The following is a 45060-nucleotide window of genomic DNA, read 5'->3' as shown; positions in this document are numbered from 1 at the left end:
CTTGGCAGGTCTGCACTTCGTCGTCTTCGCTATGTTGATGCTCGTTCATGCTGCGCCGATTATCCAAAGTTCCTAACACGCTCTAGCTGGCCGATGCCTGCTTCGTCGACCCGCGCGAAGCCCGCAGTTGTCGCACCAGCGCCAGCATCCGTTCATTCGCGGGCAACGCGCTGAACGTTTCCACTTTCGCACGCGCATGCCGGATGAGCGAACATCGCAGATCGTTGTCCGTCAGCAGACGTTCGATTGCCTGAGCCATGCCCTCGACGTCACCCACCGTGACCAGGAGCCCGGCGTTGCCCCCATCGAGCTGATCACGCGGCCCCGTGGGACAATCCGTCGAGATGATCGGCGTGCCGAGCGCCATCGCCTCGCTCAGCACCATCGGAAGCCCCTCATAGCGACTGCTCAGCACCAGCATTTCAGCCTGCCGGATATGCGGAAACGGATTCCCGCAAAAACCGAGAAAATGTACCGACGCGCGAATCCCGAGTTCATCGACGAGTTGCTCCAGCGTCCCCCGATCACGCCCCTCGCCTATCAGCACGAGATCGACGGGCTCGCGCATCCGCATACGCGCTTGTGCGTACGCGCGCAGCAATGTCCGGTGGTCTTTCTGTCCTTCGTCCAGCCGCGCCACGGACACGATGAACCGCTCCGCAGCCTTATCAACTGCCACGCGTGCATTGCGACGAATCGCTTCCAGATCGATCACATTCGGCAGTTCCACGATCGCGAGGCCGGTCGAGGCGAGCAGATCGGTCGCTTCGCGGAACATATCCGGCGTCAACACGGCGATCGCCGAGTACCGCAAATAGTGACGGATGCGCCGCGCGCGATATCGCGCGCTCTTGCTGCCGAGCCGCGTCGCGAGGCTGAAGTGACTGACGCCGAACCAGGGAAGATCGCCACTGCCCGCCAGATGTCTCAGCGAAAAATCGAAGTCGCACACGATATCGTGTTCGCGCGCGATCTCGCGAAATCGCTTTCCGGCCAGTGGCCGGATCGCGGCGTAGGTGAGCAGCTTGTGCAGCAGCTTTTTGCCGCGGCCGAGTTTGCGCCCGCGCGCGTCGTTATGCCACGCATGCATCCACTTCTGCGACGCCAGTACGTGTACCGGCACGTCTTCCGGAATGGACCGCGCACGCCATGAGGCTAGTTCGTCGGTCGGATATCCGACCGACAAGCTGGGCGAGAAATAGCGCCGGTCGAGCATATTGAGCCACGACAGCAGTGCGGTCTCCGTGCCGCCATTGCCGAAGTCGTTGATGTGAAACAGGATACGCAATGGTCGCTCAGGGGGCGCCAAATCGTGGCCGGCGGTATCGTATTTCATGCGTCAGATCTGTGTGAACCGTTTTGATACATCGTTGTGGGGGGTGGCCGTTTTTCCCTTATCGTCGGTCGCCCAGTCCACATGGAAACGGACGAAGCGGATCGCGCAGGTGGAAGAAGATGCGACTTCCGTTCGCCGCTGCCAAGTAGCAAGCCTGCGAACGACCAGAAAGCAAGCATCGTCGTCTGCCACATGAAGTCATCGGTGAGATTTTTGGCAATCATCCCGGCCACCAGTGCGATACCAGCTGCACACACCCACGTCGCGGTACGCCGGAATCGCCAGAAGCGCAGCACAAGACACAGCAGTAGCAGGCTCTGCAACATCACACCGATCACGCCCGTCTGCAGCCACGTATTCAGAAAGAGATTGTGCGCATGAGTAGGTGCCTGCGGCTCGAGGTTCAGCAGGCTCGCCGGCATCTGCGCGCGGTACGCCATGCCTGGCAGTGGCTTGCCAAACCCGATGCCGGTCCATGTGTGCGATTTACCCACTGCACTGTAGAAGGCCCACAGCTTCGGACGTGTATCGGAAGAGACCGTGTCATCGATTCCAGATAGCGACGCCGGCACATAGAACGTGTGCCCAGCCACGACGACGACGTGTTGCGCTGGCGGCGGTGCCGCATTGCCGAAACGCAGCCGCGCACTTAGCTCCAGCGTGCCGACGCCCGCGACGATGACCGCCAGAACCAGAACCGATGCCAGCAGCATGCGCTTACGGTACAGGGGGAACAACGCGACTAGCAACGTCACGACCACGGCAGGCCAGAAGAACCGGTTAAGCGTCGCCAGACCGACGAACAGGCATGCGACGAGGCCAACCAGGCCAGCCAGGCGCCGGCGCGCCCCCAATATCAGGCCGGAAATAACGGGAATGGCGAATATTGCGAGCGTACTCGTGTGGCCGACGCGATTGTAATAGTGCAGCGGGAAAGTCTCAGGTGTCGGCGGTTGCAGATGGCCCCAGTTGAGCGCGCTCATGATCGCGAGCAACAGGCATGCGACCCAGGTTACCAGTGCAAGACGCGCCGGCTGCTCTGCCCGCGATCCGACCAGCCAGAAAGCCCAGAATGCAACGAGCGGATACAACACTTCGTCAAACCACGCATGCAGACTGACCTTCGGCCAGACGGACCACGCGACCGCGCCGGCCGTCCACGCCGCCCACGCGAGCACTGGAACCATCAGCGGCCAGCGCAGCACGGACGGGCGATCAGCCGAAAAGGCAGCGCCGAGCGTGCCGATCGCCAGCACGACCAGGGCCACGTTGACGATGCCCGTCATGTGACCAAACATCACTACAAACAGGATGGTCGGGCAGGCGATCCAAAGCGCCTGTCCGACGCGCATGGACGCATTTTTCACGGAGATTTCACCAGAATACTTCGCAGTGCATTACACACCGATTCGACTGAAAGGCGATTCATACAACTCGTATAATTGCCGTCCCATGCGACGCAGGTTGTCTCGTCGCGGTCGCAGCGGCGGACCCACGCGAGCTTTCGACGAAAGATGAATGGCTGATCGCGGCACGGCATATCGGCTATGGTGACGGGAACGAAAGGCGCGTCGCGCCAGTATTTCCCGGCACCGTGGATGGACGCATTACCCGGTCCAAACAGCGCAACCGCCGGCACTCCGACGATGCGCGCCAGATGCGCGACCCCAGTATCGGGACAGACGATCGCCGCCGCCCCGGCATACAGATGCCACAACTCGCCGAGCTCAAGCTGCCCGGCCAGGTTCGGATGCGACGGATCGGGATCGATATCGCTAATCAGATCGATCTCGCGCGGGCCACCGCTCCACACTGGAATATAGCCGAGCGACACAACGAACTGCGCGAGCTCACGCCACCGGTCTTGCGGCCAACGCTTCATGCTGGTGCTTGCGCCGGGATGCAGCACGACGTAGGGAGAATCGGGAAAGGCCTCTGCATCCGGCAGTGCGACATACGGTGGCGCAGGCCAGTCCGCAGGCTGGAAAGGGCGCGGCGGCGGCCCCTCGATCAGATCGGCCGTGAGGTCCGCCCACGCGGCAGGCGTGACGGGATAAGGCAAAGCTTCATTCACGGGCCAATTCTTCCAGGCTGGCACGTCGCCCTCATGCGCGACGATCCAGCGGCATCCCGCGCCGAGCGCAATCCAGGAAAACCGGTTATCTCCGGCGACGATGCCCAGATCGTAAGGGCCCGAACCCAACACCGCCTTGACGGTCGACGAATCACGCGGATCGAACGGCATGACGTCCACGTCGAACGGCCGACCGGCATAGATCGGAACAATGGGCTTCGGACAGAGCAAGACGATCTGCGCGAGCGGATGCAACGCGCGCAGTTTCGCGATAAGCGGCGTGAGCAGTAGCGTGTCGCCAAGCAGCAAATGATGCGCGATCAGAATGCGTTGCAACCTGGCCGGTCTGCGACGCAGCGGTTTAAGCGCTAGCCTCGGCAAGGCCCGCGCGAATACGCGAATACGTCCGGGAAGTCGACTCATCGTGTCATGAAAGGGCTGGTGCCGCGCTCGCTCTCAATGCCTTCATGTTGCCGGACAAGGCCTCATGCGCAGGCAGGATCTCGGATGGATTGATTCTTGTAGATCGCATCCAGTAGCGCAGCGCCTGTAAATGTCATAGCGGACGTAAACCGGGAATCAAGGCGCTGTTGCCCGCGCCGCTCCAATAATCAAGGTGGATCCTGTCAACACGGTCCTTCTGGACAATCTCAAATTGTAGCATGTGACCCTTGGTACCTTGACGTACTGGGGTCAGCGACGAGCAGGCCCCGCTCCACCTTTTCTGGCGTCGATGTCTTTTGCCAGCGTCAGTAGCGCTTCGACGTGGCTGGCCACGCTTGCGTCGTAGAGCACGGGGCTGGCGGATCCGCCGGTTCCGCCCACCAGTGAACTCGCCCGTGGTTCTTCGGCTCGGCGTTGCAAAGCAGCACGCTCGACCACCGCGCGCAAGCTCGACTCGTTGCCCGGCTCGAAGATGAACTTTGCGTGCATCGCAATCGCGTCGGCACAACCGATGCTCGACGGAAAGATCACTGGTGTTCCGCACATCACAGACTCGACACCTACCAGACCGAAAGGCTCGTACTTCGACGCGAGAATCGTAAAATCGGCGGCGCGGTACGCGTCTTCCAGTTCCTTGACGTAGCCGATGTAGCGCACGCGCCCGGACGTCCGTTCAGGCGGACGCCCCGCGACGGCTACGACGATCGGCAGCGACGTACTGCGCAACGCGGCTTCGATCAACGGCAGGCCCTTGCGCTCATGGCTACTCGACGGAAAAAGCAGCACGATTTCATCGTCCGCGAACCCGAATCTGTGTCGTAGTTCGGCACGCCGTCGAGCATCGACAGGTGCGAAGCGCGCGCCGTCGACCGGTGGATAGAGCACGCGGATCTTTGCGTCATCGATGCCGTACAGTTCACGCAACTCGTCACCCATCAGTTTCGAATGCGCGACGATCACGCTCGCCTGCTCGTACTGGCGACGCTCCAGTGCGATCTGCCGGCGATCCGAACTGCTCTCTTTACGACCCGTCGCGCGAAGGAAACCCAGATGCGTGCCGCCGCAAATTGCAATGTCGGATACATCGACACGATTGCAACCGATAAGCACATCGATCGCTTCGGCACGGCGGGCGCGCCGAAGCCGCCAGGCGAACCAGTTGTCTCGCAACTTGCCCGGAAGGAACGAGACGTTGATTCGATATGGTTTGACGAGCCCGCTTTCCGGCACCGACATGTCAAATCTGCGCGCGAAAAACACCGGCTCGATACCCACATCGGAGAGGCCGCGCACGACATCCATTGCGTAGCGCTCGAGGCCGCCGCTGTGTTTCAGGGCGTTGCTGGAGATACCAATCTTCATGCTCGACGCTCGTACGTCGACACGCTCACGACCCCTGTCATGCTGCGTCCTGCTGGAACTGGATGCGATGCAAATGTGCATACAGACCGCCGTGCGCGAGCAATTCACGATGACTGCCCCGCTCGACGATGCGTCCCGATTCCATCACCAGAATCCGGTCGGCACGTTCAATGGTCGAGAGCCGGTGCGCAATTACGAGCGTCGTGCGTCCCTTCATCAACGTTTCGAGCGCCGCCTGCACGTGGCGTTCCGATTCCGAGTCGAGCGCGGATGTCGCTTCGTCGAGAATCAGGATCGGCGCATCCTTGTAAATCGCACGTGCGATCGCAAGACGCTGGCGCTGCCCGCCGGACAGCGTCATGCCGTTGTCGCCAACGAGCGTATCGATACCTTCCGGCATCGCCGCGACGGTGTCCCACAGGTTGGCCGCGTGCAGCGCACCTTTCACACGCTCGCGGTCGGCCGGGGTGCCATAGGCGACATTGTTTGCGACTGTGTCATTAAAAAGCACCACGTCCTGACTCACCATCGCGATCTGGCTGCGCAGCGAGTGGATGTTGTATTCAGGCAGCGCAACGCCGTCGACGAGAATCTCGCCGCCCGCCGGATCGAAGAAGCGCGGCAGCAGGTTGACGAGCGTCGTCTTGCCGCTGCCCGACGGGCCGGCCAGCGCGACCATCTCGCCCGGCGCGATGCGGAACGACACACCGTCCAGTACTGGCCGGCTTTCCCCATAACGGAACGATACGTCGCGGAATTCGACCTCACCGTTCGAACGTTCCAGTTGCCGGCCGCCGCCTTCGGGCTCCGAAGGTTCGTCGATCAGGCCGAAAATCAGTTCGGCTGCGGTCATGCCGCGCTGTAATGGCTGGTTGACGTCCATCAGGTGCTTGAGCGGCGAGATGATCAGCAGCATCGACGTGACGAACGCGACGAAACCACCGACCGTCGTCTGGTCGTTCGACGACTGCACCACCGCAATTGTGATCACGACCGCAAGCGCAATCGACGCAAGAAACTGCGTCAGCGGTTGTGCGAGGCCTCCAGAGATAGTCATACGCATCGAATAGCCGCGCAGGCGCCGGCTCATTTCCGTGAACCGGTCCGTCTCGTACTTCTGACCATTGTGAACCTTGACGACCTTATAGCCGCCTACGGTTTCCTCGACGATGTACGACAGTTCATTCGTGAGCGCCTGGCTTTCCCGGTTCAGACGCCGCAGCCGCCGGTTGATCTTGCCGACGAGCCAGCCGATGCCAGGCAGCAGAACAGCGACGATCAACGTCAAACGCCAGTTCAGATAGAACAGATAACCGAGCAGGAACACGACCGTCAGTGAATCGCGCACGAGGGTGACCATCACGCCAGTCAACACGTTCAGAATCTGGTTGACCTCAAAGACGATCGCGTTAATGATCGTGCTCGCGGTTTCCCGCTGAAAGAACGCGACACTCGTGTGGATCATGCGGTCGAACATCTTCAGACGCAGTTCAAGCAGGATCTTGTTCGACACATACGAAAGCAGATAGCCAGACAGGTATTGCGCTACGCCGCGCACCAGCGCAAGGCCAATCACGGCGGCCGGCACGAACCATTTCGCGGCGGCGCTGCCGTGCGCGCCGAAACCATGATCGAGCAACGGTTTGAGCAGCGCGGGAATACCGGCCTCGGTGGCCGCCACAACACCCATCGTGGAGATTCCAGCCACGACGACCCACATCAACGGCTTGATGTATGGCCACAGCCGATTAAAGACGACGCCAGGAGAGGTCTCACCTGAACCGATTGGTTTGCTTAACGTGGGCTTCGCGCTCAAGGAATCCTCTGAGAAAGCGGATGAACATCCACCCGAAGGCGGAAGACAAAACGACATTTTAAACCGGGCAGCGTACCTGCCCTTTCTTTTGCCCTGCATCGGTGTCAGGCATGTGTCGCATCTTTGCGCCTCAGACCTGCGAACAGGTAGGCAAGCCATCCTGTGTATACTTGCCCGGCACGTTCCGGCCCTTTCGCTTTGCGCTCATCAGCCGCCATTCACACGCAACTTCAACGCATCCAGGCATGAAACAAACCACGCTCGGCGTCGCGATCATCACGAGAAACGCAGCAGCCCGGCTCGCCGAATGTCTACAGGCCGTCGCATTCGCCGACGAAATCGTTGTCGTCGACAGCGGCAGCACTGACGAAACTGTCGACATCGCCCGCGCGCACGGCGCCCGCGTTGTACAGCACACGGACTGGCCGGGCTTTGGCAGGCAGAAAAATCGCGCGCTGGACGCGCTCGCCACCACCTGGGTGCTCTCGCTCGACGCCGACGAAATCGTATCACCCGAACTGGCCGCGTCCATCCTCACGGCGATCCAGGCGCCTGCCGTCGACGTGTACGCTGTAGACCGGCTGTCGAGCTTCTGCGGCCACTGGGTCCGCCACAGTGGCTGGTATCCCGACTGGATTCCGCGTCTTTTCAGGCACGGTTGCGCCCGTTTCTCCGACGATCTGGTACACGAGCGCCTCGTGTTCGACGGACCGTTGCAGCAACTGGCCGGCAAGCTCATGCACTACTCGTACGAGGACTTCGAAGCCGTGCTACGCAAGCTCGACGCCTACTCGACGGCTGGCGCCCGGCAGCGTCATGCCACCGGACAGAGCGGCAGCTTCGGCATGGCAGTCGCGCGCGGCGCCTGGGCTTTCGTGCGTACCTACGTGCTACGGACAGGCTTTCTCGACGGCCAGGCAGGCTTCATGATCGCCATGTTCAATGCGGAGACGGTGTACTACCGGTTTCTCAAACTGGCACGCCTGCGGGAGCCGCAGCAATAGGCAGCCGGCCCGCTTCTGCGCGCATCAATACACAATCTCAATCGAACTACCCGCGAACTCGCCGCGCAACGCAGCGATGAGTTCGTCCGTCGGCTTGACGCGCCAGGCGTCGCCCAGACGCACTTCGCCTTCCGCGTGCTCGCTGCGATAGACGACCTGCACGGCGAGGCCGTTGGGTATATGGACAGGCGTACGCTGCCGGTCGCCGCCATAGCCACCGCCTCCATTACCACCACGCCCACCACCGCCACCGCGTGTGGCGACCGGCGCGGCCTTCGCTGCCTCGTCGGGGCCGGCGCAATAGACTTCCAGCACGCGACGCAGCGCGATCGCGTCCGCATTCCCGTTCATTTCGACTTTCACCGCCTGCGCATAACGGCTACGCGCGCGTTCGAGGTCCATCACGGTGTCGACCGTGAAGCGGATGCCGCCCGTAAACGCGTCGTTGCGCGCCTGCCCTTGCACCACCAGCAGTTCGTCTTCCTTGAAGAGCTGCTTGTGCGCCTCGAACGTTTCGTTGAATACCGTCACTTCGCACTGGCCCGTGCCGTCATCCAGCAGCGCGATCAGCATCTTGCCGCGCTGGGTCATCTGCGTGCGCATCGACGCGATCACGCCGGCCACCAGCTTGTCGCGCCCTTCCTTCAGCTCGCCGATCTTCTGGCGCACGAAGCGGCGCACTTCGCCCTTGTACGCATCGAACAGGTGGCCCGAGAGATAAAACCCGAGCGCAGCCTTTTCTTCCTGGAGCTTTTTCTTTTCCGCCCACGCCGGCTCATCGACAAGTTCATGACCTTGCGAAGGCTCGTCGCCCATGTCGAAGAGGCCCGCCTGCATCGCGTTGGCGCTCGCCTGGTCGGCCGCTTCCATGGCGAGCGACACCGAGGCGATCAGCTGCGCGCGGTTGTCATGCAGCAGATCGAACGCACCCGCGCGTATCAGCGCCTCGACCGTGCGGCGGTTCACCATGCGACGGTCGATACGGTTGCAGAAATCGAAGATATCGATGAACGGCCCGTCATCACGCGCACGAAGGATTTCTTCGATCGCGTTCTGACCGCTGCCCTTGATCGCGCCCAGGCCATAGCGGATTGTCTTCGAACGCTTGCCGTCGGCTTCGGCGACCGGTTCGAACCGATACGCCGACTGGTTGATATCCGGCGGCAAGACCTTCATGCCGTTCGAGATGCAGTCTTCGAACAGGATCTTGACCTTGTCGGTGTCGTCCATGGCGAGCGACATATTCGCCGCCATGAATTCCGCCGGATGATGCGCCTTCAGCCACGCCGTGTAGTACGCGAGCAGCGCGTAGGCCGCCGCGTGCGACTTGTTGAAGCCGTAGCCCGCGAATTTCTCCATCAAGTCGAAGATTTCATCGGCCTTTTCACCCGTCAGGCCGTTCTTCGCCGCACCTTCGCGGAACAACGCGCGGTGCTCGGCCATTTCCTCGGCCTTCTTCTTGCCCATCGCACGACGCAACAGGTCGGCGCCGCCCAGCGAATAGCCGCCGATGATCTGCGCCATCTGCATCACCTGCTCCTGGTAGACCATGATGCCGTAGGTCTCTTTCAGAACAGGTTCGACGCGCGGGTCCGGATACTCGACGACTTCGCGCCCGTGCTTGCGCGCGCAGAAGCTCGGGATCAGGTCCATCGGGCCCGGACGGTACAGCGCCACAAGCGCGATGATGTCTTCGAAGCGGTCAGGCTGCGCGTCCTTCAGCATGCCCTGCATGCCGCGGCTTTCCAGCTGGAACACCGCAACCGTATTCGCCTTCTTCAGGATCGAGAACGACGCGGGGTCGTCGAGCGGCACCTGCGCGAGCGACCAGTCCTGCTTCGAAGGGTCGAGACGGCGGATGTAGCGTTCGGCCCAGTCGAGGATCGTCAGCGTGGTGAGACCCAGAAAGTCGAACTTCACGAGGCCGACGGCTTCGACGTCGTCCTTGTCGTACTGACTCACGACGCCGCTCTCGTCCCCCTGCGTGTACAACGGACAGAAATCGGTCAGCTTGCCAGGTGCGATCAGCACGCCGCCTGCGTGCATGCCGACGTTACGCGTGAGGCCTTCCACACGTTGCGCGAGTTCGAGCAGCTGGCGCACTTCGTCTTCGTTATCGAAGCGCTCCTGCAAAAGCGGCTCTTCCTTCATCGCGTCGGCGATCGTGACGTGCTTGCCAGGCTTGAACGGAATCAGCTTGGCGATGCCGTCCGTGAACATGTAGCCCAGATCCAGCACGCGGCCGATGTCGCGCACCGCGGCCTTCGCGGCCATCGTGCCGAAGGTCGCGATCTGCGAAACCGCATCCGCGCCATACTTCTGCTTCACGTACTGGATGACACGGTCGCGCCCTTCCTGACAGAAGTCGATATCGAAGTCAGGCATCGATACCCGTTCCGGATTCAGGAAACGTTCGAACAGCAGGTTGTAGCGCAGCGGATCGAGGTCGGTGACGCCCAGTGCGTACGCGACCAGCGACCCCGCGCCCGAGCCCCGCCCCGGGCCGACCGGCACGCCATTGTTTTTCGCCCAGTTGATGAAGTCGGCAACGATCAGGAAGTAGCCCGGAAAGCCCATCTTGATGATCGTGCCGCACTCGAATTCGAGGCGCTGGAAATACGTGTCGCGCTGGGCTTCGCGTTCGGCGAGTTCCGGATACAGCTGTTCGAGCCGCTTTTCGAGGCCTTCTTTGGACAGCTGGACGAGATAGTCGTCGAGCGACATGCCATCAGGCGTCGGGAACAAGGGTAGCTTCGGCTTGCCGAGTTCGAGCGTCAGATTGCAGCGTTTCGCGATTTCGATGGTATTCGCAAGCGCCGACGGAATGTCCGCGAACAGCGCGGCCATCTCATCCTGCGTACGGAAATACTGGTCAGTCGTAAAGCGCTTCTGGCGGCGCGGATTGGCAAGTATGTCGCCTTCGGAAATACAGACACGCGCCTCATGCGCGGTAAAGTCGTCCGGCGTCATGAACTGCAACGGATGCGTGGCGACGACCGGCAGTTTCAGCGCCGCCGCGATGGCGACGGCCTGCTGCACGTACGCTTCGCCACCCGGCTGGCCGCAGCGCTGCAACTCGATATAGAAGCCGCCCGGAAACAGTTTCGCCCAACGTTGCGCATTGCGCTTCGCGGCTTCCTCGTTGCCCGCGGCGAGGGCAAGACCGATGTCGCCCTGCTGCGCGCCCGAGATCGCGAGCAGCCCTTCGCCCAGACCCGATTCGAGCCAGCTGACTTCGACTTCGGCACGACCGCGATACTGGTTCGTCAGCCACGCCCTGGAAAGCAGTTCGCAGAGGTTCAGATAACCCCGCCGGTTCCTGACGAGGAGCAGCAGCCGCGAAGGCTTGTCTCGGTCGTCGGGATTCGTGATCCAGACGTCGCAACCGGCAATGGGTTTGACCCCTTTGCCACGCGCTTCCTTGTAGAAACGAACGAGACCGAACGCGTTGCCGAGATCGGTAAGTGCGAGCGCGCCCTGACCGTCGCTGGCAGCGGCCTTGACGATGTCGTCAAGGCGCACGATGCCGTCGGCAATCGAGAATTCGGAGTGGACGCGAAGATGAACGAAGCGGGGATCTGACATGGGCGACATTGTAACTCCACCCTCCCGAACATTTGAGCCGAAAACCGGCGCGTCAGCCATCCGGCCAGGGGTGACGACGGCACGCGCGCCGCCACGCGGGTCTTGACGCCTCGCGGCGAAGTCTCCGGTATCCGGTTTGGCGGGCGCGAGCCCGGCAAGTTGCGTTCGATCACTGGCCATCCGGCCAGCTTGCCGGCGCGATCGCGGGATGAGGGATAATACGGATTCAAGACTTCCTGCCGTGGCCGCATGGCGTGCATCGGCCGCATCGTACGAATTACGCTGCGAATGCGCGTTCAGCGCCAGCGGCCACCCATTACTGCTGGACCATCATGAGTATCGTTAATCTCGCTGCCTATCAATTCGCGACGCTGGACGACATCGTCGCGTGGCGCCCTCTCGTCACCGACCGCTGCAATGCGCTCGGCCTGCGCGGCACGATCCTGCTCGCGCCTGAAGGCATCAACCTGTTCGTGGCCGGCACGCCGGAAGCCGCGCGCGACTTCATCGCCTATCTTCGTCGCGATCCGCTGTTCGAAGGCCGGTTCGCGGGCCTGCAGTTCAAGGAAAGCGTTTCTGAAAAGCAGCCGTTTCGCCGCATGCTGGTCAAGCTCAAGCGCGAGATCATCACGATGAAGAAACCGGCCATCCGCCCGGAACTCGGCCGGGCGCCGTTCGTCGATGCACCCACGCTTAAAACGTGGCTCGACCGCGGTCATGACGACGCGGGCCGCCCGGTCGTGATGCTGGACACGCGCAACGCGTTCGAAGTCGACGTCGGCACGTTCGATAACGCGCTCGATTACCGCATCACGAGGTTCAGCGAATTCCCGGAAGTCATCGAACAGAACCGCGCGGATCTCGAAGGCAAGACCGTCGTGTCGTTCTGCACAGGCGGAATTCGCTGCGAGAAGGCCGCGATCCACATGAAGGAAGTCGGAATCGATAACGTCTATCAGCTCGAAGGCGGCATCCTGAAGTATTTCGAGGAAGTCGGCGGCGCGCACTACCATGGCGAGTGCTTCGTATTCGACTACCGCACGGCCCTCAATCCACAACTTGAACCGACTGCAACGGCGCAGTGCTTCGGTTGCCGCGCGGTCGTCAGCGCGGAAGCGCAGAAGTCACCGCTGTACACGCCCGGGAAAACCTGTCCTGAATGCCATCCCGAAAGGAATCGCGCACAGGCTGCGTAGTCACGCAAATGACGGCGCCCGCCGAGGCCCCTGCAACTGGCACCGGGGCGCCCCCTGCCTGCCGGGGGCGCTTCGCCCCGTCACCCACCGGCCCGCTGCATTTCGGCTCGCTCGTGAGCGCGCTCGCCAGCTGGCTCGACGCCCGTGCGCATGGTGGCACGTGGCTCGTCAGAATCGAGGATGTCGACGCGCCGCGTACCGTCCCTGGCGCCGCGCAGGATATCCTCGCTACCCTCGCCCGCTTCGGCATGCACGCGGATGAACCACCGGTGTGGCAAAGCGAGCGGTCCGAACGCTACCAGCAGGTGTTCGCGCAGCTCGAAGATGGCGGCTTCGTCTATCCGTGTGGCTGCACGCGCAGGGAAATCGCGGATTCGCTGCTTCACGCGCATGCGCGGCACACAACGCTCGCGTATCCCGGCACATGCCGCGACGGCCTGCACGGCAAGCCGGCCCGCGCGTGGCGCCTGAAGGTGCCGGATGGCGATGCGGCCATCATCACCTTCAACGATGCCTGGCAAGGTCTGCAAACCCAGAACCTGGCGACGGAAGTCGGTGATTTCGTGCTGAAACGGGCGGACGGCCAGTGGGCCTATCAACTGGCCGTGGTCACGGACGATGCGGACGCGGGCATCACCCACGTCGTGCGCGGCGCGGACCTGCTGGATTCGACCGCGCGTCAGATCTACCTGCAACGTTGCATGGGCGCCGCGACGCCCTCGTACCTGCATGTTCCGGTCGTCACGAACGAACTGGGCGAAAAGCTGAGCAAGCAGACCGGCGCGATCGCGCTCGACACGGACAATCCGCTGGCCGCGCTACACGCAGCAGCGGCGCATCTCGGTCTCGATATGGGAAACAACGTGCGAAGCGAATCGCTGGGCACGTTCTACAGGAATGCCACCAGGGCATGGTCCGAGCGCCTTGCGCAGCTCGAAACGCGCGAACAAACCTGAACGGGCGACAACATCCCGAACATCGCGGCGCGTGACCCATGCATGGGTGCGGTGCGCGTTCAGGTTCAGCCAGACAGGAAAACCACGAACGCCGGCTCGAAGATCAATGATCGAGCCGAACGATTCAGGTCGATGTCGTCTTGCGCGGCATGCCGAAACCGCCGAGCAACGCAGCAAGCGGTTGCCGCGAAGCGGGCTTTTGCGGCGAAGACGCGGGCTCTTCCGGATTCTTCGTGGAGGGCGACGGCTCGTAGGGTTTGAGGAAGAAATCGTCGACGGGCGCTGCTGCGTGGCGATGATGATGCGGACGGTCGAACGTACCCGAACCGCCTGTCGTGCGGCGACGCGCCGGACGTTCGTCGCGCTCGCGACGGGCGCCGCGCTCTTCATGATGATGACGCACGGGCACGTCGACGTGCAGAGGCTGTACTTCGAGCGGACGCTTGATCAGCTTCTCGATATCGGCCAGTTGCTTGCGCTCGTTCGGGCTGCACAGCGACAGCGCGTCGCCCGAGGCGCCCGCGCGGCCAGTACGGCCGATACGGTGAACGTAATCTTCCGGATTCCACGGCAGATCGAAGTTGATCACGGCCGGCAGTTCCACGATGTCGAGACCGCGCGCGGCCACGTCGGTGGCCACCAGCGCTTCGATTTCACCGCGCTTGAACGCCTCGAGCGCCTGCATCCGCTCGTTCTGCGTGCGGTCGCCGTGAATCGCGGTCGCCACCACGCCATCGCGTTCGAGCGAGCGCGCAAGACGGCTCGCCCCGATCTTGCTGTTACAGAACACGAGCACCTGCTTCAGGCCGCGATCGCGGATCAGCTTCACCACCGCGCCGGTCTTGTCGCCTTCCGCCACTTCGTAAACGACCTGCGTCACATTCGTCGCCGTCGAATTGCTGCGCGCGACTTCGATCGTCTGCGGATTGCGCAGATACGTCGCGGCCAGCTTCTTGATTTCGCCGGAGAACGTGGCCGAGAACAGCAGCGTCTGGCGCTCCTTCGGCAGCAGGTTCAGGATGCGTTGCAGGTCGGGCAGGAAGCCCATGTCGAGCATGCGGTCGGCTTCGTCGAGCACGAGCATCTGGACCTGGCCGAGGTTGGCCGTCTTTTGCTGGACGTGGTCGAGCAGGCGCCCCGGCGTCGCGATCAGGATTTCCACGCCGCGCCGCAATTCGGCCGACTGCGGGTTCATGTCGACGCCACCGAACACCACCGCGCTGCGCAGCGACGTGTGCTTCGCGTACGCATGCACGTTCGCGGCAACCTGGTCGGCGAGTTCGCGCGTCGGCGTGAGAATCAGCGCGCGCACCGGATGGCGTGCGGGCGAGGCGCTCGTGCTGGCCTGCGGCAACAGACGCTGGATGATCGGCAGCGAGAAGCTCGCGGTCTTGCCGGTTCCCGTCTGCGCGGCGCCCATCACGTCGCGGCCCGCGAGTACAACTGGAATGGCTTGCGCCTGGATCGGCGTCGGCGTCGTGTAGCCCGAGTCCGTGATGGCCTTCAGGATATCGGCGTGAAGGCCGAACTGGTCGAAGGTCGGTGTATCGGTACTGGGCGTGACGTCTGTGTCGGACATGGTGGCTTTCGCTAAAAATGCGCCTGCGGCTAAGCGTGGCAGCGGGCAAAGCCGCAGAGGACATCAGGATGAAGGCGGAGCCACGGCATGCCGCACGGGACCCGAAGAAACAGGAGAAAGAATGCGGCCGGCTCCGGCCGACGGAAACATCCGCCGGAAAGGGCGGTATTGTAGCACTTCAGCAAAAACACTCATGGCGCACCTGCCGCCTTTCTGCTCTGCCCCGCCCGACAGGCATGGCACCGATCTCGCCCGGCGCCGGGGACAGATCCCGGCGCGTCGAGCGTACCGCGTTCAGGCGACAGTTGCGTGACGCCCGCGCATCGTCGCGAAGGCGTGGGCAGAACCGGCCAGAAGAACCACCCGCTCACCACGTCTCGCGCATCACCATCAGGCGGCTTTCGGTCATGTCCTCGATCGCGTAGCGGATGCCCTCGCGCCCGAGGCCCGAATCCTTGACGCCCCCGTACGGCATGTTGTCGACGCGAAACGACGGTACGTCGTTGATCACGACGCCGCCCACGTCGAGCGTGTCCCACGCGCGATGCGCATGCGCGAGCGAATCGGTGAAAACGCCCGCCTGCAGGCCGAAGTCGCTGTCGTTGACGGTCGCGAGCGCGTCGTCGAACTGCTCGAAGCGCTCCAGAATCGCGACCGGCCCGAACGCTTCCTTGCGGTACAGATCCTGATCGCGATGCACGATTTCGAGCAGCGTGGCTTCGAACATCGCGCCGTCCACCTTGCCGCCCGCGACGATCTTCGCGCCCGCCAGCACCGCCGCTTCCATCCAGCCGGCCAGCCGGTTCGACTCCGATTCCGAGATCATCGGGCCGACGAACGTCTTTTCGTCCTTTGGGTCGCCCATTTTCAGCGACTTCGTTTTCGCGATCAGTTTTTCGCGCAGGGCGTCGTAGATATCCGTATGAATCAGGATGCGCTGCACGCCGATGCAGCTCTGCCCCGACTGGTAGAACGCGCCGAACGCGAGACGGTCGACGACGTAATCGAGCTTGTCGCGCTGGTCGCCGTCGACGATCGCCGCCGCGTTGCCACCCAGTTCCAGGATCACCTTTTTCTTGCCGGCCTTCTTCTTCAGGTCCCAGCCGACCGCCGGCGAGCCGGTGAACGACAGCAGCTTGAAGCGCTCGTCAGTGGTGAAGAGATCGGCGCCGTCGCGATGCGCGGGCAGGATCGAGAACGCGCCCTTCGGCAGATCGGTTTCCGCGAGAACCTCGCCGATGATGAGCGCGCCGACCGGCGTGCGGCTCGCCGGCTTCAGCACGAACGGCACGCCCGCGGCGAGCCCGGGTGCGACCTTGTGCGCCGCCAGGTTGAGCGGGAAATTGAACGGCGAGATGAACGAGCACGGCCCGATCGGCACGCGCTTCGTGTAGCCGTGATAACCCTTCGCGCGCGGCGAAATCTCGAGATTGATGATCTCGCCGTCGATGCGCACCGACTCTTCCGCCGCCACCTTGAACGTGTCGATCAGGCGCGTCACCTCGCCGCGCGCATCGTTGATCGGCTTGCCCGCTTCGATGCACAACGCCATCGCCAGTTCGTCGTAGCGCTCGCGAAAGCGGGCCACGCAATGCTCGAGCACGGCCTGACGCTTGAACGGCGGAAAGTCGCGCATCGCCGGCATGACGTCGACGGCAGCGCCGATCGCTTTATCGATGGCTTTCGCGTCGGCGAGCGCGACGCGCGTCGCCACTTCGCCGCTGAACTTGTCGGTGACTTCGAGATCCGTGTTCGCCGCGACCGGTTCGTTCGCGAGGTAGTACGGGTAGGACTTCTTCAACATGTCGCGTTCTCCCTTCAACGATGCAGTGTGCAATGCGCCCGCAGCAGTCTCAAATCTGCGCGCTCAGCCGTTTGATCTCGCGATTGAGCACGCGTTCGTTATCCGAGTAGTCGATCGGCAGATCGATCACGTGCACGCCCGGCGTCGCGAAGCATTCGCGCAGGAGCGGCGCGAATTCGGACGCGGCCTCGATCCGGTGCCCCTGCGCGCCGTAACTCTTCGCGTAGTCGACGAAATCGGGGTTGCGCAGCGTCATGCCGTAATCGGGGAAGTTCATGTTCTCCTGCTTCCAGCGGATCATGCCGAACGCGTCGTCGCGCAGGATCAGGATCACGAGATCGAGCTTGAGCCGCACCGCTGTTTCGAGCTCCTGCGAGTTCATCATGAAGCCGCCGTCGCCGCACACGGCCATTACCTTGCGGTCCGGATGCACGATTTTCGTCGCGATGGCGGACGGCAGCCCCGCGCCCATCGAGGCGAGCGCGTTGTCGAGCAGCAGCGAATTCGGTTCGTGCGCACGGTAGTAGCGCGCGAACCATATCTTGTACATGCCGTTATCCAGACACACGATGCCGTCGACAGGCGTGGTCTCGTACACGTCGTTGACGATGCGCACCGGATACATCGGAAAGCGATCGTCGAGCTGCCCTTTCACGAGATGCGCCTCGAAATGTTGCTTGATCTCCTTGAAACGCGTGAAGTCCCAGTGCTCCTGACGCGACTTCAGGCTTTCCTTCAGTTGCCACACGGCGTTCGCGATATCGCCCACCACTTCGATCTGCGGGAAATACACGGTATCGACCTCGGCACCGAGAAAATTCACGTGAATCACGGTCTTCTCGCCGGCTTCGCCGCTGCGCATGAAGAAGGGCGGCTTCTCGATCACATCGTGGCCGACGTTGATGATGCAGTCGGCGTGATCGATCGCACGGTGGACGAAGTCGCCGTCGGAGAGCGTCGCGTTGCCGAGCCACATTGGATGCGATTCGTCGATCACGCCCTTGCCCATCTGCGTCGTGAAGAACGGAATGCCGATCTGGTCGACGAATTCACGCAGCATCTTCGTCGTGGTCTTGCGGTTGCCGCCGGCGCCGATCATCAGCAACGGATGCTGCGCCTTCGTGATCGCCTCGACCGCACGCGCGACCGCCTTTTCCTCGGCGACGGGCCGGCGGCTGAAACTCTTTGGAATCGGCTTGCCGTCGCCCTCTTCGTGCGCGACGTCCTCGGGCAACTCCAGATGCGTGGCGCCTGGCCGCTCTTCCTCGGCCTGACGGAACGCCTCGCGCACCGACGCCGGAATATTCGCGATCGACACGATCTGCCGCGTGTACTTGGTGAGCGGCTCCATCATCCGCACGACGTCGACGATCTGGAAATGGCCCTGCTTGCTCGACTTGATCGGCTTCTGTCCGGTGACCATCAGCATCGGCATGCCGCCCAGCTGCGCGTAGGCCGCTGCCGTCACGAAGTTGGTCGCGCCCGGGCCGAGCGTCGCGAGACAGACGCCGGTGCGGCCGGTGAGGCGCCCATAGGTCGCCGCCATGAAGCCAGCAGCCTGCTCGTGGCGCGTGAGGATCAGACGGATTTTCGAGCGACGCAGCGATTCGAGGAGATCGAGGTTTTCCTCGCCGGGGATGCCGAACACGTACTCGACACCTTCAGCTTCCAGCGACTTGACGAACAGATCCGAAGCTTTCATTTGAGAGTCTCGCTTGACGAACGGGCGCGGGCACACGGCCTGCGCGATGTGATCCGGAACGGACGGTTCAGGCCGAAAACGATGTCACGCGCCGTGAAGACCGGCAGCAGGTTCGGGCGCGAGTCAGACAGCTTACTCCCGGCGGACGAAAGATGCGCGCGGGCGGGTAGCGCCATCCAGGATGAAACGATGACGCTGGAAGGATCCGCGCGAAATGGATGCAGCAAGGCAGCGCGAAGCGCGGCCAGGCGGACGAAACGACGCCAGGACTAGCGGACGATCGTCACGCAGTCGGACAGGATGGGCGGCGCATTCTCGCCGTTCGTTGCGTCGTAGAGTTCGGCGCGCGGCCCCCTGGTCCACCATGTATAGCTGCCCGCCTGGTACTTCACGCCCGAGGCGGACAGGGTGTTGACGAACAACATCTGTTGCCCCTTGACAGGCACCAGCGCGAAGCTCTGGCCGTTGACAGCGTTCCAGTACGTGACCTGCAGGATCCTGCCGGTCGCGCAGGTGTATTGACTCGTATGACGGCTCTTCGCCTGGGTGTCCGGGAGACGAAACGGTTCAGCCGACGCGGCATTGCACATGACGATCGCGCCGGATATCGCCGACGCAACCACGAATCCTGTTTTCATCGAATGCCTCAGGTCAGATGCCAGATTGCGATCCACGGTGCCGCATGCGCGCGTCATGGATCGATCACGTCGGCGCATGCGTCGGTGGGCGCGGCGGCGACGTGACCGACCACCGGCACGATCTTCAGGCCCGCCGATGCGATCCGGCACGGCGCAGCGGCGAGGCCGCAGCCGGTGAGCCCCGCGCACAGCGCCATCAGCACGCACGAGCGCATCAGCATGCCTCGCCCTCGCCGCGGATGAAAGTCGATGTCCGCACCCGCCACGTCATCCGTTCGACGCGCCGCGTGACCATCGGCCTTCGCGGCATGCAACAGAGTCGAGCGCTTCATTACCGGTCTCTCCCGATTCACCTGCTGGCGCGGGCGTCCGCGCCGTATGTGCAACTATTTCGCCGACACCGGCCGCACGGCCGCCGCGGCCTGCTTTGCGCGCACACGCGCTTCGTCGGTCGTGGCGCCGGTCGCGAGCGCCACGCCCATGCGGCGCTTCGTGAAACTCTCCGGCTTGCCGAACAGACGCAGATCCGCGTTCGGCACGGTCAGCGCTTCTGCGACGCCTTCGAACGCGATGCCCGTTTCCTCGAGGCCGCCGTAAATCACCGCCGACGCGCCCGGCTCCCGCAGCGACGTATCCACCGGCAAACCGAGAATCGCACGCGCGTGCAGTTCGAACTCGGAAAAGCGTTGCGAGCACAGCGTGACGAGACCCGTGTCGTGCGGACGCGGACTCACTTCCGAAAACCATACGTCGTCGCCAGCGACAAAAAGTTCCACGCCGAAGAGGCCGCGCCCGCCCAGCGCCGTCGTCACTTCGTGCGCGATTTCGCGCGAGCGCCGCAGCGCGACCGGGCTCATCGGCTGCGGCTGCCACGATTCGACGTAGTCGCCCGCCACCTGCACGTGGCCGATCGGATCGCAGAAGTACGTGCTGGTTTCGCTCGTCGCCGGATCGGTCGCGCGCACGGTCAGCAACGTGATCTCGTAATCGAAGTTGATGAAGCCCTCGACGATCACGCGCCCGCCCTTCACCCGGCCGCCCGCCTGCGCATACTGCCAGGCCGGTTCGACGTCGGCGTCGCTTCTGAGCACCGACTGTCCCTTGCCCGACGACGACATCACCGGCTTCACGACGCACGGGTAACCGACCTTGGCGATGCCCGCCTTCAGTTCGTCGAGCGAATCGGCGAAGGCATAGGGCGAGGTGGCAAGGCCGAGTTCTTCAGCGGCGAGACGACGGATGCCTTCGCGGTTCATGGTCAGTTGCGTTGCACGCGCGGTCGGAATCACGACGGCGAGGCCGTCGGTTTCGATCGTGGCGAGCGCATCGGTGGCGATGGCCTCGATTTCCGGCACGATCAGATGCGGTTTTTCCTGCTCGACGAGCGCGCGCAACGCGGCGCCGTCCGTCATGTCGATCACGTGCGCGCGGTGCGCGACCTGATGTCCGGGCGCATCGGCGTAACGGTCGACGGCGATCACTTCGACGCCCAGGCGCTGCAGCGCGATGATCACTTCCTTGCCCAGTTCGCCTGCGCCGAGCAGCATGACGCGCGTTGCGGATGTCGACAGCGGTGTGCCGATCCGTTGACCGATCTGCATGAGGTCTCCAGAGAGAAATCGGTGGATGAAAAGAGAACGAGCGATGTTAACATGCGCTCGCGCGCGGCCTGCCGAGTGCGTTACCCTTACGCCTTCGTCAGTTTTGAAGAGGAACGACGTCATGGCCCTCCGGTCCTTCACGCGACATCCCGCGCTTTCCGTCGCCCCGCTGCATGCCCGCGTTCGTGCTTCCTTTCGTGGCCTTCGCGGTCTCCGTGTTTTCGGCGCCATCGCCCGCGCCGCGTCCGGTTCGCCGTGGCGCGCGCCACTGGCCGCCCTCTGCCTCACCGGCCTTGTCACCGCCTGCTCGCTTCCCGTGCATACCGACGCCTCCGCCGAAGCGCCCGATCCGTTCAATCCGGCCGCCACCCAGCTGCTCGACGACACCACGTGGGAGCTGACCAGCTGGAAGCAGGCGGACGGCACGTTGCGCAACGGGCCGCACGGCGACAACGGCGAACCCGTCACGCTCACGCTATCGACCGCCAGTGGCCAGCGGCGCGCGAGCGGCTTTTCCGGCTGCAACCGCTATATGGGCACCTACGCGCTGAAGGACGGCAAGCTGTCGTTCGGACCGCTCGCCGGCACGCGGATGGCGTGCGCGACGCCGGGCGGTCAGATCGAAGGCGCCTATCTCGACGCACTGGCGCATATCGACCGCACGGGCGTGCAGATGCGCGCACCACAGGAATTGCAGCTGATTGCCGAAAACGGCGACACGCTCACGTTCGCGCGACGCGGACAATGAGCGGCCACGCGACGGACGCTTTCCGGGCGCCCCGCGCGGCGGGCATGAAGCCGCGCCGGCCGCACCGCGTGCCGCTCTTTTCGCGCCCGCGCGCCGGCGCCTGCCTTCGAAGCGTCCCGCTTCACCGGTTAAACTCGACGGATTGCGTTTTCAAGCGTCCTTCATTCGTTGATGTCTAGCATGCACACGGTAGTTTTCAGCTGGTTCGGCGCATCGGCCGTCTGGTTTATTCCCCTTTTGTGGCGTCTCGTGAAATCCGTCCTGCCGGGCGGCGTCGGGCTGCGCGGTCCGGGCACGATCCGTCTGTGGCTCGGCTTCGTCTGCGTGATGGTGACGAGCTGCACGCTGGAGGCGTCCCTCGTTCATATCCAGGGCATCGACGGTTTCGGGCACGCGCTCGCGTCCGGATTCGCGCATCTGCTCGGACCGGTCGCGACGCCGCTCGTGATGGCGGCCCTGCTGCTCGTCTGCGTGCCGTGGCTCACCGGCTTTCGCTGGCCGCAGGCCGCGATGTGGGCCGACGGCGCGTTCGGCCTCGGCCTCTCGCATGCGTTTTCGAAGCACGACACTGAAGCGCGTCCACGTTCGCGCCGCGCGGGCGCCGGCACTGGCGACACGCCATCCGCGCACACGACGCCCACACGCACGATGTCGCCGAAATCCGAAGGCCGTTACGCGCGGCCCGTCGGCTGGCGACCGCCGGCGGTCGGGCGTGGCGCCGCGGCGGGCGCGGGCATGGCGGCATCGACGGGCGATGCGCGGGCTGCAGGTTCGCAAGCCGGGGCCGGCCGGTTTTCAGGAGCGCGCGCGGATGCGCCGCAGCCGACCGGCGGCGCAACTCGCCCAGCCTCGATGACGCCGCCGCGGCAAAGTGCGCGCGCCACGTCGTGGACACCGTCGGAGCCGGTCGCTCCCGCTGACTGGCTTCGCAGTCCGGCGGCGACGTCGACTTCGAATGCTTCCACGGCTCGATCCGGTTCGACGGCGGCTCGCGTGGGCGGCGATGCGTTGCGCGCGGGTTTGCATGCTGCAGGCGCGGGTTCGGCGGCGGGTTTGCACGGTGTTGCCGCTGCGGGCGTGGCGGTTCCGGATGCGTCGACGTCATTCAGCGCTGCGCGCAGCACGTCAAGTATCTCCTCCGGTTCCGTTCAAGGCGCCGCATCGAAAGTTCGCTCCGATACGATGGTTCGCGCGGATGCACCGTCCGGCAGTGCATCGACGCCAGCACCGTCCCGCCTGGGACAACCTGCGCCGGAGCCAGCCTGGGCACGTTCGCCGATCAGTGCTCCACGCGTGAGGCCACCGGCGAGCGTGCAGGAAACGCTGCGCGGCATCGAGGAAAACGCGGCCCGCTGGACGACGCTTGCGGGCGCGGGCCTCGCGCGCATCAACGCGACCGAAGCCGGTAGCGCCGGTGCGAATGCGGCGCCAGGATCGAACGCTCCCGATCGTGCGGGCGACGAACCGACGTACACGGCGCCAGTACACGAACCGTCGGCCGACCCTGCAAGCGCGATTTCCACCGCTGCGGAAATCCCGCTCGCACCCGCGACGTCGCCCGACGCGCCCGCGGAACATCACAGTGCGCAACAAAACGGCGCCGGGTCCGTTCCGCCCGTCACCGCGACCGTCGCACCAGTCGCACCAGTCGCAGTTGCGTCGGTCATCGCCCCGTGGGACTCCACGGAGGAAGACATCGACGACGTCGCAGCAATGCGAACCGGCTCGTCGACGGCATCGCACCATCACACGTCGACGCCGGCACATGGCGACGCCACGTCACATCCCGTCGCACCGTCGCTACACATCGTGAGCGCGAGCGAAGACGCAATTCCAGCGCGATCCGCTCCGTCGAACATCGTTCGCTTTCCTGGCGCACCGCTCGCCGCGACGACGCCGGACCTCGCCACCGCACCCGTCGAACCCCTGAACGAGCCCGAAGGCGAAGAAGCAATCCTCGACGTCCCCGAAACCCCGTCCGCGTCGCCTGTCATCACGCCGGCGCCGCCACGCGGCCACGCACCGACCGGTTTCGAATTCCACGCGCCGGCGGCATCGAAGATCGAGTTGCCTTCGCTCGATCTGCTCGAACGCACCTCGTCCGACGTCGAACCGATCGCGGACGAACAGCTCGCGGAAACCGGCCAGCTGATCGAGCAGCGTCTGCAGGAATTCAAGGTGCCGGTGACGGTGGTCGGCGCGTCGGCCGGTCCCGTGATCACGCGCTTCGAAGTCGAACCCGCGCTCGGCGTGCGCGGCAGCCAGATCGTCGGGCTGATGAAGGATCTGTCGCGCGGCCTGGGTCTGACGTCGATCCGCGTCGTCGAAACGATTCCCGGCAAGACCTGCATGGGGCTTGAGCTGCCGAACGCGAAGCGCCAGATGATCCGTCTGTCGGAAATTCTCGAAGCGGACGTCTACCAGAACTCGCGCTCGAACCTGACGCTCGCGATGGGCAAGGACATCACCGGCCATCCGGTCGTCGCCGATCTGGCGAAGGCGCCGCACATGCTGGTCGCGGGCACGACCGGCTCCGGCAAGTCGGTGGCGATCAACGCGATGATCGTCTCGCTGCTCTACAAGGCGACGCCCGAGGAAGTGCGCCTCATCATGATCGATCCGAAGATGCTGGAGCTCTCCGTCTACGAAGGCATCCCGCATCTGCTCGCGCCCGTCGTCACCGACATGAAGCTCGCCGCGAACGCGCTCAACTGGTGCGTCGGCGAGATGGAGAAACGCTACCGGCTGATGTCGGCCGTCGGCGTGCGCAATCTGGCGGGCTTCAACCAGAAGATCCGCGACGCCGAAGCGCACGGCAAGAAGCTCGGCAATCCGTTTTCGCTGACACCAGAAGCACCGGAGCCGCTCGCGCCGCTGCCGATGATCGTGGTCGTCATCGACGAGCTCGCCGACCTGATGATGGTCGCCGGCAAGAAGATCGAAGAGTTGATCGCGCGCCTCGCGCAGAAGGCCCGCGCCGCCGGCATTCACCTGATTCTCGCGACGCAGCGCCCTTCGGTGGACGTCATCACGGGTCTCATCAAGGCGAACATTCCGACGCGCGTCGCATTTCAGGTGTCGTCGAAGATCGACTCGCGCACGATTCTCGACCAGATGGGCGCGGAGTCGCTGCTCGGCCAGGGCGACATGCTGTTCCTGCCGCCCGGCACGGGTTACCCGCAGCGCGTGCACGGCGCCTACGTCGAAGATGAAGAAGTGCACCGCATCGTCGAGCATCTGAAGCAGTTCGGCGAGCCGCAATACGAGGAAGGCATTCTCGACGGCCCGGCAACCGAAGGCGCGACGCAGGATCTGTTCGGCGAAACGCCGGACGCCGAAGCCGATCCGCTTTACGACGAGGCCGTGGCGTTCGTCGTGCGCACACGGCGCGCGTCGATCTCGTCGGTGCAGCGGCAATTGCGCATCGGCTATAACCGCGCGGCGCGGCTCGTCGAGCAGATGGAAGCCGCGGGGCTGGTTTCGGCGATGGGCATCAACGGCAGTCGCGAAGTGCTTGCGCCAGGCCCCGCCGAGTAACCACGAAGCGACTGCGTTACAGCGCGACATCACCGCAAGAACGGGGCGCATGAAGACGCCCCCCGCTCTTTCCGCTCTAGTTCGGCGCGACGAGCTTGAAATCCACGGGCGCCGGGATATCGAAGCGCTTCGGGTTCGCGTCGAGCAATCCCGTCTGCGCGTCGCGGCGGAACACATAGACCGTATCGCTGCTCTGGTTGCCGACGATCAGCCATTTGCCGGTCGGATCGATCGCGAATTCACGTGGCGAAGCACCAAGGCTCGACTGATGCCCGACGAGCTTCAGATGCCCGTTGCCCGGATCGACCGCGAAGATCACGATCTCGTTCGCGTCACCGCGATTGCTCACGTAGACAAAGCGGCCATCCGGCGACAGATGGATCGCCGCGGCGCCCACCGCGCCCTTGAAACCGGGCTTCGTGAGCGGGACGGACTGCAGCAGCGTGAGCTTGCCATCGTGGTAGCGCAATGTGTCGACGGTCGCGGCCATCTCGCTTGTCAGGTACGCATACCTGCCGTCCGGGCCGAACACCAGATGACGCGGGCCGGAGCCGGGCTTCAGCGTCATGTAGCGCGTTTCCGTGGGGCCGAGCAGACCGCGACTGCCATCGGGCGTATAGCGGTACGAATAAACCTTGTCCGCGCCGAGATCCTGCGCGAAGAGATAATGGCCATCCGGCGAAAAGACCGTGGAATGCACGTGTGCATTGTCCTGCCGCCCCTTCACCGGACCGCCGCCCGCATGATGAACAGTGAGCACCGCCGCGCCAACCTGGCCGTCCGGCCGAAGCGGAAACACCGAGAAGCTGCCGCCGGGATCGGCTGCGATCGAATAGTTGGCGGCCGTCAGATACTTGCCGTCCGGCGAGATGCCCAGATAGCACGGGTCGTTGCCTTCCGATGAAACCTGGTTCAGAAACGTCAGTTGCCCGCTTTGCGGATCGAAGCCGAACGCGCTGATGTCGCCGCGCTGGTTCGCCGGTCCGTTGTCGCCAGGCAGCTCGTTGACCGCATACACGTGACGCCGGTCGCCGCTCACCACGAGGTACGACGGGTTCACCGTCTTCGCCGACGAAACGGGTGTCATGTCGCCGGTCTTCGTATCGAAGCGGTACACATAGATGCCTTCACTTTTACCGGCCGTATAGGTGCCGACCAGCAGGTCGTACACGCCATCGGCAGGAACGGCCGCGGCGCCCTGGGCAAACGCCTGGGTTGCAACGATAGAGACCATGAGTACGAAACCTTTTATTATCGAGCGGGCAGACAGTGGCACGGCGAATGCTGCAGCACGGTGACGGAAATGCATGACGGGCGCCTTTGACATCACTCCGGTTTGACTGGTGTCACTGGTCTGCCACGCGTCCTGTGTGATTGTTCTGTGCTTCGGCAAGTATAGGAGCGTTGCGCCGGAGCGCACAGACAGAAAGGCTGACAGCGTGGCCCCGGTCGCCGTGCGAGGCCGGCTCCTGTCAGGTTTCACCGGCACCGGACGCGCAACGAGGCGTCACTGCTTCATGCATCATGCGTATGTCCGGCAGGTCTACTTTCAATAAAAACAGTTCCAACCCGTGGAGTCTTCATGAACGTCACACTCAGTCTCGGTCCGCTCGTTTCCCTGATCGCCGGCATCCTGATTCTTGTCATGCCGCGCCTGCTCAACTACATCGTCGCGCTGTATCTGATCATCATCGGGATCATCGGTATCTTCGGCATGGGCAGCACGCATTTCTGATCCTCACACGTCGCGCCAGGCGTGCGCGGGCCGCACGCGTTCATCTCACGCGCGGCCGAAGCATTCTGCAGGATCATCGTGGACACGGGCGGCGTCGATCGCCGCCCGTCGCATGTTGTCGGGTTGAGGCTGTCCGGCGGACGCTCAGCCGTTCGAGAGCTGGTCGAGCCGCAGCTTGCCCTGCAGCGACAGGCCACCGACGGCATAATGACCGTCGCTTTCCTGATAGCGCGTGAAGCATGCGCGTTCGACGAGAAATGCCGCTGCCGTTTCCATTCCGTTGCGGGAAAGGCCGAGCCGGTCGGGATCGAGCGGGAGCATCGCGTCGTCGGCGAGGCTGCTGGCGGCGGAAAGTATGGTGATGCAATCCGATTTCGACAGGTTCAGCATGGCTTCAATCCTCGAAAAACAGCTTTGGGTGGAAAGGGTATAAAGCGATACGAAACGGCAGAACAGTGCAACAGACGAATATGACAGCAGGCGCGTCGGCCCGTGCCCGGATCCCGATTCCCAATTACTGGGTAGACGTGAGGATTGTAAGCACACATATTTCAGAACGCCAGTCACGGTTGCCAATATTTCGTGCTGAATCCGGCGCTTTCACATGGGTCCACGTACAACGCCGCGCCCGAACCCTGAACCTCTTCATGCGCCCTCGACGCGCTCCTGAGATCCCTCTCCATGCCCTCACTCATTGAAGATTACGCACTCGTCGGCGATGGCCACACGGCCGCACTGATCGCCCGCAACGGTTCCGTCGACTGGCTCTGCTGGCCGCGCTTCGATTCCGGCGCATGCTTCGCGGCCCTGCTCGGCACCGGGGACAACGGCCGCTGGCTGATCACGCCCGTCGTCGACGAAGGCGCGCCCGCGCCGGTTTCATCGCGGCGTTATCGCGGCGAAACGCTGATTCTCGAAACCGACTTCGAAACCCCCGAGGGCGCGGTCACCGTCGTCGATTTCATGCCGCCCGGTAACGGCACGTCGGAGCTTGTGCGGATCGTCGTCGGCAAACGCGGCACCGTGCGCATGCAGATGGAACTGGTGCTGCGCTTCGACTACGGCTACTCGGTGCCATGGGTCAGCCGCCTCGCCCGCGACAGCGGCATCAAGGCCATCGTCGGCCCCGACACCGTCGTGCTGCGCACACCAGTCGACCTGCGCGGCGAGAATCTGCGCACCGTCGCCGAATTCACGGTAACGGCCGGCGAACGCGTGCCGTTCACGCTGACCTACACGCCGTCGCATCTGCGCATGCCTCCGGCGCGTGACCCGCACACGGCGCTCGCCCGCACCGAGAATCACTGGCTCGAATGGTCGGCGCGCGGCACCGTCACCGGCCGCTGGGCCGAGCCGATCCGCCGCTCGCTGATCACGCTGAAAGCGCTCGCCTACGAACCGACGGGCGGCATCGTCGCCGCGCCGACCACCTCCCTGCCCGAACAGCTCGGCGGCACGCGCAACTGGGATTACCGCTACTGCTGGTTGCGCGACGCGACGATCACGCTGCTCGCGATGATGCGCGGCGGCTACTACGACGAAGCGCGCCTGTGGCGCCAGTGGCTCGGCCGCGTGATGGCGGGCTCGCCGCAGCAGCTGCAGATCATGTACGGCATCGCCGGCGAACGGCGGCTGCCGGAGTTCGAACTCGACTGGCTGCCGGGCTATCAGGGCGCCAAACCCGTGCGGGTCGGTAACAACGCGGTCGACCAGCTGCAACTCGACGTCTACGGCGAAGTGATGAATGCGCTGCATCTGGCGCGCGTCGGTGGCCTGCAGGCAGACGAGACCGCATGGAACATCCAGTGCGCGATGCTCGAGCACCTCGAAACGATCTGGAACCAGCCCGACGAAGGCATCTGGGAAACCCGCGGCGGCCGCCAGCATTTCACGTTCTCGAAGGTCATGGCGTGGGTCGCGTTCGACCGCGCGATCAAATCGGCCGAATCGTTCGATCTGCCGGCGCCGCTCGATCACTGGCATGCCGTGCGCGCGCAGATTCACACAGATGTCTGCGAAAAGGGCTATAACGCATCGTTGAACGCGTTCACCCAGGTCTATGGCGGCGACGAACTCGACGCAAGCGTCCTGCTGCTGCCGCTACTCGGCTTCCTGCCGCCGTCGGACCCGCGCATAGCGGGCACGGTCGCGGGCGTCGAAAAGTTTCTGCTGCATGACGGTTTCGTGATGCGCTACCGCACGACCGGGTTCGACGACGGGCTGCCACCCGGCGAAGGCACGTTTCTCGCGTGCAGCTTCTGGCTGGTGGACAACCTGGCATTGCAGGGCCGCGTGGAGGAAGCGACGACGATGTACGAGCGCCTGCTGTCGCTCGCGAACGATGTCGGGCTGCTTTCCGAGGAATACGACCCGGCCGCGAAGCGACTTGTTGGTAATTTTCCCCAGGGCTTCTCCCATGTGGCGCTGGTTCATACAGGCCTGAATCTGATGAAACACGAACAGGAAATGGCGAAAGCAACCGGCCAGCCCGCGCACGAAGGCGCCGCCCCGAACGGGCAGGCCGACAGCGCGCAGGCCGCAGTCGAACAAGCACTGCCCGGCACGACGCCAAATCCTTGATTTATTTACCTTCCCTACGTACAACGCGGCACAGTTGCTGCATTGCACAATCGGTGTTTGTCCGATATCATGAAATTTCAGTATCGGCCGATAAACAAATGGTCCATTGATGAACCAGAAACCCATAACGGCCCCGCCACAACGCATCGCGCGTTATTGCGCCGCCCCACGCGAACAACACTAACGCTGGAGCACCCATGCTCTATCAAATGCACGAATTCCAGCGGGCACTCCTGAGCCCGCTCACCGCCTGGGCCCAGGCCGCGTCGAAATCCTTCGCGAATCCAGCCAGCCCGCTTGCCTATGTGCCGGGCGCAACCCGTCTGTCCGCCGGCTACGAACTCCTGTACCGGCTCGGCAAGGATTACGAGAAACCCGAGTTCAACCTGCACCAGATCGTTAAAGACGGCCACAAGATTCCGATCGTCGAGCAAACCGTCATCGAAAAGCCGTTTTGCCGTCTGCTGCGCTTCAAGCGTTACGCCGATGACAGCGGCGCCGTCACGCAGCTGAAGGATGAGCCGGTCGTGCTGGTGTGCGCGCCGCTGTCGGGCCATCACTCCACGCTGTTGCGCGACACCGTGCGCACGCTGCTGCAGGACCACAAGGTGTACATCACCGACTGGATCGATGCACGCATGGTGCCGCTCGAAGACGGCGCGTTCCATCTCGACGACTACGTCGAATACATTCAGGAGTTCATCCGCCACATCGGCGCGAAGGACCTGCACGTGATCTCGGTATGCCAGCCGACCGTGCCGGTGCTCGCGGCGATCTCGCTGATGGCGAGCCGCGGCGAGGACACGCCGCGCACGATGACGATGATGGGTGGCCCGATCGATGCCCGCAAGAGCCCGACCGCGGTGAATTCGCTCGCCACGCAGCACTCGTACGAATGGTTCGACAACAACGTGATCTACACGGTGCCGCCGAACTATCCGGGCATCGGCCGCAAGGTCTATCCGGGCTTCCTGCAGCACACCGGCTTCGTCGCGATGAATCCGGAACGGCACGCCGCGTCGCACTGGGACTACTACCAGAGCCTGATGCGTGGCGACGAGGAAGATGCCGAGCAGCATCGCCGCTTCTACGACGAGTACAACGCCGTGCTCGACATGGCTGCCGAGTATTACCTGGAGACGATCCAGATCGTCTTCCAGGAATTCCGTCTGGCAGATGGGACATGGGAAGTGGCCGGTGAGCTGGTGCGTCCGCAGGATATCCGGCGCACGGCCCTCTTCACGATCGAAGGCGAACTCGACGACATCTCGGGCAGCGGCCAGACACGCGCCGCGCAGGATCTGTGCAGCGGCATTCCGGAGAAGGACAAGCGACACTTCACAGCCGAGAAGTGCGGCCACTACGGGATTTTCTCGGGCCGTCGCTGGCGCACGATCATCTATCCGCAACTGCGCGACTTTATCCTCGAGCACAACAAGCCGCTCAAGGCAGAAAAGAAGGAAAAGGTCGAAGCACAGCAGGCTTGATGCTGCGAATATGCAGCGCGCCGCGTCGATGAACGGCGTGGCGCGCGAAGCATTCAGTCAAATCAAAGCCTGTGACACGCCGGCAGGCCGCCTGGCGTTGTTTCAGCCACGCTGCTTAGCGCCGCATCAGGTAAGCCAGCAGCAACTCGGTGTTCATCTGCATGATTTCGCTACGCTCGCTGGCCGAGCTGAAATCGCGGCCGAGCGTCGCTTCAAGCGTGAAGCGGTTCGACACGATGTAATACCCCATCCCCGACAACGTCACGTAGAAGCGCAGCGGATCCACGTTCGTGCGGAACAACCCGGCGCGCTGGCCGCGCTCCAGGATGTTGCCCAGTGTCGTGACGATCGGCGAGATCATTTCGCGGATGCGCGTCGACTTCTGCATGTAGCGTGCCTCATGCAGGTTCTCGTTGTTCACGAGACGAAGCAGTTCGGGGTGATCGCGGTAGTAGTCCCAGACGAAATGCGCGAGCCGCGTGATGGCCTCGACGGGCGCGAAACCGGCGAGGTCGAGCGTGCGTTCGGCTTCGGTGAGCGCGCTGAACGCGTGCTCCAGGACCGCAGTGAACAGTTGCTCCTTGCTACCGAAGTAGTAATAGAGCATGCGTTCATTGGTTTCCGCGCGGCGGGCGATCTGGTCGACGCGCGCGCCGAACAGCCCACCATTTGCAAATTCCTCTGCCGCCGCGAGCAGGATGCGGCGACGGGTGCCTTCAGGATCTCTTTTGATTTTCGGCTGATTCATGGTGGCATCGTGCTTCGTGAGCCGCGTTATCCGGATCGTGCCGCCGGCCTCTCTCCTCGGCCAGGTACCTGCGGCACTGAGCGGGCGCGCCATGGTTGGGGGACACCCTGTTGCGGTCTTTCGAGAAAGCGCTTTGATTATGGCACATGGTTTGCGAAGCACAATCAGGGAAATCGGCGATAATTCCTTATTTGGCGCAAGCCCCGTCGCGCAAGCGCTCCAGCCTTGCCGCACACCCTCGCCGCGCGCCCCGGCCGGGCCGTTTCAGGTCCCGCACCGGCCGCCGGCAAGCCCTGATGTCGTGACCGTGACCGATTCCATAACACTAGCCGATCGCATCGAGAATCTGCTGCCCCAGACGCAATGCACAAAGTGCGGCTACACCGGTTGCCGCCCCTACGCCGAGGCCATCGCCAGCGGCGAGGCCAGCCACAACCAGTGCCCGCCTGGCGGCGCCGAAGGCATCGCGCGCCTTGCCCGCCTGCTCGGCCGGCCGCTGATTCCGCTGAACCCGGAGAACGGCGTCGAGCGGCCACGTCCGGTGGCCGTCATCGACGAAACGCTCTGCATCGGCTGCACGCTGTGCATGCAGGCGTGTCCAGTCGATGCGATCGTCGGGGCGCCTAAACAGATGCACACGATGATCGCCGCGCTCTGCACCGGATGCGATCTTTGCGTTCCGCCCTGCCCCGTCGACTGTATCGCGATGGTGCCGGTCACCGGCGAGCGCACCGGGTGGGATGCGTGGTCGCAACCGCTCGCCGACGCTGCCCGCGAACGCTACGAGGCGCGCAATGCGCGGCTCGCGCACGAACGCGAAGCCGCCGAAGCGCGCGCCGCGGCGCGCCGGGCATCAGGCGCCGCCCCCGCTGCGGCGGCTGCGTCCGGGGCGGCTGTGATTGCGGCCGCGCCTTCCACGCCTTCTCCAGGCCTCGCCGACGATCCTGAAGCAAAGAAACGCGCGATCATCCAGGCCGCGCTCGAGCGTGCCCGCAAAAAGAAGGAAGAGCTCGTGGCGCAGGGCAAAGGTCCGCAGAACACGCAGCAGGTCAGCGCCGAGGTCCAGGCGCAGATCGACGCGGCCGAAACGCGCCGTCGCCGGCTCGGCATCGCGCAGGATGGCAGCGACATCGGCCCGGCGTCGGCGGAAGACGCTCCCGGCAACCCATCACAGGAATCCTGACATCCAGCATGAACGCGAACAAACGCCGCGCGATCTTCGAGACACTCCAGGAACTCAACCCGCATCCAGCCACCGAACTCGAATACACGACGCCGTTCGAGCTGCTGATCGCCGTCATGTTGTCCGCGCAGGCCACCGACGTGTCGGTCAACAAGGCGATGCGCAAGATGTTCCCGGTCGCGAACACGCCGCAAACGATCTTCGCGCTCGGCGAGGAAGGTGTCGCCGGCTACATCAGGACGATCGGTCTTTACCGCACGAAGGCGAAGAACGTCATCGCGACCTGCCGCATCCTGCTCGACAGGTTCGGCGGCGAAGTACCCGACGACCGCGAGGCGCTGGAGAGTCTGCCGGGGGTCGGCCGCAAGACCGCGAACGTGATCCTGAATACCGCGTTCGGCCATCCGGTGATCGCCGTCGACACGCACATCTTTCGGGTTGCCAATCGAACCGGACTCGCACCGGGCAAGGACGTGCGCGCCGTCGAAATCGCGCTGGAGAAGTTCACGCCCGCCGCGTTCCAGCACGACGCGCACCACTGGCTGATCCTGCACGGCCGATATGTATGCAAGGCGCGCCGGCCGGAATGCTGGCATTGCGCCATCGAGCCGTTGTGCGAATACCGGCCGAAGACGCCACCGCCGGAGCTTTGAGCGGCAACGCCAGGCGTCGGGCGGCGCTACCGGTGCCGGCGCGGTGCGGCACGCACCTGTCGCCAGAACCCGCGCCGTCAGGTCAGCGAGCGTTTGCCCAACGACGTAAAATAGCGGCTTGCCGTTGCGACAAGCACGCCGTCCCCATCCGATACAGCTCACGATGTTCAATCCCAGCCGCGACGAAGTTCGCCTCTTTTTCACCGACACCTGGCGCAAGCAGCGCGCGGGCGAAATCCTGACGCCGCTCGAGGCGATTGCCGCCGACTGGATCGTCGAGCACCCCGAGTATCACGCCGACCTCACGAACGCCGAAGCCGCGCCGTCGCAGGATTACTCACCGGAGCGCGGCCAGACGAACCCGTTCCTGCATCTGTCGATGCATCTGGCGATCACCGAACAGCTGTCGATCGACCAGCCGCCGGGCATCCGTGCGGCGCACGAGCGGCTCGCATCGCGACTCGGCTCGACGCACGACGCACAGCACGCAATCATGGATTGCCTCGGCGAAACGATCTGGGAAGCGCAGCGCACCGGCACGCCGCCGGACACCGACGCGTACCTCGCCCGCATCGAACGCCGCGCATCACGCGACTGACCGGCTTCACGCCGTCACGCCGCCCGCGCGCAGGAAACCTGAAGTCCGCGCGAAGTCTGCTGGAAGCAACACCGAAGCCCCAAAGCAAAACACCCCGCCAAAGGCAGGGTGTTCCGTTTCGACTTGCTGAAAAACGCCGTGCTTACTTCTTCTGCACGAGATCGCCGTCGAGCGACTGGATGTAGGCGGCGAGGTCTTTCATGTCGCTTTGCGACAGACTTTGCACCTGCGCCTTCATGATCGCGTTGTTGCGACCGAGGTGCGGGTTGTCGGTGCCCATCTGATACTGGCGCAGCGCCCAGTAGATGTAGTCGGCGTGCTGACCCGCGAGCTTCGGATACTCCGGGCTCACCGGCTTGTTCAGATTCACACCGTGGCAGGCCGCGCAGTTATGCGCGTCGGCGAGCACCTTGCCGTTGGAGGCGTCCGCGGCATGTGCCGCGTTTGCTGCGACGAGGCCGGTGAATGCAACTGTCGCGCACACAGTCTTCAATGCCGTGTGGAGTGCCTGATGGGGCTTCTTCATGAATTCTCCTATCCCGCGAATGTGGTGAACCGTGGGTGACCTGTACCGGTCACTTGTCGGGATTGTTCTTCGAAGAGGATGTCTGCGCCGCGTAGTACGCCGCGACGTCGGCGATGTCCTGATCCGACAGCGACGATGTAATGGCATGCATCGTTCCGAAATGGCGGTCGCCCTTCCGGTAGGCGCGCAGCGCGCTTTCGAGGTAGGCCTGGTTCTGGCCGCCCAGCATCGGCACCCGGTAGACCTCCGGGTACGCCGTGCGATATTCGGGGATGCCGTGGCAGCCGATACACATCGCGACCTTGCCCTGGCCCGCCTTCGCGTTGCCAACGACGTCCGCGGCCTGCGCGCTGGCCGCAAAGCCTGCGAGCGCTGACAGCGCTGCGATCACGAGGTGTTTGCCGACGATTCTGTTCATAGGTTCTAACCTGGCATGAGGGGAAAACGGGCGCCCGGAAAAGGCAACGGCCTGCGCCGTTATTCTTGTAGAGGTGCCACGCAGGCCAAAAAAATCGGGCTAATTGTACCGCGACGCTACGCCGGGCGTCCATATGGCAGGCGCGAAGCCTCCATTACCGCACCGGCCCGGCATGCCGCCCGCCTCCATCGCAGGCACATCGAGAGCCCATCGAAGGCACGTCATGGACAGCGTCCAGGCACTTCACCGACACTTCACCGGCGCGGGCAAACGCATGCCGCGCCGGGTTCACACCCTACCCGAGCGCGCTTCGGCGCGACAGGGCTTCTGACTTATACTGGTCTTTTTCCAGGAGAGCAGTTCGCCATGCGCTTCGAAGGCTCATCGCAGTACGTCGCCACCGACGATCTCAAGCTCGCGGTCAATGCCGCGATGACGCTCAAACGCCCGCTCCTGATCAAGGGCGAGCCGGGCACGGGCAAGACCATGCTCGCCGAGGAAGTCGCGGCCGCCCTCGGCATGCCGCTCCTCCAGTGGCACATCAAGTCGACCACGAAGGCGCAGCAGGGCCTCTACGAATACGACGCGGTTTCGCGCCTGCGCGACTCGCAGCTCGGCGACGAGCGCGTGAAGGACATCCGCAACTACATCGTCAAGGGCGTGCTGTGGCAGGCGTTCGAATCGGACGAACAGGTCGTGCTGCTGATCGACGAGATCGACAAGGCCGACATCGAATTCCCGAACGACCTGCTGCGCGAACTCGACCGCATGGAGTTCTACGTATACGAGACGCGCGAACTCGTGAAGGCGAAACAGCGTCCGCTTGTCATCATCACGTCGAACAACGAGAAGGAACTGCCCGACGCGTTTTTGCGCCGCTGCTTCTTCCACTACATCCGCTTCCCCGATGCGCAGACGATGCAGCAGATCGTCGAGGTCCACTATCCGGGCATCAAGAAGGCGCTGCTGGCCGCCGCATTGCAGAGTTTTTTCGAGCTGCGCAACGTATCGGGCCTGAAGAAAAAGCCGTCGACGTCCGAACTGCTCGACTGGCTGAAGCTGCTGCTCGCCGAAGACATCCCGCCCGAAGCGCTGCGCTCGCCCGACCAGAAGCAGATCATCCCGCCGCTGCACGGCGCGCTGCTGAAGAACGAGCAGGACGTGGGCCTCTTCGAGCGCCTCATTTTCATGAACCGCAATAACCGCTAGGCCGGCGCCCGGTGCGAGGACGCGAAGGCACGGACTGCGACAGTATGTCGCGGCCCACCTGCCCAGCCGGTGCCGGGATGCAGAGATCAATCGAACACGTCTGGAGAGCCGTCACATGAGCCGCTGGATAGAGCCCGTTACGCTGAAGGGACAGCACGTCACGCTTGAGCCGTTGACGCTCGATCACGAACAGGCCATCGCAGCCGCAGCCGCCGACGGCGAACTGTGGAAGCTCTGGTACACCTCGGTGCCCGCGCCCGGTACCGGGCGCGCGTGGATCGAAGCCGCGCTTGCCATGCGCGACAATCTCGGCGCGCATCCGTTCGTGGTGCGCGATGCGACGGGCGACGTCGTCGGTTCGACGCGTTTTTTCAATGTCGATTCCGTCAATCGCCGGCTCGAAATCGGCCACACGTGGTACGCGAAACGCGTGCAGCGCACGCCGCTCAACACCGAGGCAAAGCTCCTGCTGCTCACGCATGCGTTCGAATCGCTGCATGCGATCGCGGTCGAGTTCCGCACGCATTTCATGAACCATCAGTCGCGTACCGCGATCGCCCGGCTCGGCGCGAAGCAGGACGGCATCCTGCGCCACCATCAGGTAGGCAAGGACGGCGTGCTGCGCGACACCGTCGTGTTCTCGGTGATCGAACCGGAATGGCCCGCCGTGCGCGCCAATCTGAAGTACAAGCTCGCGCGCTGACGCGCCGCTCACAACCAGCGCACGGAAACATGGCAACGCACGGGCCCGGACACGCAGAGGAAACAGCATGCTGATCGACTTCTTCTATTCGTTGCGCACCGCGAAGCTGCCGGTTTCGGTGAAGGAATACCTGACGCTCCTCGAAGCGCTCAAGGCGAACGTCATCGCGCCGTCGCTCGACGATTTCTACTATCTCGCGCGTCTCACGCTTGTGAAAGACGAGCAGTATTTCGACCGCTTCGATCAGGCGTTCGGCGCGTATTTTCGCGGCGTCGCGGGCAAGACGGAGCTCGCGTTCGACATCCCGCTCGACTGGCTGAAGAAGAAACTCGAACGCGACTTCACGCCCGAGGAGAAAGCGCAGATCGAGGCGATGGGCGGTCTCGACAAGCTGATGGAACGCCTGAAAGAGCTCTTCGAAGAGCAGAAAGAGCGTCATGAAGGCGGCAACAGATGGATCGGCACGGGCGGCACGTCGCCGTTCGGACACGGCGGCTATAACCCGGAGGGCATTCGCATCGGCGGCGAGGCATCCGGCAATCGCAGCGCCGTGAAAGTGTGGGAAGCGCGCGCCTACAAGGATTACGACGATCAGGTCGAAATCGGCACGCGCAACATCAAGATCGCCTTGCGCCGCCTGCGCCGTTTCGCGCGTGAAGGCGCCGCCGAGGAACTCGATCTGCCCGACACGATCCGCAGCACCGCGGCGAATGCCGGCTGGCTCGATCTGAAGATGGTGCCCGAGCGTCACAACAACGTGAAAGTGCTGATGCTGCTCGACGTCGGCGGCTCGATGGACGACCACATCAAGCGCACCGAAGAGCTGTTCTCGGCGACCAAAGCCGAATTCAAGCACCTCGAGTTCTACTACTTCCACAACTGCGTCTACGACTACCTGTGGAAGAACAACCGCCGCCGTCACGCGGAACGCACGCCGACGTTCGATGTGCTGCACAAGTTCACGCCCGACTACAAGCTGATCTTCGTCGGCGACGCGACGATGAGCCCGTACGAAGTCGTGCAGGCGGGCGGTTCGGTCGAGTACAACAACACCGAGCCGGGCGCCGTCTGGCTCAGGCGTCTGGCCGACCAGTTCCCGCATCACGCGTGGCTCAACCCCGAACCGGAAGGTCTGTGGGAATACCGCCAGTCGGTCTCGATCATCCGCGAAGTGCTCGGCCAGCGCATGTATCCGCTGACGCTCGCCGGACTCGAAACCGCGATGCGCGTGCTCAGCAAATAACGCCTCATTCATCCTTCTCACGAAAGAAAGAATCCGCATGACGCAGTCTTCCACGCCTGAACTCTCCCCTTCCGCCGCACGTCCCGCGAAGCTGCGGCCGTTTGCCGACACGTCGTTATCGGCGGTCGTCGCGGGCTTCGTCGCGATGATGACGGGCTATACGAGTTCGCTCGTCCTGATGTTCCAGGCAGGCCAGGCCGCGCATCTCACCGACGCGCAGATTTCATCGTGGATCTGGGCGCTGTCGATCGGCATGGGGCTCAGCACGATCGGGCTGTCGCTGAAGTTCCGCGCGCCGGTCGTCATCGCGTGGTCGACACCAGGGGCCGCGCTGCTGGTGACGTCGCTGCCGAATGTCGCCTATCCGGAGGCGATCGGCGCGTTCATCGTCTGCGCGTTGCTGCTGACGGTGGTCGGCCTGACGGGCTGGTTCGATACGCTGATGAAGAAGATTCCGGCAGGCATCGCGTCGGCGCTGCTGGCGGGTATTCTCTTCGAGATCGGTATCGCGATCTTCCGCGCGGCGCAGGTCCAGACCGCGCTCGTGCTCGTGATGTTCTTCACGTACCTCGTCGTCAAGCGCGTGGCGCCCCGCTACGCGATCGTGACGACGTTGATTGTGGGCACCGCCTTCGCGGGCACGCTGGGCCTTCTCAACTTCAGCCAGTTTCATATCGCGCTTGCGCACCCGGTGCTCACGATGCCGGTGTTTTCGGTTTCCGCGATCGTCAGTATCGGCATTCCGCTCTTCGTGGTCGCGATGGCGTCGCAGAACGTACCCGGCATCGCCGTGCTGCGCGCGGACGGCTATACGACGCCCTCCTCGCCGCTCATCGCCACGACAGGCATCGCGTCGCTGATCCTCGCGCCGTTCGGCTCGCACGGCATCAATCTCGCGGCGATCACGGCCGCGATCTGCACAGGCCCCGAAGCGCACGAAAACCACGCGAAACGCTACACGGCGGCTGTCTGGTGCGGCACCTTCTACCTGATCGCCGGCATTTTCGGCGCGACGATCGCGGCACTTTTTGCTGCACTGCCGAATGCGCTGATCGTATCGGTGGCCGCGCTCGCGCTGTTCGGCTCGATCATGAGCGGTCTCACCAACGCGATGCAGGACGCGAAGCAGCGCGAAGCGGCGCTCGTCACCTTCATGGTGACGGCCTCGGGCCTGACGCTGCTGTCGATCGGCTCCGCTTTCTGGGGCCTGGTTGCCGGCGTGCTGACACAGCTCGTGCTGAACGCGCGCCGGGCATGACGCCAGCGCACTGGCACCGGATTGTGGAATACGTGCCCTGTAAAAACGCTATCACCCGATCCGCCATAAAATAGCGTTATTGAGCGGCGCTTCGCGGTAAGCTTCACAGTTCCATCGCATGAATGCCGCATGATGACCGCTGCCGCAGCGGCATGGCGGCAGTCCCATCTTCCCCTGGACCACGGCGCGTGCGCGCCCAGAAGGCTCGACATGACAACCGCACTCGATCAACTCAAGCAGTACACCACCGTCGTCGCAGATACGGGCGACTTCCAGCAACTCGCGCAGTACAAGCCGCAGGACGCGACGACCAACCCGTCGCTGATCCTGAAGGCGGTGCAGAAGGACGATTACCGTCCGCTGCTCGAAAAGACCGTCCGCGATCACGCATCGAAACCGGTCAGCGCCATCATCGACCAGTTGCTGATCGCCTTCGGCACCGAGATTCTCAAGATCATTCCGGGCCGCGTCTCGACCGAGGTCGACGCACGCCTGTCGTTCGATACGAAGGCGTCGATCGACAAGGCCCACGAACTCATCGGTTTCTACAAGGCTGCCGGCATCGGACGCGAACGCGTGCTGATCAAGCTCGCGTCGACATGGGAAGGCATCCGCGCCGCCGAAGTGCTGCAGAAGGACGGCATCAAATGCAACATGACGCTGCTGTTCTCGCTCGCCCAGGCCGTCGCGTGTGCTGAAGCGGGCGCGCAGCTGATCTCGCCGTTCGTCGGCCGGATCTACGACTGGTACAAGAAGAACGCCGGCAGCAACTGGGACGAAGCGCGTGACGGCGGCGCGAACGACCCGGGCGTGCAGTCGGTGCGCCGCATTTATGCGTACTACAAGAAGTTCGGCTACCCGACCGAAGTGATGGGCGCGAGCTTTCGCACGACCTCGCAGATCACCGAACTGGCCGGCTGCGATCTGCTGACCATCAGCCCGGACCTGCTGCAAAAACTGCACGACAGCAATGACAAGGTCGAGCGCAAGCTGTCGGCGGAAACCGGCAAGAACGAGAACATCGCGCGCGTGCCGGTCGACGAGCCGTCGTTCCGCTTCCTGCTGAACGAAGAAGCGATGGCCACGGAAAAGCTCTCGGAAGGCATCCGCACGTTCGCCGCCGACGCGGTCAAACTCGAAAAGCTCATCGAAAGTCTGCGCTAGGGTCAACGTCGGGCCGCGCCGGGAATACCGGACAACGCGCACTCGCCTGACGCGAACCGTTTCACCTGCGCGTGACCCGCTTGCGGTCACGCGCACGGCCTTGCCAGCGCTTCGGGCGCTGCCCCGCTTTCACCTCTCCTCACACACTGTCACAAACGCACGCGAGGCGGCGTCTACAATCTTCTGCACGGTCGCTTTCTGGCGCGCTCCCGCACAACGGGACGGCGGGAGGCACTGCTTGCGCGGACACCCCGCGACACTCTCAAGGAGACGACGATGCAAGTTCAGCCTTATGTGTTCTTCAACGGTCGCTGTGAAGAGGCGATGAAGTTTTACGGCGAGAAACTCGGCGCCGAAGTGCTGTTCCAGATGCGCTTCAAGGACGCGCCGCCGTCCACCGGCCAGACCATGCCGCCGGGCAATGAAGAAAAGATCATGCACACGACGTTCCGGATCGGCGCGACCGAACTGATGGCATCCGACGGCGACTGCAACAGCGCATCGCCGCGACCCGCCGGGTTCAGTCTTTCGCTCACCGCCGACGACGTCCCGTCGGCCGAAAAATACTTCAACGCGCTGGCTGAAGGCGGCAGCGTGATGATGCCGTGGCAGGCGACGTTCTGGTCGAAAGGCTTCGGCATGGTCGCCGACAAATTCGGCATTCCGTGGATGGTGACCGTTCCCCACGAAGGCGCCTAAGTCCTTCGGTTCCGGCACGCGCCTCATGCCGCGCATGCGTGCTCGCCGCTCAGGCGGCGACGCGCGTGCCTTGCTCGATATTCCAGTTCGCCTCGGTTTCCAGCAACAACGCGCGCAGGCTGTCGACCTGTTCCGCCAGCCGCAGCCCGAGCCAGTACGGACCATGCAGGTCCACGGGCAGGCTGGCCAGCAGCGCCGGATCCGGCGGCGCGGCGAGCGTCGACGCGCGAGGAACGTGAAAACGCGTCGCGCCCGCGAAGCGCAATGCGCGTGCCATGCCGAGCAGCGCGGTTCGCACGGCGTCCACCTCGATCCCGCATTCCCGCGCGAAGGCCGCACGGCCGGCGGCATCGAGATGTGCGATCGTGCCCGTCGACATCAGTTCCAGCGCGCTTAGCACCGCCCGGTGCAGACGCTGGATTTCCTCCAGCTGGGCCTGCGGCACGTCGATCTCCTTCGCCACCGATGGAATCAGCGAGCGCAACTGCACGAGCCGCGCATTGAGCGCGAGGAACGTCTTCAGGGTGTCGTCCGGGGATGGGGGGCTATCGCCTCGCACGAGACGCGCATAGAGGCGCGCGCAGGCGCGCAGATTATCCGCCAGCAGGTAGCGCCACGAGTACGTGGCGTGCAGCGGCAGCGCGAAGGAAAACGCCAGCGCGATCACGATGCCGATCAGCACGTTCAGCGTGCGCCAGAGGCCGACGTCGATCAGATTCTCGCCCTGACCCGCGACAATGCACATCGTGATCGCCGTCAGCAGCGCGACGTAGCCCGCCTTGCCGATCGCGAACCACGCGCAGATCGCCGCCACCACCGACATCAGCACATACGTGAGCGGCAGCGAACCGATCAGGTCACGCTGCAGGATCAGCACAAGCCCGATCGACGCGCCGAGCAGTGTACCCGCCGCCCGATCGGCGGCCTTCTTGCGGATGTTGCCGTGGTGCTGCAGGCCGCCGATCACCACCAGCAGCGTCACCGATGCCCAGATGCCGTGCGGCACGTCGATGCCGGCCGTCGCCAGAATCGACACCAGCATGGCCAGACCGACACGCAGGCTGTGAAAGAGCTTCGCGTGACGATAGCGGTAGTACGGCGAGACGATCGTGCGCAAGAGGCGCCGGGCGCGACCGGGGTGCGCGCGACGGGTTTGAAGGCGGTCGGAATCGGCAGTGGGCATGCGTATCGAGGCGGATTTCAGGTGAAGGCGTTGAAGGATACGTTCAACGAATGCCCAGTATCCCGCACCAGAAGCAGAAACGCCCGCAACTTTCGTCGCGGGCGTTTTGAGTACAGCAGACTTCCGGAGGCGCGCGGTGCGCCGCCGGGTATCTTTCGATCAGCTTTCGACCACGTCCAGATAGTCTTCCGGACGCGTGCGGTCTTCCGACTTTGTCATGCCGAGCGCGCGCACCAGGAGGCTCACGACCACCGACACCACCAGGTTCACGATCAGCGACCACACTGCCGCATAGCCCGGAATCGCCATGCCGAACAGGTGAATCGTGAAGATCGAGCCCGCCAGCTTCAGCGAAATCGCCATCCACGTGCCGGTCACGATGCCGACGGCCCAGCCGGCCAGCAGGCCGCGGTAGTCGAGCATGCGCGTGTACAGGCCAAGCACGATCGCGGGCAGTGTCTGGATGATCCAGATCCCGCCGAGCAGCTGCAACTGGATCGCATACGTCAGCGGCAGGCCGAGAATGAACGCCACCGCGCCGACCTTGACGATCAGCGACACGAGCTTGGCGACGTTCGTCTCCTGCTCGTGCGTCATGTTGCGGTTCACGAACTCCTTGTGGATGTTGCGCGTGTACAGGTTCGCGGCCGCGATCGACATGATCGCCGCCGGCACCAGCGCGCCAATGCCGATCGCCGCGAACGCGACACCGACGAACCACGACGGGAAGAAGTGCAGGAACAGCGCCGGCACTGCGAAGTTCGGACCGAACGCCTTGAAGTACGGCACGAATTCCGGCATGTCCTTCACGCCGGCGGCAAGCGCCATGAAGCCGAGCAGCGCGAGGAGACCCAGCACCAGTGAATAGGCCGGCAACATCGCCATGTTGCGGCGGATCGTGTTACCCGACTTCGACGACAGCACGGCCGTGATCGAGTGCGGGTACAGGAAGAGCGCAAGCGCCGAACCGACCGCTAGCGTCGCATACGCGCTATAGCCGTTCAGACTGCCCACATCCGGCGCCTTCAGGAGCAGCTTGGCGGGCGGCACGGCCGAAAAGATATGCCCGAAGCCACCGAGTTGCGGCGGAATCACGATGACCGCCGCGATGATCGTGATGTAGATCAGCACGTCCTTGACGACCGCGATCATCGCCGGCGCACGCAGACCCGAGGTGTACGTGTACGCCGCCAGGATCGCGAACGCGATAATGAGCGGCAGATCGCCGATAAAGCCCGTCGTGTCGAAACCGAGCCCGCCGATCACCACTTCGATACCGACCAGTTGCAGCGCGATGTACGGCATCGTCGCCACGATGCCGGTCACGGCAACCGCCAGCGCGAGCATGCGGCTACCGTACCGCGCGCTGACGAAGTCGGCGGAGGTCACGTAGCCATGCCGCTTCGCGATGCTCCACAACTTCGGAAACACGACGAACGCGAACGGATAGATCAGGATGGTGTACGGCAGCGCGAAGAAGCCCGTCGCGCCGGCGCCGAACACGAGCGCCGGCACCGCCACGAACGTGTACGCCGTGTACAGGTCGCCGCCCAGCAGGAACCACGTGACGATCGTGCCAAAGCGACGGCCGCCGAGGCCCCACTCTTCCAGATGCGCGAGATCACCGCGGCGCCAGTGGGCCGCGACGAAGCCGAGAATCGTGACGCCGACAAAGAACAGGACGAAGACAAAGGTTGCGGTAGCGTTCATTTGGCGCCCCCTTGCGAACCGTTGGCGGTCGGGCGCTTTTTGGTCTTGAAGTACACGAGTGCGGTGATGACGGCGCTGATCAGCACCCACAGCAACTGGTACCAGTAGAAGAACGGGAAGTCGAACAGCTGCGGTTCGACCTTGTTGTAGGACGGCACCCAGATCATCGCGATCCAGGGGAGTAGCAACAGCCACAACCAGCCTTTGCTGGACTTGTTGGCGTCGGCGTCGTGAGCCATGACGTCTCCTCTTCTTTACTTTTATTGAATAGTCCGCCCATGTCGGCGGATACCGGCCCCCGTGGGCGGATAGCCGACGGGCACCCCGAAAGCTCCGAAAGAGTATAGGAGCCGCGAACGTCCGGTCAAGCGGGGTTCTTCCCAAGGGGAGAACGCTTGTCAAGTGAAAAAAGCTCAGGTTCGGGTGCGCAATGTGCGGCAGAGCGTCGCGTTCGACGCTGTAGCAGCGTTCCGGCGACACCCCGTCCGCGCGCTGCCGCCAGCGTGGTTCGCCGGAAATGACGAAGGCCCCGCCCGCAGGGCTGCCGGTGGCGGCCGTAGATGTAGCCCGGGCCGCACCGG

General features: G+C 63.7%; 37 protein-coding genes. 17 read left to right on the top strand and 20 right to left on the bottom strand.

Translation table 11 applies throughout. The features are described from left to right. Nucleotides 1-82: 82 nt before the first annotated feature. From LPA37_RS25080 to msbA, 5 genes are all read right to left on the bottom strand, one after another. A complete protein-coding gene (locus LPA37_RS25080; RefSeq protein ID WP_229013997.1) occupies nt 83-1336 on the bottom strand; it encodes a glycosyltransferase in 1254 nt (417 codons plus the stop codon). Beyond that, the gene (locus LPA37_RS25075; protein ID WP_407672617.1) at nt 1333-2688 is read right to left on the bottom strand and encodes an O-antigen ligase family protein; all 1356 of its coding nucleotides are present in this window, start codon (nt 2686-2688) and stop codon (nt 1333-1335) included. Before LPA37_RS25075 ends, LPA37_RS25080 begins: the two co-directional genes overlap by 4 nt. An 11-nt stretch (nt 2689-2699) precedes the next feature. Next, a complete protein-coding gene (locus tag LPA37_RS25070; protein WP_229013995.1) occupies nt 2700-3833 on the bottom strand; it encodes a glycosyltransferase family 9 protein in 1134 nt (377 codons plus the stop codon). Between the two features lie 270 nt (nt 3834-4103). Continuing rightward, nucleotides 4104-5216 (bottom strand): glycosyltransferase family 4 protein, encoded by a 1113-nt coding sequence (locus LPA37_RS25065; protein WP_229013994.1) that lies wholly within the window; start codon nt 5214-5216, stop codon nt 4104-4106. A gap of 37 nt (nt 5217-5253) precedes the next feature. Beyond that, nucleotides 5254-7032: a lipid A export permease/ATP-binding protein MsbA gene (msbA, locus tag LPA37_RS25060; RefSeq protein ID WP_229013993.1), complete on the bottom strand. Its 1779-nt coding sequence runs from the start codon at nt 7030-7032 to the stop codon at nt 5254-5256. A 245-nt stretch (nt 7033-7277) separates the two neighbouring features. Between msbA and LPA37_RS25055 the strand changes: the two genes are divergently transcribed. Continuing rightward, a complete protein-coding gene (locus LPA37_RS25055) occupies nt 7278-8036 on the top strand; it encodes a glycosyltransferase family 2 protein (protein ID WP_229013992.1) in 759 nt (252 codons plus the stop codon). Nucleotides 8037-8060: 24 nt separating this feature from the next. Here LPA37_RS25055 and dnaE read toward each other — a convergent pair whose 3' ends face one another. Next, nucleotides 8061-11630, bottom strand: coding sequence for a DNA polymerase III subunit alpha (gene dnaE / locus LPA37_RS25050; RefSeq protein WP_229013991.1), 3570 nt, complete (start codon nt 11628-11630; stop codon nt 8061-8063). Nucleotides 11631-11953: 323 nt separating this feature from the next. Here dnaE and LPA37_RS25045 point away from each other — a divergent pair, with 323 nt between their 5' ends. Beyond that, nucleotides 11954-12817 (top strand): sulfurtransferase, encoded by an 864-nt coding sequence (locus tag LPA37_RS25045; RefSeq protein ID WP_229013990.1) that lies wholly within the window; start codon nt 11954-11956, stop codon nt 12815-12817. 8 nt (nt 12818-12825) lie between these two features. Further along, a complete protein-coding gene (gluQRS, locus tag LPA37_RS25040) occupies nt 12826-13773 on the top strand; it encodes a tRNA glutamyl-Q(34) synthetase GluQRS (RefSeq protein ID WP_229013989.1) in 948 nt (315 codons plus the stop codon). Nucleotides 13774-13897: 124 nt separating this feature from the next. Here the strand turns inward: gluQRS and LPA37_RS25035 are convergent, their stop codons facing one another. The 6 genes from LPA37_RS25035 to purT all read right to left on the bottom strand — a co-directional run bounded on the left by LPA37_RS25035 (nt 13898) and on the right by purT (nt 21097). Then, nucleotides 13898-15352 (bottom strand): DEAD/DEAH box helicase, encoded by a 1455-nt coding sequence (locus LPA37_RS25035; RefSeq protein WP_228981879.1) that lies wholly within the window; start codon nt 15350-15352, stop codon nt 13898-13900. A gap of 367 nt (nt 15353-15719) precedes the next feature. Then, nucleotides 15720-17156: an aldehyde dehydrogenase family protein gene (locus tag LPA37_RS25030; RefSeq protein ID WP_229013988.1), complete on the bottom strand. Its 1437-nt coding sequence runs from the start codon at nt 17154-17156 to the stop codon at nt 15720-15722. Nucleotides 17157-17205: 49 nt separating this feature from the next. After that, the gene (locus tag LPA37_RS25025) at nt 17206-18858 is read right to left on the bottom strand and encodes an acetolactate synthase large subunit (protein ID WP_229013987.1); all 1653 of its coding nucleotides are present in this window, start codon (nt 18856-18858) and stop codon (nt 17206-17208) included. 269 nt (nt 18859-19127) lie between these two features. Then, complete coding sequence (locus LPA37_RS25020) at nt 19128-19448, bottom strand: MliC family protein (protein ID WP_228982081.1); 321 nt, start codon at nt 19446-19448, stop codon at nt 19128-19130. Between the two features lie 101 nt (nt 19449-19549). After that, nucleotides 19550-19717, bottom strand: a complete 168-nt coding sequence (locus LPA37_RS27850) for a DUF6726 family protein (protein WP_324251765.1) — start codon at nt 19715-19717, stop codon at nt 19550-19552. Between the two features lie 165 nt (nt 19718-19882). Then, nucleotides 19883-21097 (bottom strand): formate-dependent phosphoribosylglycinamide formyltransferase, encoded by a 1215-nt coding sequence (gene purT, locus LPA37_RS25010; RefSeq protein WP_228981862.1) that lies wholly within the window; start codon nt 21095-21097, stop codon nt 19883-19885. A gap of 121 nt (nt 21098-21218) precedes the next feature. On the opposite strand from purT, the gene LPA37_RS25005 reads away from it, so the two are divergent. Both LPA37_RS25005 and LPA37_RS27990 read left to right on the top strand, forming a co-directional pair. Further along, a complete protein-coding gene (locus LPA37_RS25005) occupies nt 21219-21845 on the top strand; it encodes an META domain-containing protein (RefSeq protein WP_229013986.1) in 627 nt (208 codons plus the stop codon). A gap of 180 nt (nt 21846-22025) precedes the next feature. Then, nucleotides 22026-25382 carry an FtsK/SpoIIIE family DNA translocase gene (locus LPA37_RS27990; protein WP_229013985.1) on the top strand — a complete coding sequence of 1119 codons (3357 nt, stop codon included), beginning with the start codon at nt 22026-22028 and terminating at the stop codon, nt 25380-25382. A gap of 76 nt (nt 25383-25458) precedes the next feature. On the opposite strand, the gene LPA37_RS24995 is transcribed toward LPA37_RS27990, so the two are convergent. Beyond that, nucleotides 25459-26691, bottom strand: a complete 1233-nt coding sequence (locus tag LPA37_RS24995; protein WP_229013984.1) for a lactonase family protein — start codon at nt 26689-26691, stop codon at nt 25459-25461. A 273-nt stretch (nt 26692-26964) separates the two neighbouring features. Between LPA37_RS24995 and LPA37_RS24990 the strand changes: the two genes are divergently transcribed. After that, complete coding sequence (locus tag LPA37_RS24990; RefSeq protein ID WP_081935917.1) at nt 26965-27117, top strand: DUF3096 domain-containing protein; 153 nt, start codon at nt 26965-26967, stop codon at nt 27115-27117. Nucleotides 27118-27261: 144 nt separating this feature from the next. On the opposite strand, the gene LPA37_RS24985 is transcribed toward LPA37_RS24990, so the two are convergent. After that, nucleotides 27262-27507 (bottom strand): hypothetical protein, encoded by a 246-nt coding sequence (locus LPA37_RS24985; RefSeq protein ID WP_090531497.1) that lies wholly within the window; start codon nt 27505-27507, stop codon nt 27262-27264. Nucleotides 27508-27798: 291 nt separating this feature from the next. On the opposite strand from LPA37_RS24985, the gene LPA37_RS24980 reads away from it, so the two are divergent. Together LPA37_RS24980 and LPA37_RS24975 are read left to right on the top strand one after the other, a co-directional pair. Next, nucleotides 27799-29697 (top strand): glycoside hydrolase family 15 protein, encoded by a 1899-nt coding sequence (locus LPA37_RS24980; protein WP_229013983.1) that lies wholly within the window; start codon nt 27799-27801, stop codon nt 29695-29697. 197 nt (nt 29698-29894) lie between these two features. Beyond that, entirely contained in the window at nt 29895-31184 is a 1290-nt protein-coding gene (locus LPA37_RS24975; RefSeq protein WP_229013982.1) for a polyhydroxyalkanoate depolymerase, read from the top strand. Between the two features lie 115 nt (nt 31185-31299). Here LPA37_RS24975 and LPA37_RS24970 read toward each other — a convergent pair whose 3' ends face one another. Beyond that, nucleotides 31300-31932: a TetR family transcriptional regulator gene (locus LPA37_RS24970; RefSeq protein WP_228974136.1), complete on the bottom strand. Its 633-nt coding sequence runs from the start codon at nt 31930-31932 to the stop codon at nt 31300-31302. Between the two features lie 307 nt (nt 31933-32239). Here LPA37_RS24970 and rsxB point away from each other — a divergent pair, with 307 nt between their 5' ends. The 3 genes from rsxB (at nt 32240) to LPA37_RS24955 (ending at nt 34366) form a co-directional block, all read left to right on the top strand. Continuing rightward, nucleotides 32240-33115: an electron transport complex subunit RsxB gene (gene rsxB / locus LPA37_RS24965; RefSeq protein ID WP_229013981.1), complete on the top strand. Its 876-nt coding sequence runs from the start codon at nt 32240-32242 to the stop codon at nt 33113-33115. 8 nt (nt 33116-33123) lie between these two features. Continuing rightward, nucleotides 33124-33768: an endonuclease III gene (gene nth, locus LPA37_RS24960; RefSeq protein ID WP_228974132.1), complete on the top strand. Its 645-nt coding sequence runs from the start codon at nt 33124-33126 to the stop codon at nt 33766-33768. Nucleotides 33769-33931: 163 nt separating this feature from the next. After that, entirely contained in the window at nt 33932-34366 is a 435-nt protein-coding gene (locus LPA37_RS24955; RefSeq protein ID WP_090531507.1) for a DUF1841 family protein, read from the top strand. 142 nt (nt 34367-34508) lie between these two features. Here the strand turns inward: LPA37_RS24955 and LPA37_RS24950 are convergent, their stop codons facing one another. Together LPA37_RS24950 and LPA37_RS24945 are read right to left on the bottom strand one after the other, a co-directional pair. Next, on the bottom strand, nt 34509-34892 hold the full coding sequence (locus LPA37_RS24950; RefSeq protein WP_228974130.1) for a c-type cytochrome: 384 nt from the start codon (nt 34890-34892) through the stop codon (nt 34509-34511). A 49-nt stretch (nt 34893-34941) separates the two neighbouring features. Further along, nucleotides 34942-35310, bottom strand: coding sequence for a c-type cytochrome (locus LPA37_RS24945; protein WP_228974129.1), 369 nt, complete (start codon nt 35308-35310; stop codon nt 34942-34944). Nucleotides 35311-35676: 366 nt separating this feature from the next. Between LPA37_RS24945 and LPA37_RS24940 the strand changes: the two genes are divergently transcribed. From LPA37_RS24940 to LPA37_RS24915, 6 genes are all read left to right on the top strand, one after another. Continuing rightward, a complete protein-coding gene (locus LPA37_RS24940; RefSeq protein ID WP_228974127.1) occupies nt 35677-36519 on the top strand; it encodes an AAA family ATPase in 843 nt (280 codons plus the stop codon). A 115-nt stretch (nt 36520-36634) separates the two neighbouring features. Then, a complete protein-coding gene (locus LPA37_RS24935; protein WP_228974125.1) occupies nt 36635-37222 on the top strand; it encodes a GNAT family N-acetyltransferase in 588 nt (195 codons plus the stop codon). 67 nt (nt 37223-37289) lie between these two features. Next, nucleotides 37290-38465, top strand: a complete 1176-nt coding sequence (locus LPA37_RS24930; protein ID WP_229013980.1) for a vWA domain-containing protein — start codon at nt 37290-37292, stop codon at nt 38463-38465. A gap of 37 nt (nt 38466-38502) precedes the next feature. Continuing rightward, nucleotides 38503-39723 (top strand): benzoate/H(+) symporter BenE family transporter, encoded by a 1221-nt coding sequence (locus LPA37_RS24925; protein ID WP_228974122.1) that lies wholly within the window; start codon nt 38503-38505, stop codon nt 39721-39723. A gap of 210 nt (nt 39724-39933) precedes the next feature. Next, nucleotides 39934-40887 (top strand): transaldolase, encoded by a 954-nt coding sequence (tal, locus tag LPA37_RS24920; protein ID WP_228974120.1) that lies wholly within the window; start codon nt 39934-39936, stop codon nt 40885-40887. Between the two features lie 276 nt (nt 40888-41163). Then, nucleotides 41164-41586 carry a VOC family protein gene (locus tag LPA37_RS24915; RefSeq protein WP_229013979.1) on the top strand — a complete coding sequence of 141 codons (423 nt, stop codon included), beginning with the start codon at nt 41164-41166 and terminating at the stop codon, nt 41584-41586. Between the two features lie 49 nt (nt 41587-41635). On the opposite strand, the gene LPA37_RS24910 is transcribed toward LPA37_RS24915, so the two are convergent. From LPA37_RS24910 to LPA37_RS24900, 3 genes are all read right to left on the bottom strand, one after another. Continuing rightward, on the bottom strand, nt 41636-42769 hold the full coding sequence (locus LPA37_RS24910) for an FUSC family protein (RefSeq protein WP_229013978.1): 1134 nt from the start codon (nt 42767-42769) through the stop codon (nt 41636-41638). 159 nt (nt 42770-42928) lie between these two features. Next, nucleotides 42929-44479, bottom strand: coding sequence for a monocarboxylate uptake permease MctP (gene mctP, locus LPA37_RS24905; protein WP_228974115.1), 1551 nt, complete (start codon nt 44477-44479; stop codon nt 42929-42931). Beyond that, on the bottom strand, nt 44476-44718 hold the full coding sequence (locus tag LPA37_RS24900; RefSeq protein ID WP_228974113.1) for a DUF3311 domain-containing protein: 243 nt from the start codon (nt 44716-44718) through the stop codon (nt 44476-44478). The genes mctP and LPA37_RS24900 overlap by 4 nt, the downstream gene beginning before the upstream one ends. Nucleotides 44719-45060 lie beyond the last annotated feature (342 nt).

Source organism: Paraburkholderia gardini (assembly GCF_907164545.1).
Taxonomy (GTDB): Bacteria; Pseudomonadota; Gammaproteobacteria; order Burkholderiales; family Burkholderiaceae; genus Paraburkholderia; species Paraburkholderia gardini.
This window is presented reverse-complemented; position numbering and strand designations above follow the sequence as displayed.

Excerpts from the sequence above, each read along its gene's own strand:
- LPA37_RS25080 (WP_229013997.1), bottom strand. The coding sequence starts at position 1,336 with ATGAAATACGATACCGCCGGCCACGATTTGGCGCCCCCTGAGCGACCA.
- LPA37_RS25075 (WP_407672617.1), bottom strand. The coding sequence starts at position 2,688 with ATGCGCGTCGGACAGGCGCTTTGGATCGCCTGCCCGACCATCCTGTTT.
- LPA37_RS25070 (WP_229013995.1), bottom strand. The coding sequence starts at position 3,833 with ATGAGTCGACTTCCCGGACGTATTCGCGTATTCGCGCGGGCCTTGCCG.
- LPA37_RS25065 (WP_229013994.1), bottom strand. The coding sequence starts at position 5,216 with ATGAAGATTGGTATCTCCAGCAACGCCCTGAAACACAGCGGCGGCCTC.
- LPA37_RS25055 (WP_229013992.1), top strand. The coding sequence starts at position 7,278 with ATGAAACAAACCACGCTCGGCGTCGCGATCATCACGAGAAACGCAGCA.
- dnaE (WP_229013991.1), bottom strand. The coding sequence starts at position 11,630 with ATGTCGCCCATGTCAGATCCCCGCTTCGTTCATCTTCGCGTCCACTCC.
- LPA37_RS25045 (WP_229013990.1), top strand. The coding sequence starts at position 11,954 with ATGAGTATCGTTAATCTCGCTGCCTATCAATTCGCGACGCTGGACGAC.
- gluQRS (WP_229013989.1), top strand. The coding sequence starts at position 12,826 with ATGACGGCGCCCGCCGAGGCCCCTGCAACTGGCACCGGGGCGCCCCCT.
- LPA37_RS25035 (WP_228981879.1), bottom strand. The coding sequence starts at position 15,352 with ATGTCCGACACAGACGTCACGCCCAGTACCGATACACCGACCTTCGAC.
- LPA37_RS25030 (WP_229013988.1), bottom strand. The coding sequence starts at position 17,156 with ATGTTGAAGAAGTCCTACCCGTACTACCTCGCGAACGAACCGGTCGCG.
- LPA37_RS25025 (WP_229013987.1), bottom strand. The coding sequence starts at position 18,858 with ATGAAAGCTTCGGATCTGTTCGTCAAGTCGCTGGAAGCTGAAGGTGTC.
- LPA37_RS25020 (WP_228982081.1), bottom strand. The coding sequence starts at position 19,448 with ATGTGCAATGCCGCGTCGGCTGAACCGTTTCGTCTCCCGGACACCCAG.
- LPA37_RS27850 (WP_324251765.1), bottom strand. The coding sequence starts at position 19,717 with ATGCTGATGCGCTCGTGCGTGCTGATGGCGCTGTGCGCGGGGCTCACC.
- purT (WP_228981862.1), bottom strand. The coding sequence starts at position 21,097 with ATGCAGATCGGTCAACGGATCGGCACACCGCTGTCGACATCCGCAACG.
- LPA37_RS25005 (WP_229013986.1), top strand. The coding sequence starts at position 21,219 with ATGGCCCTCCGGTCCTTCACGCGACATCCCGCGCTTTCCGTCGCCCCG.
- LPA37_RS27990 (WP_229013985.1), top strand. The coding sequence starts at position 22,026 with ATGCACACGGTAGTTTTCAGCTGGTTCGGCGCATCGGCCGTCTGGTTT.
- LPA37_RS24995 (WP_229013984.1), bottom strand. The coding sequence starts at position 26,691 with ATGCATTTCCGTCACCGTGCTGCAGCATTCGCCGTGCCACTGTCTGCC.
- LPA37_RS24990 (WP_081935917.1), top strand. The coding sequence starts at position 26,965 with ATGAACGTCACACTCAGTCTCGGTCCGCTCGTTTCCCTGATCGCCGGC.
- LPA37_RS24985 (WP_090531497.1), bottom strand. The coding sequence starts at position 27,507 with ATGCTGAACCTGTCGAAATCGGATTGCATCACCATACTTTCCGCCGCC.
- LPA37_RS24980 (WP_229013983.1), top strand. The coding sequence starts at position 27,799 with ATGCCCTCACTCATTGAAGATTACGCACTCGTCGGCGATGGCCACACG.
- LPA37_RS24975 (WP_229013982.1), top strand. The coding sequence starts at position 29,895 with ATGCTCTATCAAATGCACGAATTCCAGCGGGCACTCCTGAGCCCGCTC.
- LPA37_RS24970 (WP_228974136.1), bottom strand. The coding sequence starts at position 31,932 with ATGAATCAGCCGAAAATCAAAAGAGATCCTGAAGGCACCCGTCGCCGC.
- nth (WP_228974132.1), top strand. The coding sequence starts at position 33,124 with ATGAACGCGAACAAACGCCGCGCGATCTTCGAGACACTCCAGGAACTC.
- LPA37_RS24955 (WP_090531507.1), top strand. The coding sequence starts at position 33,932 with ATGTTCAATCCCAGCCGCGACGAAGTTCGCCTCTTTTTCACCGACACC.
- LPA37_RS24950 (WP_228974130.1), bottom strand. The coding sequence starts at position 34,892 with ATGAAGAAGCCCCATCAGGCACTCCACACGGCATTGAAGACTGTGTGC.
- LPA37_RS24945 (WP_228974129.1), bottom strand. The coding sequence starts at position 35,310 with ATGAACAGAATCGTCGGCAAACACCTCGTGATCGCAGCGCTGTCAGCG.
- LPA37_RS24940 (WP_228974127.1), top strand. The coding sequence starts at position 35,677 with ATGCGCTTCGAAGGCTCATCGCAGTACGTCGCCACCGACGATCTCAAG.
- LPA37_RS24935 (WP_228974125.1), top strand. The coding sequence starts at position 36,635 with ATGAGCCGCTGGATAGAGCCCGTTACGCTGAAGGGACAGCACGTCACG.
- LPA37_RS24930 (WP_229013980.1), top strand. The coding sequence starts at position 37,290 with ATGCTGATCGACTTCTTCTATTCGTTGCGCACCGCGAAGCTGCCGGTT.
- LPA37_RS24925 (WP_228974122.1), top strand. The coding sequence starts at position 38,503 with ATGACGCAGTCTTCCACGCCTGAACTCTCCCCTTCCGCCGCACGTCCC.
- tal (WP_228974120.1), top strand. The coding sequence starts at position 39,934 with ATGACAACCGCACTCGATCAACTCAAGCAGTACACCACCGTCGTCGCA.
- LPA37_RS24915 (WP_229013979.1), top strand. The coding sequence starts at position 41,164 with ATGCAAGTTCAGCCTTATGTGTTCTTCAACGGTCGCTGTGAAGAGGCG.
- LPA37_RS24910 (WP_229013978.1), bottom strand. The coding sequence starts at position 42,769 with ATGCCCACTGCCGATTCCGACCGCCTTCAAACCCGTCGCGCGCACCCC.
- mctP (WP_228974115.1), bottom strand. The coding sequence starts at position 44,479 with ATGAACGCTACCGCAACCTTTGTCTTCGTCCTGTTCTTTGTCGGCGTC.
- LPA37_RS24900 (WP_228974113.1), bottom strand. The coding sequence starts at position 44,718 with ATGGCTCACGACGCCGACGCCAACAAGTCCAGCAAAGGCTGGTTGTGG.